57 protein-coding genes, 2 pseudogenes and 1 riboswitch (1 of these 60 running past the window's edge) are annotated in these 57671 nt (G+C 37.9%); of the genes and pseudogenes, 12 read left to right on the top strand and 47 right to left on the bottom strand.

What is annotated here, in order from left to right; genetic code table 11:
* The 8 genes and pseudogenes from AO843_RS07520 to AO843_RS07485 all read right to left on the bottom strand — a co-directional run.
* Positions 1 to 376, bottom strand: partial view of an ABC transporter ATP-binding protein gene (locus AO843_RS07520; RefSeq protein ID WP_054610507.1) — the start only. The gene continues 623 nt to the left of window position 1, outside the view; 376 of the gene's 999 nt are visible here — the first part of the coding sequence; the start codon lies at positions 374 to 376; the stop codon falls past the left edge of the window.
* Positions 373 to 1377 carry an ABC transporter ATP-binding protein gene (locus AO843_RS07515; RefSeq protein WP_054610506.1) on the bottom strand — a complete coding sequence of 335 codons (1005 nt, stop codon included), beginning with the start codon at positions 1375 to 1377 and terminating at the stop codon, positions 373 to 375. Before AO843_RS07515 ends, AO843_RS07520 begins: the two co-directional genes overlap by 4 nt.
* Positions 1378 to 1396: 19 nt before the next feature.
* The gene (locus AO843_RS07510) at positions 1397 to 2314 is read right to left on the bottom strand and encodes an ABC transporter permease (RefSeq protein ID WP_197278889.1); all 918 of its coding nucleotides are present in this window, start codon (positions 2312 to 2314) and stop codon (positions 1397 to 1399) included.
* A gap of 17 nt (positions 2315 to 2331) precedes the next feature.
* On the bottom strand, positions 2332 to 3249 hold the full coding sequence (locus AO843_RS07505) for an ABC transporter permease (protein ID WP_054610505.1): 918 nt from the start codon (positions 3247 to 3249) through the stop codon (positions 2332 to 2334).
* A 65-nt stretch (positions 3250 to 3314) separates the two neighbouring features.
* The gene (locus AO843_RS07500; protein ID WP_231630097.1) at positions 3315 to 4898 is read right to left on the bottom strand and encodes an ABC transporter substrate-binding protein; all 1584 of its coding nucleotides are present in this window, start codon (positions 4896 to 4898) and stop codon (positions 3315 to 3317) included.
* 15 nt (positions 4899 to 4913) lie between these two features.
* A complete protein-coding gene (locus AO843_RS07495; RefSeq protein ID WP_054610503.1) occupies positions 4914 to 6404 on the bottom strand; it encodes a M81 family metallopeptidase in 1491 nt (496 codons plus the stop codon).
* A 446-nt stretch (positions 6405 to 6850) separates the two neighbouring features.
* A pseudogene (locus AO843_RS25085) lies at positions 6851 to 6996 on the bottom strand (D-serine ammonia-lyase); the annotation flags it as partial.
* Between the two features lie 145 nt (positions 6997 to 7141).
* Positions 7142 to 8539 (bottom strand): aminotransferase-like domain-containing protein, encoded by a 1398-nt coding sequence (locus tag AO843_RS07485; RefSeq protein ID WP_054610501.1) that lies wholly within the window; start codon positions 8537 to 8539, stop codon positions 7142 to 7144.
* Positions 8540 to 8668: 129 nt separating this feature from the next.
* Here AO843_RS07485 and AO843_RS07480 point away from each other — a divergent pair, with 129 nt between their 5' ends.
* The gene (locus AO843_RS07480; protein ID WP_054610500.1) at positions 8669 to 9832 is read left to right on the top strand and encodes an aminotransferase-like domain-containing protein; all 1164 of its coding nucleotides are present in this window, start codon (positions 8669 to 8671) and stop codon (positions 9830 to 9832) included.
* Positions 9833 to 9877: 45 nt separating this feature from the next.
* Here AO843_RS07480 and AO843_RS07475 read toward each other — a convergent pair whose 3' ends face one another.
* Positions 9878 to 10432, bottom strand: a complete 555-nt coding sequence (locus AO843_RS07475; RefSeq protein ID WP_054610499.1) for a helix-turn-helix domain-containing protein — start codon at positions 10430 to 10432, stop codon at positions 9878 to 9880.
* A gap of 115 nt (positions 10433 to 10547) precedes the next feature.
* On the opposite strand from AO843_RS07475, the gene AO843_RS07470 reads away from it, so the two are divergent.
* Entirely contained in the window at positions 10548 to 11135 is a 588-nt protein-coding gene (locus AO843_RS07470) for a LysE family transporter (protein ID WP_054610498.1), read from the top strand.
* A 45-nt stretch (positions 11136 to 11180) separates the two neighbouring features.
* Here the strand turns inward: AO843_RS07470 and AO843_RS25355 are convergent, their stop codons facing one another.
* The 5 genes from AO843_RS25355 to bioD form a co-directional block, all read right to left on the bottom strand.
* Positions 11181 to 11303 carry a hypothetical protein gene (locus AO843_RS25355; protein ID WP_008178200.1) on the bottom strand — a complete coding sequence of 41 codons (123 nt, stop codon included), beginning with the start codon at positions 11301 to 11303 and terminating at the stop codon, positions 11181 to 11183.
* Between the two features lie 365 nt (positions 11304 to 11668).
* Positions 11669 to 12664, bottom strand: a complete 996-nt coding sequence (bioB, locus tag AO843_RS07465; RefSeq protein WP_054610497.1) for a biotin synthase BioB — start codon at positions 12662 to 12664, stop codon at positions 11669 to 11671.
* Positions 12661 to 13254: a biotin transporter BioY gene (locus tag AO843_RS07460; protein WP_054610496.1), complete on the bottom strand. Its 594-nt coding sequence runs from the start codon at positions 13252 to 13254 to the stop codon at positions 12661 to 12663. The genes bioB and AO843_RS07460 overlap by 4 nt, the downstream gene beginning before the upstream one ends.
* Complete coding sequence (gene bioA, locus AO843_RS07455) at positions 13247 to 14623, bottom strand: adenosylmethionine--8-amino-7-oxononanoate transaminase (RefSeq protein ID WP_054610495.1); 1377 nt, start codon at positions 14621 to 14623, stop codon at positions 13247 to 13249. Before bioA ends, AO843_RS07460 begins: the two co-directional genes overlap by 8 nt.
* On the bottom strand, positions 14592 to 15308 hold the full coding sequence (gene bioD / locus AO843_RS07450; RefSeq protein ID WP_054610494.1) for a dethiobiotin synthase: 717 nt from the start codon (positions 15306 to 15308) through the stop codon (positions 14592 to 14594). The genes bioA and bioD overlap by 32 nt, the downstream gene beginning before the upstream one ends.
* 261 nt (positions 15309 to 15569) lie before the next feature.
* Here bioD and AO843_RS07445 point away from each other — a divergent pair, with 261 nt between their 5' ends.
* Positions 15570 to 16034, top strand: a complete 465-nt coding sequence (locus AO843_RS07445) for a hypothetical protein (protein WP_054610493.1) — start codon at positions 15570 to 15572, stop codon at positions 16032 to 16034.
* Positions 16035 to 16081: 47 nt separating this feature from the next.
* Here the strand turns inward: AO843_RS07445 and AO843_RS07440 are convergent, their stop codons facing one another.
* Both AO843_RS07440 and AO843_RS07435 read right to left on the bottom strand, forming a co-directional pair.
* A complete protein-coding gene (locus AO843_RS07440; RefSeq protein ID WP_054610492.1) occupies positions 16082 to 17122 on the bottom strand; it encodes a hypothetical protein in 1041 nt (346 codons plus the stop codon).
* A gap of 123 nt (positions 17123 to 17245) precedes the next feature.
* Positions 17246 to 18130: an AraC family transcriptional regulator gene (locus AO843_RS07435; protein WP_231630096.1), complete on the bottom strand. Its 885-nt coding sequence runs from the start codon at positions 18128 to 18130 to the stop codon at positions 17246 to 17248.
* A gap of 101 nt (positions 18131 to 18231) precedes the next feature.
* Between AO843_RS07435 and AO843_RS07430 the strand changes: the two genes are divergently transcribed.
* On the top strand, positions 18232 to 19158 hold the full coding sequence (locus AO843_RS07430) for a DMT family transporter (protein ID WP_054610490.1): 927 nt from the start codon (positions 18232 to 18234) through the stop codon (positions 19156 to 19158).
* 155 nt (positions 19159 to 19313) lie between these two features.
* Positions 19314 to 20360, top strand: coding sequence for a Cj0069 family protein (locus tag AO843_RS07425; RefSeq protein ID WP_054610489.1), 1047 nt, complete (start codon positions 19314 to 19316; stop codon positions 20358 to 20360).
* A 33-nt stretch (positions 20361 to 20393) separates the two neighbouring features.
* Here the strand turns inward: AO843_RS07425 and AO843_RS07420 are convergent, their stop codons facing one another.
* The 3 genes from AO843_RS07420 to AO843_RS07410 form a co-directional block, all read right to left on the bottom strand.
* The gene (locus AO843_RS07420) at positions 20394 to 21026 is read right to left on the bottom strand and encodes a LysE family translocator (RefSeq protein ID WP_054610488.1); all 633 of its coding nucleotides are present in this window, start codon (positions 21024 to 21026) and stop codon (positions 20394 to 20396) included.
* Positions 21027 to 21143: 117 nt separating this feature from the next.
* Positions 21144 to 21887, bottom strand: coding sequence for a tetratricopeptide repeat protein (locus AO843_RS07415; protein ID WP_054610487.1), 744 nt, complete (start codon positions 21885 to 21887; stop codon positions 21144 to 21146).
* A gap of 87 nt (positions 21888 to 21974) precedes the next feature.
* Positions 21975 to 23690, bottom strand: a complete 1716-nt coding sequence (locus AO843_RS07410; RefSeq protein ID WP_054610486.1) for a methyl-accepting chemotaxis protein — start codon at positions 23688 to 23690, stop codon at positions 21975 to 21977.
* Between the two features lie 214 nt (positions 23691 to 23904).
* On the opposite strand from AO843_RS07410, the gene AO843_RS07405 reads away from it, so the two are divergent.
* From AO843_RS07405 to nspC, 3 genes are all read left to right on the top strand, one after another.
* The gene (locus AO843_RS07405) at positions 23905 to 24111 is read left to right on the top strand and encodes a hypothetical protein (protein WP_054610485.1); all 207 of its coding nucleotides are present in this window, start codon (positions 23905 to 23907) and stop codon (positions 24109 to 24111) included.
* 227 nt (positions 24112 to 24338) lie between these two features.
* Positions 24339 to 25568 carry a saccharopine dehydrogenase family protein gene (locus AO843_RS07400; protein WP_054610484.1) on the top strand — a complete coding sequence of 410 codons (1230 nt, stop codon included), beginning with the start codon at positions 24339 to 24341 and terminating at the stop codon, positions 25566 to 25568.
* Positions 25565 to 26704, top strand: coding sequence for a carboxynorspermidine decarboxylase (nspC, locus tag AO843_RS07395; protein WP_054610483.1), 1140 nt, complete (start codon positions 25565 to 25567; stop codon positions 26702 to 26704). Before AO843_RS07400 ends, nspC begins: the two co-directional genes overlap by 4 nt.
* Positions 26705 to 26746: 42 nt before the next feature.
* Here the strand turns inward: nspC and AO843_RS07390 are convergent, their stop codons facing one another.
* The 6 genes from AO843_RS07390 to mce form a co-directional block, all read right to left on the bottom strand.
* Positions 26747 to 27634, bottom strand: coding sequence for an amidase (locus tag AO843_RS07390; protein WP_231630095.1), 888 nt, complete (start codon positions 27632 to 27634; stop codon positions 26747 to 26749).
* Between the two features lie 43 nt (positions 27635 to 27677).
* Positions 27678 to 27767: riboswitch (cyclic di-GMP riboswitch) on the bottom strand.
* Positions 27768 to 27905: 138 nt separating this feature from the next.
* On the bottom strand, positions 27906 to 28394 hold the full coding sequence (locus AO843_RS07385) for a chemotaxis protein CheW (protein ID WP_054610481.1): 489 nt from the start codon (positions 28392 to 28394) through the stop codon (positions 27906 to 27908).
* A 26-nt stretch (positions 28395 to 28420) separates the two neighbouring features.
* The gene (locus AO843_RS07380; RefSeq protein WP_054610480.1) at positions 28421 to 29536 is read right to left on the bottom strand and encodes a M20/M25/M40 family metallo-hydrolase; all 1116 of its coding nucleotides are present in this window, start codon (positions 29534 to 29536) and stop codon (positions 28421 to 28423) included.
* 136 nt (positions 29537 to 29672) lie between these two features.
* On the bottom strand, positions 29673 to 30626 hold the full coding sequence (locus AO843_RS07375) for a hypothetical protein (RefSeq protein WP_054610479.1): 954 nt from the start codon (positions 30624 to 30626) through the stop codon (positions 29673 to 29675).
* A gap of 131 nt (positions 30627 to 30757) precedes the next feature.
* Entirely contained in the window at positions 30758 to 32305 is a 1548-nt protein-coding gene (locus tag AO843_RS07370) for an acyl-CoA carboxylase subunit beta (protein WP_054610478.1), read from the bottom strand.
* Between the two features lie 5 nt (positions 32306 to 32310).
* Entirely contained in the window at positions 32311 to 32724 is a 414-nt protein-coding gene (mce, locus tag AO843_RS07365; RefSeq protein ID WP_054610477.1) for a methylmalonyl-CoA epimerase, read from the bottom strand.
* A gap of 125 nt (positions 32725 to 32849) precedes the next feature.
* On the opposite strand from mce, the gene prli42 reads away from it, so the two are divergent.
* The gene (prli42, locus tag AO843_RS24500; RefSeq protein ID WP_150907189.1) at positions 32850 to 32945 is read left to right on the top strand and encodes a stressosome-associated protein Prli42; all 96 of its coding nucleotides are present in this window, start codon (positions 32850 to 32852) and stop codon (positions 32943 to 32945) included.
* 21 nt (positions 32946 to 32966) lie between these two features.
* On the opposite strand, the gene AO843_RS07360 is transcribed toward prli42, so the two are convergent.
* The 10 genes from AO843_RS07360 to AO843_RS07315 form a co-directional block, all read right to left on the bottom strand.
* Entirely contained in the window at positions 32967 to 33977 is a 1011-nt protein-coding gene (locus AO843_RS07360; protein ID WP_082389410.1) for an aromatic acid exporter family protein, read from the bottom strand.
* Positions 33978 to 34125: 148 nt separating this feature from the next.
* Positions 34126 to 34566 (bottom strand): BrxA/BrxB family bacilliredoxin, encoded by a 441-nt coding sequence (locus AO843_RS07355; protein ID WP_054610476.1) that lies wholly within the window; start codon positions 34564 to 34566, stop codon positions 34126 to 34128.
* A gap of 155 nt (positions 34567 to 34721) precedes the next feature.
* Positions 34722 to 35819, bottom strand: a complete 1098-nt coding sequence (gene meaB / locus AO843_RS07350) for a methylmalonyl Co-A mutase-associated GTPase MeaB (RefSeq protein ID WP_054610475.1) — start codon at positions 35817 to 35819, stop codon at positions 34722 to 34724.
* Entirely contained in the window at positions 35819 to 37972 is a 2154-nt protein-coding gene (gene scpA / locus AO843_RS07345; protein WP_054610474.1) for a methylmalonyl-CoA mutase, read from the bottom strand. The genes meaB and scpA overlap by 1 nt, the downstream gene beginning before the upstream one ends.
* The gene (locus AO843_RS07340) at positions 37972 to 39672 is read right to left on the bottom strand and encodes a methylmalonyl-CoA mutase family protein (protein ID WP_054610473.1); all 1701 of its coding nucleotides are present in this window, start codon (positions 39670 to 39672) and stop codon (positions 37972 to 37974) included. Before AO843_RS07340 ends, scpA begins: the two co-directional genes overlap by 1 nt.
* Before the next feature lie 121 nt (positions 39673 to 39793).
* A complete protein-coding gene (locus AO843_RS07335) occupies positions 39794 to 41125 on the bottom strand; it encodes a dihydrolipoamide acetyltransferase family protein (RefSeq protein ID WP_054610472.1) in 1332 nt (443 codons plus the stop codon).
* 168 nt (positions 41126 to 41293) lie between these two features.
* Positions 41294 to 42277 carry an alpha-ketoacid dehydrogenase subunit beta gene (locus AO843_RS07330; protein ID WP_054610471.1) on the bottom strand — a complete coding sequence of 328 codons (984 nt, stop codon included), beginning with the start codon at positions 42275 to 42277 and terminating at the stop codon, positions 41294 to 41296.
* Positions 42277 to 43293, bottom strand: coding sequence for a thiamine pyrophosphate-dependent dehydrogenase E1 component subunit alpha (locus tag AO843_RS07325; protein WP_054610470.1), 1017 nt, complete (start codon positions 43291 to 43293; stop codon positions 42277 to 42279). The genes AO843_RS07330 and AO843_RS07325 overlap by 1 nt, the downstream gene beginning before the upstream one ends.
* Positions 43294 to 43378: 85 nt before the next feature.
* Positions 43379 to 44806 carry a dihydrolipoyl dehydrogenase gene (gene lpdA, locus AO843_RS07320; protein WP_054610469.1) on the bottom strand — a complete coding sequence of 476 codons (1428 nt, stop codon included), beginning with the start codon at positions 44804 to 44806 and terminating at the stop codon, positions 43379 to 43381.
* A 185-nt stretch (positions 44807 to 44991) separates the two neighbouring features.
* Entirely contained in the window at positions 44992 to 46086 is a 1095-nt protein-coding gene (locus tag AO843_RS07315; protein WP_054610468.1) for a Leu/Phe/Val dehydrogenase, read from the bottom strand.
* Between the two features lie 388 nt (positions 46087 to 46474).
* Here AO843_RS07315 and AO843_RS07310 point away from each other — a divergent pair, with 388 nt between their 5' ends.
* Positions 46475 to 46711 carry a DUF2627 domain-containing protein gene (locus AO843_RS07310; RefSeq protein WP_004231186.1) on the top strand — a complete coding sequence of 79 codons (237 nt, stop codon included), beginning with the start codon at positions 46475 to 46477 and terminating at the stop codon, positions 46709 to 46711.
* A 47-nt stretch (positions 46712 to 46758) separates the two neighbouring features.
* On the opposite strand, the gene AO843_RS07305 is transcribed toward AO843_RS07310, so the two are convergent.
* The 9 genes and pseudogenes from AO843_RS07305 to AO843_RS07265 all read right to left on the bottom strand — a co-directional run bounded on the left by AO843_RS07305 (position 46759) and on the right by AO843_RS07265 (position 54469).
* A complete protein-coding gene (locus AO843_RS07305) occupies positions 46759 to 47487 on the bottom strand; it encodes a glycerophosphodiester phosphodiesterase (RefSeq protein ID WP_054610467.1) in 729 nt (242 codons plus the stop codon).
* A complete protein-coding gene (locus tag AO843_RS07300) occupies positions 47480 to 49051 on the bottom strand; it encodes a DUF342 domain-containing protein (RefSeq protein ID WP_054610466.1) in 1572 nt (523 codons plus the stop codon). The genes AO843_RS07305 and AO843_RS07300 overlap by 8 nt, the downstream gene beginning before the upstream one ends.
* Positions 49052 to 49384: 333 nt before the next feature.
* A complete protein-coding gene (locus tag AO843_RS07295; protein ID WP_054610465.1) occupies positions 49385 to 49570 on the bottom strand; it encodes a hypothetical protein in 186 nt (61 codons plus the stop codon).
* 261 nt (positions 49571 to 49831) lie between these two features.
* Positions 49832 to 49990 (bottom strand): annotated as a pseudogene (locus AO843_RS07290) (sporulation initiation factor Spo0A C-terminal domain-containing protein); the annotation flags it as partial.
* A gap of 112 nt (positions 49991 to 50102) precedes the next feature.
* The gene (locus tag AO843_RS07285) at positions 50103 to 50378 is read right to left on the bottom strand and encodes a hypothetical protein (protein WP_054610463.1); all 276 of its coding nucleotides are present in this window, start codon (positions 50376 to 50378) and stop codon (positions 50103 to 50105) included.
* A 422-nt stretch (positions 50379 to 50800) separates the two neighbouring features.
* Positions 50801 to 51961, bottom strand: coding sequence for an acyltransferase family protein (locus tag AO843_RS07280; RefSeq protein WP_054610462.1), 1161 nt, complete (start codon positions 51959 to 51961; stop codon positions 50801 to 50803).
* A gap of 271 nt (positions 51962 to 52232) precedes the next feature.
* Positions 52233 to 52808: a recombinase family protein gene (locus AO843_RS07275; RefSeq protein ID WP_054610461.1), complete on the bottom strand. Its 576-nt coding sequence runs from the start codon at positions 52806 to 52808 to the stop codon at positions 52233 to 52235.
* A gap of 363 nt (positions 52809 to 53171) precedes the next feature.
* On the bottom strand, positions 53172 to 53558 hold the full coding sequence (locus AO843_RS07270) for a phBC6A51 family helix-turn-helix protein (RefSeq protein ID WP_054610460.1): 387 nt from the start codon (positions 53556 to 53558) through the stop codon (positions 53172 to 53174).
* A 113-nt stretch (positions 53559 to 53671) separates the two neighbouring features.
* A complete protein-coding gene (locus AO843_RS07265) occupies positions 53672 to 54469 on the bottom strand; it encodes a hypothetical protein (protein WP_054610459.1) in 798 nt (265 codons plus the stop codon).
* A gap of 936 nt (positions 54470 to 55405) precedes the next feature.
* Between AO843_RS07265 and AO843_RS07260 the strand changes: the two genes are divergently transcribed.
* Entirely contained in the window at positions 55406 to 55738 is a 333-nt protein-coding gene (locus AO843_RS07260) for a hypothetical protein (RefSeq protein WP_054610458.1), read from the top strand.
* 209 nt (positions 55739 to 55947) lie between these two features.
* Here the strand turns inward: AO843_RS07260 and AO843_RS07255 are convergent, their stop codons facing one another.
* On the bottom strand, positions 55948 to 56205 hold the full coding sequence (locus AO843_RS07255; RefSeq protein WP_054610457.1) for a hypothetical protein: 258 nt from the start codon (positions 56203 to 56205) through the stop codon (positions 55948 to 55950).
* A 112-nt stretch (positions 56206 to 56317) separates the two neighbouring features.
* Between AO843_RS07255 and AO843_RS07250 the strand changes: the two genes are divergently transcribed.
* Positions 56318 to 56554: a helix-turn-helix domain-containing protein gene (locus AO843_RS07250; RefSeq protein WP_054610456.1), complete on the top strand. Its 237-nt coding sequence runs from the start codon at positions 56318 to 56320 to the stop codon at positions 56552 to 56554.
* A 37-nt stretch (positions 56555 to 56591) separates the two neighbouring features.
* Here the strand turns inward: AO843_RS07250 and AO843_RS25560 are convergent, their stop codons facing one another.
* Together AO843_RS25560 and AO843_RS25555 are read right to left on the bottom strand one after the other, a co-directional pair.
* Positions 56592 to 57095 carry a HEPN domain-containing protein gene (locus AO843_RS25560; protein ID WP_156313943.1) on the bottom strand — a complete coding sequence of 168 codons (504 nt, stop codon included), beginning with the start codon at positions 57093 to 57095 and terminating at the stop codon, positions 56592 to 56594.
* 6 nt (positions 57096 to 57101) lie between these two features.
* Entirely contained in the window at positions 57102 to 57524 is a 423-nt protein-coding gene (locus AO843_RS25555; protein ID WP_369814414.1) for an ApeA N-terminal domain 1-containing protein, read from the bottom strand.
* Positions 57525 to 57671: the final 147 nt, after the last annotated feature.

Here is a 57671-nt window from a genome sequence, read left to right as displayed (position 1 = left end):
CTATTCCATGTGTTAATAGTGCTTCTTCTAAAATAGAAGAGATTCGTAAACGAGGATTTAAAGAAGCAAACGGATCCTGGAAAACAATCTGCATTTGTTTTCTGAGCCTTCTCAATTCTTGCTTACTCAAGCTTAGAACATCTCTGCCTTCAAATATAATTTCGCCACTTGTTGGTTCAATTAATTTCAAGATACTTCTTCCAGTTGTAGACTTGCCACAGCCGCTTTCTCCAACAATCCCCAATGTTTCTCCTTTAAATAGCTTGAAAGTAACGCCATCAACAGCTTTAACAAAGTCTTTCTTTTTAGAAATAAAGCCATTATTTATCGGAAAATATGTTTTTAGGTTATGAACCTCTAGCAGTATTTCGCTCATGCTAATACCTCCTCATGAATATATAGCCAACATCTTACTGCGTGTTCGTTATTCGTTTTTATTAGAGGTGGGTTTCTTTCAAAACATTTTGAATGAGCTTGGGTGCATCGAAAAAAGAAAGGACATCCTTTCGTTACCTCTCCGATATTAGGTACATTGCCTTCAATTGGTTGTAGTTTATCTTGCTCATCTTCAAGACTAGGAATAGAATTTAATAGACCGATGGTATAAGGATGTTGTGGATTTTTAAAGATCGTTTTTACATGTGCTTCTTCAACAATTTGTCCATAATACATGACCATAACCCGATCAGCCATTTCTGCTACAACACCTAAATCATGAGTTATTAATAGTATTGCTGTATCGTAGTTAGTTTTGAGATCATTCATTAAGTCTAAAATTTGCGCTTGTATCGTTACATCTAATGCTGTTGTCGGCTCATCAGCAATTAATAGACTAGGATTACAAGCCATTGCCATCGCAATCATTATCCTTTGTCTCATTCCTCCAGAAAGTTGATGTGGATATTCGCTTACAATCTTTTCTGGGCGTGGAATTCCAACCTTTTTTAAGATATCAACCGTTTGCTTTTTTAACTCATCTCCTGAGGCATCCGTATGAAGCTTAAGAACCTCACTAATCTGTTTTCCAATTCTATGAACAGGATTTAAGGAGGTCATAGGCTCTTGGAAAATCATTGAAACATCTTTCCCACGAATTGAACGCATTTCCTTTTCAGTTAATTGAATAAAATCCTTATCTTTAAAAATAATTTTCCCATCAATTTTCCCTACACTATTTGATATTAATCTCATTATGGAAAGGGAGGTAACGCTTTTACCACACCCAGATTCTCCTACTAAAGCGAGTGTTTCACCTTTATTAATTGTAAAGTTCACCTGACTCACTGCACTCACAAAATCTTTCTTCCCCGTTTTAAATTTAATAGAAAGGTCTTCCACTTTTAGAAGCGCTTCTTTTTTTACAAGGTCAGTTCCCATCTTTTTCACTCCCAAGCAGTTATTTTTGCCTTGGATCTAGCGCATCACGCAATCCGTCACCTAGCAGGTTAAAACCAAGTACGACTAACATAATTGCCAAACCTGGGAAAAGGGACATCCACCAAGCCTGCCCTAAAAAAGCTTTCCCAACGTAAGCCATAGATCCCCATTCAGGAGTAGGCGGCTGAGCACCGAGCCCTAAGAAACTTAACGCTGCGGCTACTAGAATACTAGTTCCAAATTGTAAACTGGATAAAACAATTATTGGTGATAATACGTTAGGAAATACGTGCTTTAAAATTATTTTAAAATCCGAAACACCAAGTGCCTTTACTGCCTCTATATATTCTTTTTCCCTTATTGATAAGACTGATCCTCGAACCACTCTTACATAAGAAGGTATAGCAGAGATTGCAACCGCAATCATCGCGTTAGTTAATCCGACCCCAAGCACAGCAATAATAGCAATGGCAAGAAGGAGGGAGGGAAAAGCCAGTAAAATATCCATAACCTGCATAATATAAATATCAAATCTACGGTAATAGCCTGATATTACTCCTAAAGTGACCCCGATAACGCCTGCGATTAGCACTGCAACAAGCCCCATCATTAAGGAAACCCGACCTCCGTATAATATTCTAGAAAATATATCTCGCCCAAAATCATCTGTCCCTAAAAAATGTTGTCCTCCTGGAGGTAAAAACCTTTGTTCGAAATTCATTACGTCAACTGGATGTGGGGCAATCCAAGGAGCAAGTAAGGAAATTGACACGAAGAACAATAAAATACAGGCCCCACTAACAGCACTTTTGTTTGTTATTATTCTTTTCCCCACTAACGACCAGTATGTTTTAGACTTTGTCTCAGAATCTCTATTATTTTGAGGAGGATTGAACTTAGTTTCTGAATCTGTAAGCTTAGGAGCTGAACTACTCAAAATACTTGCCTCCCTTTCTAATACTTAATACGAGGATCGACTAAACTGTATACAAGATCCACTAGCATGTTAGTTATAATAAAAAGAAATGCCATAAATAGTACTAACCCTTGTACTGTTGGCAAATCCCTTTTAGTAATTGCTTCAATAGAAAAACTTCCTAATCCTGGTAGTGCAAATACAGTTTCAATGACTACAGCCCCTGCTAATAGAAAACCAAACTGTAGACCAATTAAAGTAATAACAGGTATCATGGCATTTTGGAGAGCATGCTTAAAAATCATTGGAATCATGGCAAGCCCTTTAGCTTGAGCCGTTCTCATGAAATCTTGTTTAATTACTTCAAGCATACTTGACCTTGTCATTCTTGCTATATTACCAGCCGATCCTAAACCAAGTGTAATAGATGGTAGAATTAATGAATAAAACCCTTGATATCCAGAAATAGGGAAAATGCTGAATTGGTATGAAAAAATCCAAATTAGGAATAGAGCAATCCAAAACCCTGGTGCAGATATTCCTATTAAGGAAACCACCATAGCTAGTTGGTCGAAGATTGTATTTTGTTTCACTGCTGCTAAAATACCCAATAAAATCCCGACTACTGATCCAATGATTAAACTATAAACCGCTAGTTGTACTGTAATAGGAAAGCGAGCCTTAATTTCTTCAATCACTGTCAAACCTGTAATATAGGATGTTCCTAAGTCCCCTTGCAACACATTTTTAATATAATCAATGTATTGAATAAATAGCGGTTGGTTTAAACCTAAAGTGTTTTTCATTTCAGCTATGGCCTCTTCAGAAGCAAAGTCTCCTAGAATATAAGTTACTGGATCTCCAGGTATAAGGTGCATCATCAGAAAGACTAAAATTGATACACCAATTAGCGTAACAACCATTGAAAAAGTACGATTCAAAATATATTTAGACAAGTTTTCATCCCCCCTTTTTAATAAGGTAGTTAGGGATGTACATCCCTAACTTTTCAGGTTCATTTTTATTTCGAAGTGATATCATTGAATATAATAGCTTGAGAGTAAGGATTTTGTTTAAATCCATTAATGTCACGGTAAGCGGTTACATTTTCGCGTACAAATAACGGAACCCAAGGAGATTCTTCCACAAGGAATTGCTGCGCTTGTTCATAAATTTCCATCCGCTCACCCGTATCCATCGTTTGACGTGCTTTCGTGAGTAAATTGTTTAATTCCTCAGGTTCGTAATGCATTCTTAATGAGCTTCCTTTTCCAAAAAGCATGTATAAGATATCTGGATCTGACCATCCATACATATTTAGAATTGCATCATGTAACCCCTTTGGTGTGTTTGCAGTAATTGCCGCTGGCTCTTGAACCGAAATATTAACTAAAATCCCAATCTCTTTTAATTGGCCTTGCAGAATTTGGGCAATTCTTTGCATGACTGGCTCATCAGATAACCATAATTCAAATGAGAAAGGCTTTCCGTCCTTCTCAACTATTCCATCTCCATTTGTGTCTTTCCACCCAGCTTCTTCTAGCAACGATTTAGCTTTTTCCACATTTCGAGTATATTTTTGTTTTGCCTCTTCTTCCACCTTACCACTATACCCTGGTATGCTTTCAGGAAGCGGTCCAAAGAGTGGTTTTGCATAGCCTTCCAAGGCAAATTCTACGAGTGGATCACGATTGATACCTAGTGCGATCGCTTGTCTAACACGTTTGTCTTGGAACATTGGCTTTTTATTATTGAAGCCTAAGTATGTTATGCCTTGTTCCAACATACTATCAATTTTCACACCTTCTGTTGCTTCAAGCTCTTTAATATAATTCGGTGGCACACTGGTCATAATCTGTGTGGTACCTTTCTTAAATTCTAGTACTCTAGTATCGTCATCCGTGATAAAACGGAATTCATATTTATCAAAACCTGGTGCACTCTTATTATCTACAAAAGGAGGACCCCAATTATAATCATCATTTTTCATGTAAGTAATAGAAGATCCTCGTGTTCTTTCCCCAAATTTAAATATTCCTGAAGCCGCAGGATGTTTCCCAAAATCGTCTCCGTACTCTTCAAGTGATTTAGGATCCATCGGTGCTAAATACGCAGTAGTTAATCCACTAGCAAAAGGTGCAAAGGGCTCTGTGAAATAAACCATTAATTTCTGTCCATCAGCTTCCATTTTGTCTACTGGTCCAGCTATAAACTTGACAGCCGAATTTTGAAGGAACCTTTCAAACGTCTTTTTAACCGCTTCAGCAGTGAGCGGTTCCCCAGAATGGAACTTGACATTTCCATCTAAATAAAGAGTCCATATTTTACCATCATCTGAAATGTCATATTTTTCAGCAAGACCAGGTATTATATTTCCTTCAAGATCCCTTTTTAACAATGTGTCATAAATATTGGCAGTTGAATTATCAACCCATGTTGTCTTATGGACGTCAATGGTATCTGGCTCTCGAACAGAAGAGATTACTAATGTGTTCCGTGATTTACTAACGCCATTTCCAGAACTTTGCTCATTCGTATTTGTACTACAGCCTGCTAAAATCACCATCATAATTAACATAACGATTAATTTTCCCCTGGTTTTCACATTCATCCCCCTCTTTTACTTAATCTTATACTCTTGCGAAAATTTAACCTCTTCATTTAAAGGATAAACTGGTTTTGCAAGTCTTGTGTGTTTAAAAGAATGCAGATTAAAACTTGATAACCCAGGAGAGTCAACTGTTATTATTTTATGGGCTAATGGTTCAAATCCAGCACGGAAATGCTGACTTGATTTTAAAGCGACAATTTTATATGACCTAATATCAATCCCATGTAATAAAAAGATTTGTTCATCAAGTGTTTGTGACCTTTTGGAACAAACAACAATATCAATATCGCCAACTACTATCCTCGCAGACTTGCCATAATCTACTTTCGCACCTTCCCCCATTGGGGTAGACTGGATAAATCGGCCATCTGCTAGAGTTTTAACATATGCTGTTACCTTAACTGGTTTTCCATGTAAGTCATCTGTTTTGCCACCTAGTAATACATCAATTGAAGTTCCAATCCCACTGTCATGAGCAATATTCACGACTTCTGGGTCATAAATAAAACCGAAACAAGCATTTTCAAGATTTGCCTTTATCATGGCTGAAAGCAAATGAGTCCCATCACCTGGTGTACCGCCTCCAGGATTATCTGAAGTTTCGTTAATTACAATTGGTTTTCCTTCTAATTTTAATGCGGTATTAATGCCTTCTTCTGGATTAATAATGTCTGGAAAAAACATCTCTTTTGTATTCCATATCTCTATAGCAATTTCTTCAGCGGTTTGATCTGCAAGCTCCTGGTCATTATTTGTGACGGTTACCACCGAAACGCCGACTTCAGGTATATTCGTGTAAGGAAAGCCATGAAAGAATGTGCAATCAATAATGTTTTCATTTACTTCGCGTGCCCAGCATAATTCATTGATATTTTTTGCTGGTTGTAAATTTGTAGTAGATGTAGGAATCATAAGCGGGAGTTTTTTTAGACTCATCTTTGGTCGAATCTCACCTAATAGAATTTTTCGGGTAATATCTATCGCCTCAATACCTCTTTCAAAGCAATCAACATGTGGGTAAAAATTAACTCCCAATAGGACATCTGCTTCTTTAACCATTTGATCAGTTATATTTCCGTGCAGATCTAGCGTGACTACAACAGGAATTTTATACCCTACAACTTCTCTAATAGCAGATAATATACCACCTTCAAGATCATCAACGTCTTCAGCAACACCTGCACCATGAAGTGCAAGACAAATGGCATCATACTCTACTACAGCTTTAATCGAATCCGTTAATTCACGAATAAGCCTATTGTAGGTTTCTTTAGTTATAACCCCGGAAGGCATCGCAAATGCTGAAAATAGAGGAATTATTTCCACACCTGTTTCTTCAGCACGTTCAATCATTCCACCTAAGTAATCTCTTACTTTACGATGTTTGTGTATGATTTCATCGCCATGAATCCATTCCCATTCCTTAAACGATTCCACAGTTGTTTTTTCATTAGAAAACGTGTTTGTCTCATGTGCAATTTCGCCTATCAAGATTTTCATTATTTTACCCACCTTTTCTGAAGCATTCACTTTAAAATGAAATCAAAATAAAGTAAATGTTTTATTTTTTTAATCATATTGATTTTGGGCAAAGTTGTCAATAATAATATTCGAATTTTTAAAAATTTCAGAATTATTCACATCCCCCTTAAATAATTAATCTTATTAATGTTTCAACTACTGCTATTTAAGAATATTTTTTAGTGATAACTTGTTAAAAGCCAGTAGTGGCCTAACCAAAGTAATGACTTACTCTCGTTCCCGTAAAAAAAGCAACTGGACATGGCAATAGCCATGTCCAGTTGCTAAAAAAATGTTACAAGTTTTAATGTATTACTTTTGCCATTATAACTACGAGCATTTACACATTAAAAGTAAGATAGAAAAAACTCAGTACAATTTTTTTCTATGTTGCTAGGAATAAGTTTAATAAAATGCATTAAAAAAATTGGTCCTAACATACCTCCTAGTGTAGATAGTTCTAAGTGAATCCCTTCTGAATTTATTAGTTCCTTAAGTAATTTATACAATTGTTCATCGTTTACAGGTTTACTGTATAATTACCACTAAAAAAAGATTTCATTGTTTTACCCCAAATCCAAAGGGTCATCTGAACACTCACATTAAAACCCAACTTTGAACTTAAGATACCAATACTAAGTCCTAGTTTACCGGCCGAGCCTAATGAGCCATTTTTATCACCTCTATTCTCACTTAACTTCATTCGCTTGATACCATTAATCAACAAATGCATAATCACCATTACTTTCGAGAATATCTTTTAGGATTATCAATGCTTGCTCCAGCTGATATTCTGGAGCCGCTATAGCAATACGTACTGCATTCACTGGCTTTGCATTACCTACTGCGAAGCGATCTGCTGCATAGACCTGTACACCTGCTTTCGAGGCAAGCAATTCAAATTGTACGCCTGTAAATTTGTCCGGCAAAAGTAGCCACCTGAAAATGCATTCCTCATCACCCAAAATGTGATAATCTGCCAAATATTGATTAACAAGTGCATTTTGCTGCTTAGCATATGCCCGATGCTTCTCCAATATTGTTTGTGCTACCCCTTCATGTATCAACCTTGCTGCAAGCTCCAGCATAATTGGAGAGACTGAAATATTGATATTATAGAGCGTCTCCATTATTTTTTTACGAAGTGTTGGAGGAGTGACAATAAAGGATAGCCGTAATCCCGGTGAGATCGTTTTCGACAAACTAGCAATATAGATCACCTTATCCGGGGCGTAAGAAGCTATGGGAGCAGGCGCCTGTTCTTTGAGGAAACTATAAATAGCATCCTCAATGACAATCAAATTCTTCTGCCTTGCCACTTCTGCAATCATTTTCCTTGTTTCTATTGACATCGTATGTGTCGTTGGATTATGAAAATCAGGAATGACATAGATGCCTTTGATATGTTCATTTTTATAGGCATACAAAAGCCCTTCTTTTGTCATTTCGCCCTGACATTGTTGAATAGCCACAAGTTGTATACCTAGCATGTTGGCCGCAGTTTTAATACCGGCATAAGTAATCGGATCTGTTCCAATTCGATCCCCTGGCTGGAATAATGCCGCAAGCGTTCCAACAATGGCATTTTGTCCTCCTGCTCCAAGCAAAATGGGTTGATCTGTTTGAAAGTTCACCAATTCAAATAATTTCAACACTGCCTCGTTTTGCCATGCATTGCCCTCAGGCCTTCCATATTGAAATAGCTTACTAACACTAGGTTCGTTCAGCATTTTTTTCATATAGCGTGTAATGTCCTCATTGACAAAGTTGTCTGGTAATACAGAGCCCATTTCAATCATGAATGTCGTACGGTTAGTTGGTAATAAAATTTTATTGCTAGCTGCATCCGATGAAACAAATGTGCCACTACCAATCGAGGCATATATTAACCCTTTTTGTCCACAGAGCTTAAAGGCCCGCGTGATGGTGCTTAAATTCACATCTAAAAAATCAGCTAATTCGCGTTGGGGTGGCAGTTTTGTCCCTGGCGTTAGCTTTCCTTCTTTTATATCTTGTTCAAGCTGTTGTGCTATGGCTATATATAAAGGGGCCGAAATATTGCTAATATCCGGCTTCCAACTCATTGGATAGGCATCAAATGAATTAATAGGCATTCGCAAAGCGCCTTCTTTCTATTAATTTGCATACAATAGTTTAATTGTCTTGCATACAATGATAATATTGTATGCAACCGATGACAATGATATAATTTTTAAAAAATCAGAAAAAAAGGACCGATCATTATGCAATATTCTGAAAGAATCTTAAATACGCCATCCTCATTTATTCGAAATATTTTGAAAGTAACAGATGCAGAGGATGTTATTTCCTTTGCAGGTGGGCTTCCAAACCCAATCTCTTTCCCAATTGATGCGTTAAGAGCATCAGTAGATCATGCTATTACCAAAAACGGCAGCCGTCTATTTCAGTATTCTTCAACACAGGGTTATGCACCATTACGTGAGTACATTGCCGCGAAGTATCAACGAGTACATGGACTTGATGTCCATGCTGACGATGTCTTCATTACAACAGGTTCACAGCAGGCACTTGAATTAATTGGTAAAGTGCTTATTAATAAAGGTGATGGCATTATAATCGAAGAGCCTGGTTACTTAGGGGCTATTCAAGCCTTTACATTAGCTGAGCCAACCTTCCATGGGGTGACACTTGAAAACGATGGTCTTAATCTAGAAGAATTAGAGCAAGCTCTACAACAACCAAATGTAAAATTTATTTACACGGTACCAAACTTCCAAAATCCAACTGGGCTCACATATTCGAAAGAAAAGCGTGAGCAAATATACGAAATGGTTGCCAAATATGATGTTGCTTTAATTGAGGATGATCCATATGGGGAGCTACGTTTCCAAGGTGAGCCGCTTCCATATATCGGCGCTGGTAAATTAGAAAATAGTATTTTACTAGGTTCTTTCTCTAAAACGGTCACACCTGGCATGCGCCTTGGTTTTATCATTACAAAAAACAAAGAGCTCTTAGAGCATATCGAAACGGCTAAACAAGCCTCTGATCTTCATACCAATATTTTCTCGCAATATGTCATCTATGATTATTTAGCAAGTAATGATTACATGGAGCATGTTAAGAAAATAATCACTTTATATAAAAATCAATCAGAAGCGATGCTTGATGCGATGCAAGAGTTTTTCCCTGCACATGTTGAGTATACACGACCTGAAGGAGGCATGTTCATTTGGGCGACGATGAAGGATGGTACACCAGCACTTGATGTATTCCATAAGGCGATGGAACAAAAGGTTGCCTTCGTACCCGGTGATCCATTCTATACATCCAAAACGAACGTGAATACAATGCGATTAAACTATACAAATGCAACACCTGAAGTAATCCGCGAGGGTATCAAACGTTTAGCAAGTATACTGTAAAAATTAAGACCGTATAAACGCTCTGAAAAGCGTTTATACGGTCTATTAACGTGGATAATATATAGTCATGCTGAGCCGTGTTAATGTCTCCCCAGGGTTGGTATATGTGTGTGGCCGGTCAGCTTTAAAACGGATTGCATCCCCACTTGTTAATCGATAGTCCTCACCTTGTATACGAATGATTAATGTACCATCAAAAACGGTTAGATATTCCTCTGTGCCTTCCTTATGTGCCTCAGCGTGTAATGTTCCATTCTCCTTAATCTCGATACTATAAATTTCAAAGCGACTATCCTTTTGAAAAGGAAAATGAGGGTAGACGATATATTTCCCGTTATCTTCCTCTAATGAATGAATGTCCTTGCCTAAGATGAGCTCTGTCTCTGCCTGTGGTTGATGAATAAGCTCTGTAAATGAAACCTTTAGCCCATTAGCTATTTTCCAAATTGTTGTTAATGTCGGGCTCGATTCCCCTCTTTCAATTTGTCCGACCATTGCTTTACTCACACCGCTCAGTTGCGATACCTTCTCTAAGCTTAATTTCTCTCTCTCCCGAATAGCCTTTAAATTTCGAGCAAAAATCAGTTGAATGTCATCCATGTCCAATCTCCTTTTTATATATACAATATAACGTACGTTATGTATAATAAAACAAACAACGTTATAGTGACTGTTTCGGACATTATAACATACAACTTGAAAGAGGTGATGGTCCATGCCTGTATTTTCCTTTTTAGTTTTCATTATCATCACAAGCTTTACGCCTGGTCCTAACAACTTTATGGCTATGGTTTTTGCCAAACAACATGGCTTACCAAAAACTATGCCTTTCTGTTTAGGAGTAGGTATTGGTTTTTTCATGATTATTGCTCTGAGCAGCTATTTTAACATGGTCATGCTAAACATCCTGCCCGTCATTAAATTACCCTTAACCATTTTTGGTGTCGGCTATATGTTATACTTAGCCTTTAAAATTTTGACAAGCAAAGCGCAGGAAGAGAGCAACCAAATGGAAGAAAAGCGAAACCTATTCTTTGTAGGAGCCTTCTTGCAATTCATTAATCCAAAAGGAATACTATTTGGGATAACCGTTGTAGCAACCTACATCCTTCCTTACTATTCTTCCTACATAAGCTATCTACTATTCTCGCTATTATTAGGTCTAGTAGGAATACTAAGTACATTTAGTTGGGCATTATGTGGGTCCGTTTTTCAAAAAATTTTACTGCAATATCGACAATCATTTAACATCATCATGGCTCTTTTACTAGTGTATAGCGCCTATTCAATTGTTGTTCATTAAAAAAACAGCCCTCTACTAGCGAGGGCTGCTGTTAAAAAAGAACTTTTATTTTGTATATGTTAATACGGCATTTTTCTTGAATTTCGCCAAAGCTTCCGTCGCCTCATTTTTGTTTGCATACTCAAAAATTCGAACATCCTTCTTATCAAATACTGTAATAACCCACATGTGAAAAGCTCCCTTCTCTTATTATAAATAATATAACAACCATCAAAATTTGTGAGACTTCTCGTCAACTGTTTTACAACAATTCCTTACTTGATTCTTATTTTACGCTGATTTTTTAAAAAAGAAAGCTATATGTGAAGGTCTTCACAAACTGTTCAATTTCAAAACGCTTTCATTGAACAATTTGTGAAAACCTTTATTTTTTAGGTATATAACCGGTTTGACTTGTCAGGTTTATCCGTCACTTTTTGCTTTCTATCCACTGCTTTTCGATTTTTATACACCACTTTTCTCGTTCTATCCATAACAAGCAAGAAACCGTACACTTGTACGGTTTCTCTGTAGTAGATGTTCATTTCATAAGCTTAACAAAATACTGCTTCTTGCTTTTGCGTTAATTCAATCTCAAAGCCTAAATCCTCCAACATACGATAATCACTATTTGCTTCTTGGCCAGCCGTTGTTAAATAATCCCCTACAAATATACTATTCGCTGCATAGAGACCCAGCGGCTGTAGTGAGCCGAGATTGATTTCACGCCCACCCGAAATTCGGATTTCCTTTGTTGGATTAATGTAACGGAACAACGCTAAGACCTTTAAACAATAGCGCGGATTTAAGTCCTTTGTCCCTTCCAGCTTTGTCCCATCAATCGCATTTAAAAAGTTAACAGGAATGGAATCTGCATCTAATTGATGAAGAGCACGCGCAATATTGACAACATCTTCCCTTGTTTCCTTCATACCAATAATGGCACCTGAGCAAGGTGAGATCCCATGCTTTTTGACGATCTCTACCGTATTGATACGATCCTCATACGTATGTGAAGTCGTGATGAAAGAATGATGACGTTCAGAAGTATTCAAATTATGATTGTAACGATCCACCCCTGCCTTCTTTAATTGCTGTGCCTGTTCTTCTTTTAGCAAGCCAAGACAGGCACAAACTTTCAAGCCGTACTTTTCCTTAATTTCAGCAACCGCCTCGCTCACCACATTGACATCCTTCCTTGTCGGCCCACGCCCACTTGCCACAATACAATACGTTCCAATCTTATTGTCAAACGCTCTTTTTGCCCCAGCTAAGATTTCTTTTTTTGTAATAAAAGGGTATTTTTCTATAGGTGCCGTTGATTTTGATGATTGGGAGCAATAGCCACAATCCTCCGGGCAATAGCCGCTTTTGGCATTCATAATCATATTCAGCTTTACTTTTCTACCGAAATAATGCCGACGAATCGCAAAAGCACCATCCATTAGTTGTAATAGCTCATCATCCTCACTATTTAGAAGAGCAAGTGCCTCTTCATTGCAAATGATTTTGCCAGCAATTACTTCCTGTGCTAACTGTAAATAATTCATATCATATTCTCCCTTTCTACTTGAGAAATAGTTACCCCTCTTGCCGACTGAAATACTTTATACAATTTCTCAGCTAATAAGGCGGCTGAAATAGCTAAGCAAAAATCTGCAACTATACTACTTAAAAAGCCAATAACGAAAACATGGGACCAGCTTGTTGACATATCTAACCAGAAATTTAGGGCTACATATAAATAGGGAACTGCTATACCGTAAATAATGAAAAGCCCTGTGATTGTAGCACCAATAAAATGCTTTTTCGTTGGCGTCTCTACCCTTTCAAGGATAATCCCAATCACATAAGCCGCGAGGGCAAAGCCAATAAGATAGCCAAATGTCGGCTGTAACACGTATGTGATGCCCCCTCCCTGAGTAAAAACAGGTAACCCTACCAATCCAACACCTATATAAACAAGCTGACTATAAAATCCATTGCGACTACCCAGTAAACATCCTGCTAAAAAGACGAAAACAATTTGTAAGGTAAACGGGACGATTGGTAATGGAATTTTAATAAACGCCCCTATAGCTGTTAAGGCGGCAAACATTGCAATCATGACTAGAGCTAAAGTAGAGTGTCGTTTACCCAACTTCATCCCTCCTGTCTTGGAAAAATTGGTCTATCGTTTCTTTCGTCGTGTCAATCATGAAAGACATTTCCTCATTTGAAATAATATAAGGTGGCATAAAATACAAAACATTTCCAAGAGGTCGAATGAGTAAGCCTTTTGTTAATGCAAGTCGATAAATTTGGTAGCCAATTCGTTCCTCACTCGCGAAAGGTTCCTTCGTCTCACAGTCTGCAACAAGTTCAATAGCCCCCACTAAACCAACTTGTCGGTATTCACCTACATAAGGCACATCACGAAACGCTGTCATTGCTAGGTTTTTCATTTGTTGCCCCTTGCGCTGAATCATGTCAATCACTTGCTCTTCTTCAAACATCGTTACTACTTCAAGCGCGACACGACATGCCAATGTATTGCCAGAATAGCTATGAGAATGTAAAAATGCTTTCATCGTTCCATATTCATCATAAAATGCGTTATAAACTTGATCACTTGTTAGGACAGCGGATAATGGTAAATATCCGCCGGTTATGCCTTTTGATAAACACATAAAATCAGGTGTGACACCTGCCTGCTCACAGGCAAACAATGTCCCTGTACGACCAAACCCTACAGCAACTTCATCAGCAATCAAATGAACATCATATTGTGAGCATAATGCTCGTAGACGTTTTAAATAAATGGGTGGATACATTTTCATCCCTGCTGCAGCCTGAATAAGTGGTTCTATAATAACAGCCGTGATTTCCTCATGATGTTCCTTGAGCTGCTCTTCTACAAATTGACTGCATGGTGCATTGCAACTTGCAGGTTGTTCCTGGAATGGACACCGGAAACAATCTGGTCCCTGTGCGCGTACTGTATCTAATAAAAGTGGCTGAAACACTTCATTGTAAAGTCCTACTCCTCCCACAGATAAGGCCCCTATAGTTTCACCATGATAAGCATCCGTTAATGCGAGAAAGCGCTTCTTTGCCGATTTTCCAGTCTGCATATGGTATTGAAAGCTCATTTTCAATGCCACTTCGATGGCAGACGAACCGTTATCAGCAAAGAATACTTTATGTAACCCCGGTGGTGATAAAGCGACTAATTTTTCAGCTAATTGAATAGCAGGTTCATGTGTAAAGTTGGCAAATATCGTATGTTCCAATGTGAACGCTTGATTACTTAAAACTTGACTGATGCGCGGATTAGCGTGTCCAAATAAATTTACCCACCACGAGGAGACAGCGTCCAAATAACGTTTATCATGCTCATCATAAAGCCATACACCTTGTCCCTTTTTTATGACGATTGGCGGAAATGCTTCGTAATCTTTCATCTGCGAGCAAGGATGCCAAATATGCCGTAAATCTCTAGCCTGTAAATCCGTTACTTCTTGTTTCATATCCATGAAGCCTTTCAAATAATGTTGTGTGTGTGATGTCGATATTCATTAGCTGTGAAATGTTCTGGAGCTGCGGAATAATCGCATAGGGTAAAGGATGATATTGTAAAATGGTGTTTATATTGTCTTGTTCCATCATGCTGCCTGTGTCACCATTAAAAACAATGCCCAAAACGTCGATTTGACGAGAATTCAATGCCTCCATCGTTAACAATGTGTGATTGATTGTTCCTAGGGATGTCCTTGTAACGAGCACTACTGGTAGCTTGCTGCTAACAATGACATCGAGCAGTGTTGTGCCATGTTTGATATCTAAAGGTACAAATAATCCCCCTGCCCCCTCACATATCACGGCATCGTAAGATTCTTGTAAAAACTGAATACGCCGTAAAATATCTTCTACATCAATTTGCTGTCCCTCCAGCTGAGCAGCAAAATGAGGTGATGCGGCCTCCCTAAATGAATAACCATTAATATGATTTTCATTTAATGCTTGTAAGGAAAATTTTTCATACATAGCTGTATCGGCATAATAACTATGCCCGTTGTCGTATACCTCACCTGTTTGCACAGGCTTGAAAGGTGTAATTTCCAACCCCTGTCTTTGTAATTGATACATCAACAATGTAGTGACAATCGTTTTGCCAACATCTGTATCAGTACCGACAACCCAAAAATGTTGCATCGTTAACCTCCCCCTCCTTTAAGTTAACCTATAACAATTAAAAAGTTAACACATTTATTTTCATTTTGTAAATGCCTATTCTTTAATTTCTCAGAAATTCGGACAAAAATAGCAAATCTTGTGATAACTTCATAAAAAACTAGATCATTCAAGGAATGCACTAATTGAAACTGCTTTTTCATAAAATAAATGTAGGGTTACTCCATGAATGAAAGGAGTTTCATCCAGTTTTGTAGTATTACACTATATGGGGGTGGTCGTATGTTTGGGATTTTTAAAGACGCAGAAAAAAACATCGATACATATGAACAAGTGCATTTAATTTTAAAATCATTACTTACCTATGAACTAAAAGAATTACCAATTCGCTATGAATTTTGGTATCGTGTAGCTATCCGTCAGGAGGAATGTCGTACTTTACAAGCGGAACATCGTGCGAGAATTTCGATGACTACTGCAGTAGGGCGCTTTCATCAAAAGCAATATGAAGCTATGACACAAAAATTAACGAAGCTGGAGCGCCTAGCTGATATTTATAAATTATTTTGTCTGGAGGAAGAACGAGCGACCTTAAACCATCGATTGTACTTTCATCAAGAAGAAATTGCCGCTCTATACGATCACATTCAGCATAAAGAGCTTTATACGTATTGTGATTCGGTTCAACTGCAATTTTGGGAAGCAATCCGCGATGATATTTTAAATGCAGTCGCAGACCTTAATTAAATAAAAATAGCCAACGTTTTTATTCAAAACGTTGGCTATTTTTATTATTATGCAAGTTGCTTTGACATTCTTAGTTGAAGCATTTGTTTAAATTCTTGTGACTGGTCAACTTTAATAGCTACTTGGTTATAGCGCTTTTTAATACCTAACATAAAGGTCACTTCCACTGGCTCTTTCATTTTTAAAATGACTTGAGGATAAGCTTCACCAAAATCACGTGCCACGAAATCTATCGTATCTTTTGATAATTTCCGTTCTAACTGTTCCTTGTCATCTATTATCTCTTCAATTTTATCAAAATGGATTTCTGTGCGTTTCATTAAACCTAGCGAAACATATATTGTATCGTCTGTTACGTATACAGGATTTAATCGAATAGCTTGCATATCTGCAATAAAGAAGATTACGGAATAAATATTAAAAATAAGCAAGACAATGGAAAGGATCATGGATTTTTCATGTAGCCACCAGTGAATGCCAATCGTTTCAATAGCAATACCGTGGATAATCATGAGTTGAAAAGCGATATAGCTTGAATTTTTATGCAAAGTGAGTCCGGGGCGTTCTTGTCTTTTCCAGCTAGCAAACCCATAATACAGGACAAGTAAATCCGAACAAATCATTTGAATGACAGGATGCTTCGGTATTTGTTTTTCCACTGCTTGTGAAAATGAAAATAAATCGGGTAATGAGCTTGCACGAACATCGTCTAGAATTCTTGGCAGGTAACGTACAAGTGTGGCAACTAGGAAAATTTCTAATAAAATAAGAATGGCTTCAATTGCAAAGCCTGCCCACGTTACTGCTACAAATGGCTGTAAATGCTCTAAAGGAATGATAAAACGTGCGGCAATACAGCCAAATGCAGCTAAAAATATTGCCTGCTTTAATGAAAACTTCCCTTTATAAAGCATCCATAATACAGGTACGATGACTACTAAATCAATAAGGGAACCTAAGACAACTCCATTTGTTTCTATTGGCAAGATGGACGAACCAAGCCCCGTATTATAAAGCGTATAATTGCTGACCAACACCATGAATAAAAAAGCTAGCCATATATTTTGCTTTTTCCCTAAAATCATCATTCTTTTCGCCCCCTACATGCTATTAACTTCACTTTATTGTAAATGGTGAATCATGTATATATTACAGGCATAAAAGATTATATTTTTTCCATTTATGTTCAATGATTCTTCACAGTTTCATCTTTATAAAAATTTCTTGCGATAAACATGTGGGGAGTAGCCTGTATATTCTTTGAATTTTTCTATATAGTAACTGACTGTACTAAATCCTGTATTGGCAGCAATAATCGTGACGGTTTGCTCGTCATCCCTCAGTAGTTCTATACTTTTGCGAAGTCGGTATTGTAATAAATAGCTAAATGGCGTCATCCCAACAATTTTCTTAAAATAACTACTGCATTCAGTACGGCTTAAATACACATGCTTTGATAAATCTTCTAATGCTATTTTCTGCTGATAGTGTGCATGTAAAAAATCCAGCATAGCTTTTGCCCGTTCGTGTTGCACAATGTTAGAGGGGTCCGTCATCTCTTCAGGCAGTAAGGATTGTGCTAACATCGATTGCCAAATGGATAATAGCTCTCTCCAAACTTTCATCTCATAAAATGCATCTTGCTCTCGCATTAAATTAGCCATACATGCTACTTTTTGTGATAATTCCTTAGTAAGTTTGACGTATGGCAGTCGATGACTAGTTAAATACGGTTGAACATATTTGGTCATAAAAATACTGCCTTCATATCCTCCAATCATCATAGGGTTCACGTTTACACAGTAAATAATGGCCTGCTCAATTTGAAAAGGCTTAGCCTCATGTAGTTCTGAGGCATTGATGAATAATCCCTCCCCTTCTTCCAAGACTAAAACATCTGCTCCCATTCGATACTTGGCACGTCCGCTTTTGAGATAAACAAATTGAATTTCTGTGTGCCAATGTAGCGGAATAAAATCCATACTATCTAACCTCATTACCGTTTCATACAAGGCAACCGGAAATTCTTTTGATCCATGTAATGTTAGCTCTTGTAAATCTTTTGCAATTTTTATATGTGTTAAAGGCACCCTCATCACCTCAATATATTGATATTTTTAAGATGGTAAAACGATATTTATTGTCGTTAAAACATTTTATAATCACCTTATATTGATAGTTTAGGAGATGTTAACCGATGAATCAAATCATCCAAAAAAATCGTACCCTCGGTTTTTTACTTGTCATTCTTGGAGCAAGTTTTTGGGGAATCGGCGGCACCGTTGCCCAAAGATTGTTTCAGCAGGAGCAGATAGTTGTGGGATGGCTTGTTTCTAGTCGCCTGCTTTTGTCTGGCCTATTACTCATAGGGATCTATAAAATTACTCATCGTCATGGGTCGATATTTGTGATGTGGCGGACAAAACAAAATGCCTTTAGACAACTATTGTTTAGTTTACTCGGTATGCTAGCTGTCCAATATACGTATATGATGTCTATAGCCATTGGAAATTCAGCAGTAGCCACACTTCTACAGTATTTAGCACCTATGTTCATTATGGCCTATTACTTTTTATCTAAGCAAAGCCCACTGACAAAACAAGATGGTATTGCCGTTACCCTTACACTTGTTGGGACTTTTTTGTTATTAACAAATGGCTCCATTTCGACATTGTCGGTCCCTTTTATGGCTATCTGCTGGGGAATATTATCTGGGCTTGCTGTTGCCTTTTACACATTATATGCCGTTCCCCTTTTACAGCAATTTCATTCATTACTCGTTGTTGGCTGGTCCATGATCATTGGTGGTACCTTTATGAGTTTTTTCCATCAACCATGGGCTATTGATGTATCTACTTGGACATTTTCCACGGTTGCCTATTTTCTCTTTATTGTCATATTCGGCACAATGTTGGCCTTTTGGTTTTACATAGCTAGTTTGCACTATTTATCTCCTAAGGAGTCAAGCTTACTAGGAAGCCTAGAACCATTAATGGCCGTAATCACAAGTGTATGGTGGTTAAAAATTAGTTTTGGTGGCTATCAGTTTATAGGTACTTTGCTTATTCTTTTGATGATTCTATATCTCACAGTGTTTCAGAAGAACCAGTCTGAAATACCTTAATTTCCGATTTTTCAGACTTTTAATAGTCGATACCTCCTATAACCGATATTGTAATATATGAATTTATACATAAAATTTACATATTTCATATATCTTTTCTCCTTGTTTGTCTACTATACTGAAAATAAACGACAGACAAAAGGGAGGTATTTTTTGTGGATAAAAAAGTTATTTTTTTCGAGGTTGAGGGTGGCACTGATAAAGGACCAGATGGCTATCGTCCTGATACAATGCCAATGGTGGACGCTCTAAAACAACGCGGGCAAGATGCAGAGGTAATTTTCTTTGATGTCACAAAAAAACAGCAGATTTTTGACTATGTAAAGGAACATGGTGCTGCCTATGTATCACGTATAAACCCTGGTAACTTACAGCATGAGGAAGAATATTTTACGATGCTCCGAGAACTATGCCATGTCGGCGTAATTGGCATGCCACATCCAGATGCGATGATTAGCTACGGCTCTAAAGATGTATTATCAAAGCTTACTACTACAAATTTAGTACCTGATGATACGTTCGCCTACTACACAATAGAAGCGTTTAAAAGCCAATTTCCTACTTCACTGGCATTGACAGAACGTGTCCTTAAGCAAAACCGTGGTTCAACGGGTGAAGGTATTTGGCGTGTAAAATTAGTAGAACCTCTAGCCGAAGGCCTCGCTGAAGTTCCTCTGGAAGCACAAATTAAATGTACAGAAGCGAAAGATAATCATGTTGAATACTGGTCACTTGGCGACTTTATGACATTTTGTGAGCAATATATCACCGGAACGAATGGTATGTTAATTGATATGCGATTTCTTCCCCGTATTACAGAAGGTGAAATTCGCTTATTGATGTTGCGCAATCATCCCGTCCATGTGGTACATAAAAAACCCGCCGATACAGAGGATGCCTTTAGTGCAACATTATTCTCCGGCGCACAATATCGCTATGACCAACCAGAAGATTGGCAAGAGCTTGTCGAAAACTTTTTATCGCAACTCCCTCAAGTGACGAACCTATTAGGAGGCTATGATTTACCTCTAATCTGGACAGCCGATTTTATGTTAGATACAAATGAAATTGGTGAAGATTGCTATATTTTAGGTGAAATGAATTGTTCCTGTGTAGGATTTACTTCAGAGCTTACTTTAGCACATCAAGTAGCAGAAGAAATTATAGCTTGTATCCAAGAACAGGCGATTGTTACGCCATAAATAAAAAAAGTGCGATCTATAGGATCGCACTTTTCATATATAAATCTTAACTGCTTGTATAAATTCAAATATAAAATAACCAGCAAAGCCAATCAACAAGAATCCTGCAACAATTGTAAATGTTTTAATCATCTTACGATTCATGGCTTTACGTGTAACTGAGACAATGGTTAGTAAACCGATATCGTGGAGTAAAATCCCACTAAGAACGCCAGCAGCAATAATTAAAAAGTTTGTTTGCTCCCCTTGTCCATAAGATTTAGCTAAAACCACGCCGAATACATTGACCCAAAAAACAAGGTTACCAGGTGAAATAGCTACCAATAAGCCATTAAAATAAGAGGTAAAAAAAGACTTAGTTACCTTTTCTCCTGCCAATGTAATATCATGATCTGCATTCTTGATAGAATCATACCCTAAAAAGAATAAAAAGCCCGCTCCAATGATCCACATCGGTAGCTGTACCATAGGCATAGCCAATATAGAGGCCAGTCCCATATACAAGGCAAAAACTAATACCACGTCAATGGTCATGCCACCAAGCCCTACAGCCCAGCCGTGCATAAAACCATTTTTGAGTCCTTGCTTTGTCATTTCTACTGTAATAGCTCCTACAGGCATGGCAATTGCAAGTCCCACCAATACATACGCTACATATAAACTCAAAAAAACACTTCTTTCATGTTATCGATAAGCTTCATACGTCCGTTTATAGTTTTACTATAGCATAAATATACTAAAAAGGAAATAATTATTAATATTTTAATAGTCTTGATTCTAGATTTATAGCATTTGTTTTTTCCATTGTATCAACACATCATTTGATTTCACAAGGTCCAGCTTTAAGGCTATTTGCTTTGCAGTACAGCGTTTTTTAGCTCTTTCCCATGCCTCTTCTAAAGCAGGTAGATAGCTTAAATTTTTCGTAGCAGCCACAAGCTGTAAAAATACATTACCTTGAATATAGTGCCAGCGTGAATTCATACCATCTAGCTGTATCGCCTCCTCAATTAGTCGCAGTGCTAAATAAGGGCTACCCTCATGATGATTTAGAAATTGAGCAAAAGCTCCCCAGTAGAGCGCTTTGTTTGGCTGTAACTTGATGGCCTCCGCATATTGTACCGTTGCTTTGTCATGTTCTTTTGCAAGGACGTAGTATTCAGCCATTGTATAATAGGCATTTGCCTGAGCTTCAATGGATCCTGCTAATAGTTCGTCTATTACTTTACCAAACTGTTCATCATCTTGCGTACCGAGATAGGCTGTGAGAACGTCTCGTTCGGGGTACGAGCCATCTGTACGCTCCAGACTTTGCTTCACTTTTTCGTCAGTTGTTTTGGGCATATTTGCATAGCCATTTGCCTCGAGTAATGCAACATGTTGCTGAATAAGCTGATGGGTCTCACCTTCTAAATTTGTCTGGTTGGCAAGTATCTCCTTTGCTAGCTGATAACTCTCTTTTACTTGACCACTTAAAAATAAGTCATTAATTTGCTGAACTTGCTCATCCATTTGTTTTACCACCATTAAATCCTCACCTTCGCCAAAAGAAAAATCTTATTGATAGTGTACCATCTTAGCCGTGCAAGCAAAAGATAACTTGTCCTAATTTTTCTATAATTCTTTTAATTTAAACGCTTTAACGTGTTGCTCTAGTGTATGAGCCATATGATTCGTTTCATTCGAACCTTGTGCAACCTCATCGATACTTGCTGTTGTTTGCTGTGCGGCTATGGTAATCCGATTCGTCGCTTCTTCGATGTCTCTAATGGACTCTGTTAATTGTTGTATCATCTGAACAATGCGAGCAGATTTTTCATTTTCAGTAGTCACTGCATGTGAAATGTTAATAATCTCCTCAACCGTCATTGCCACAGCGTTAGAAATATTACCTAAGGATTGTGCAGTCAGACCGACAGTCTCTGTGCCTTTTTCAATATATTGCGTATTATCATTCGTTGAAGACATGACTTGCTGGACATGTTTCATCATATCTTGAATAAGCTGTTCAACCTGTAAAACTTCTTCATTGGATTGCTCCGCTAGTTTACGTACTTCCTCGGCTACAATAGCAAAGCCTTTGCCATGTTCCCCTGCTCTAGCTGCCTCGATGGTAGCATTCAGGGCCAGTAAATTCGTTTGCGAAGCAATACCAGCAATAGACGTTGTAATCGCCTGTATTTTAGTAGCAGAAGTGACTAAGTTTTCAACAGTATGTTTCACTTCATCTGATCCACTATGAATCGATGCCATATCATTGCTTATGTCTTTTGCTAGTCTTTCTCCCTCTGTTGCTAGTTTCATTGTTTCTCTTGCATTATTTGCACTATCAGTAGCATTGTGCTGGATTGTTTGCAAGTCTTCTGCTAAGGAAGTTAGCACCTCTGTAGCATTTTCAGCATGGTGCATGCCTGCCGTCACAGTGCTTGTTACCTCTTCGATATTATGAGCAACCCCTTGAATCGTATTCGTCATATCGTTTAAGGTGCAAGCGGTTTCATCTGCATTTTTAGCAAGTGTATTAGCAGTAGAACGCATGGTCATAATCATATTTTGCAAGTTAGCCGCCATACGATTTAATGTTTTTGCTAAATCCTCAACTTCATCCTTGCTGTTTATCGTTGTTTCAGTTACTGCTAAATTGCCATTCGCAATTTCTTTTGCTTGTTGAATAAGGACACTAATTGGTTTAACTTTTCGACGGATTAAAAATCCAGTAATGATAGAAGCGATCAGCATAGGGAAAATACTAATTAATATGCCGTTTCGCACAACATCCCATGTACGCTCCTTGACAATATTGGCGTCAAAATCGATAACACTGATGGCAATGATCTCTTTACTCGAATCATGATCTTTGAAAATAGGGGCATAGCCTGATAAACGATCCATGCCAGCAAATGTATAAGGCTGAGAGTAAGTCGGATGCTTATCCTTTAATAGCCTATCAATTGCTTCTTTATCCATGTAGAAAGAATCCCCAGGTGCAAAACCTTTCTCAGCTAAATGGTCATCCAGCGCTAACAATGTACCATCAAGCGATAGAATATATTGTGTTTGAAAAATATCTTTGTGTCCAGTTGTCCAGTTTAAGTCATTCCCAATACGTTCCTGAGCTGCCTGGTCCCCAAGCATGGCCTTGTCCATTTGTTCGGGGGCAATTAAACCGGTTGTAATATTGGCACATCCATATGCCTCTACACCCGCAGCATCATAAAGTTTATTGTAGGCAGTTATGTATGTAGCGAACGAAGTAATCCCTAGCATGACTACTAAAATACCAGCGATAATTGTCCCAAGTTGAAAAGTTAATGAATTTCGTAATTTCACGATTCATCTTCTCCCCTTTCTTGTAATAATCTATGAATATTACCTTTTATTTTCTCATCATACTATAAAAAGATGTATGAAAAAAGCATCTTTAATTTTTCTAGTAAAATTAAAGTGTTGGATAAAAGTTCTGAATTATGCGATAATTGAAGTGGACTATCTTCATTTTTAGGCATTTATTCATTAAATAATTCATCTACTAGGAGGGCTTGCTATGAATAAACGTTTTCATTTTGTATCGCTTATTACTGGAAATTTGCTAACAATAGGAGCTATATTCATTTATGCCATGCAAAGTAAAGTGCATGTAGCCCTCAGTACGTATGCACTTGTAATGGGATTTTTAAGTACATTACTTGTAATCTTCTTTTATGTATGGGGAGATGAAAAGCAACAAATATCAAGTCGATTTTTAAAATAAAAAGATCGAAGTGAAGTTCTTGTGTTTCATGCTGTGATATCCCTTGCTACCTCGTAGAAAAGGGATTTCTTTACTTTTACCCAAGGTAATTCCTTATGATTACGTCTAATTGATGTAGAAAAATAAAAGTTTTTGTAGAAAATTTTAAAACAATGATTGAGTACTATATCAAATTTCTGTATAATCAGCTTGTTTGACAATACTTTTATGAACTTGGGGGTAGACAATTGGGTAAAGCATTGATTATCGGAGCTGGCGGAGTTGCCAGTGTTGTGGTACACAAGTGTGTTCAAAATTCGGACGTATTTGAGGAAATTTGTATCGCAAGTAGAACTGTTTCAAAATGTGACGCTCTAAAAGAAAAACTAGACGGCGGAAAAACAAAAATTCATACTGCACAGGTAGACGCAGATAATACAGAAGAGGTTATTGAGCTTATAAAAGCTTTCGGACCTGATGTAGTGATTAACGTTGCCCTACCTTATCAGGACTTAACGATTATGGATGCTTGCTTAGCGACAGGTGTGCACTATGTGGATACTGCAAACTACGAGCCACCTGAAACGGCAAAATTTGAATATAAATGGCAATGGGCTTATAAAGAAAAGTTTGAAAAAGCTGGCTTAACTGCATTACTTGGTAGCGGTTTTGATCCAGGTGTAACAGGCGTTTTCACAGCTCATGCGCAAAAACATGAATTTGATGAAATCCACTATATCGATATCGTGGATGCAAATGCGGGAGATCATGGTTATCATTTCGCAACAAACTTCAACCCAGAAATTAACATTCGCGAAATTACAGCGAATGGTCGTTACTGGAAAGAAGGCAAGTGGGTTGAAACTGCACCACTTGAGAAAAAAGAAGTTTATAACTTACCGGAAATCGGTCCAAAAGATATTTACCTTCTATACCATGAAGAGCTTGAATCACTTGCGAAAAATATCAAAGGTTTAAAACAAATCCGCTTCTGGATGACGTTCTCTGAAAAATACTTAACACACTTAAAAGTATTAGAAAACGTTGGCATGACATCAATCGAACCTATCGAATTTGAAGGTCAAATGATTCAACCAATCCACTTCCTTAAAGCGGTATTACCAGATCCAGCTTCTCTTGGACCACGTACAAAAGGTAAAACAAATATCGGTTGTATCATTCGCGGTCTAAAAGATGGCAAAGAAAAAACGTATTATGTGTACAACATATGTGACCACGAAGAATGTTATAACGAAGTTGGTTCACAAGCGATTTCTTACACAACTGGCGTACCTGCTATGATTGGTGCAATGCTTGTCATGAACGGTGAATGGCGCAAACCAGGTGTTTGGAATGTAGAAGATTTCAATCCAGATCCATTTATGGATGCATTAAATAAATGGGGTCTACCATGGCAAGAAAGCCATAACCCAGAGTTACTTGACCTTGATTTAGATGCAAAGGAATTAAGCCGATGAAACCAATTGATTTTTCAAAAGTTCCATCCCCTTCTTATGTAGTGGATGAACGATTATTAACAAAAAATCTTGAGCTTTTAAAATCAATTCAAGATCGCACAGGCTGCCGCATTTTATTAGCCCTTAAAGGTTTCTCTATGCATTCAACATTCCCTTTAGTAGGGGAATATTTAGCAGGCATAACAGCCAGCTCACTGCATGAAGCACGTCTTGGCTATGAAAAAATGGGCAAAGAAGTTCACGTTTATGCTCCTGCTTATATTGAACATGAAATGGACGAGCTTCTTGGCTATGTGGATCACGTCGTGTTTAACTCATTTAACCAATGGGCTCAGTTCAAGGATAAAGTGAAAACTGCTGGTAAAACAATTGAATGTGGTATTCGTGTGAATCCTGAGTACTCGGAAATTGAAACAGCACTTTACGATCCTTGCTATACGAATTCCCGTCTTGGAACAACTTTAGCTAACTTTGATAAATCCCAGCTTGACGGTATTGATGGCTTACACTTCCATGCGATGTGTGAACAAAATTCAGATACGTTAGAGCGTATTATTGAAGTAGTAGAAGAAAAATTTGGTGATGTTTTACACCAAATGAAATGGTTGAACTTTGGTGGTGGCCACCATATTACGCGTGAAGATTATGATGTAGAGAAGCTTGTGAACATCATTAATTATGTGCAAGAAAAATATAACCTGCTTGTATATTTAGAGCCAGGTGAAGCAGTAGCCCTTAATACTGGTTATTTAGTAGCTACCGTGCTTGATATCCAAGAAAATGGGATGGATCTTGCTATTTTAGATACGTCAGCAACATGTCATATGCCTGACGTACTTGAAATGCCATACCGTCCAATGATTATCGGTTCTGGTCAAGCCAATGAATTAGCCCACACATATCGCCTAGGTGGACTTACATGTCTTGCTGGTGATGTAATTGGCGATTATTCATTTGAGCAGCCATTAAAACCAGGTGATCGTCTTGTATTTACGGATATGGCCCATTATTCAATGGTGAAAAATCATATGTTTAACGGTGTCAACTTACCTTCAATCGTTGCTTACAATGATGAAGAAGGCATTAAAGTTATTCGTGAATTTAAATTTGAAGACTATAGTGGTCGTCTGTCTTAATGACACGAAAAAGCCCTTCCATTTTTACCGGAAGGGCTTTTTTTATGGTTGCATGTTCATCCAATTTTCAACATAGTGAATAGCCATTCCATGAAAGGCTGTATTATTTCTATAATGCTGTTGAACCAATGAAAGTTGTTCATTCATATAGACTTCTCCGTTCTCATAAAAGGTAATATTTTCCCCTTCCTCCGAAGCTCCAGTTTCCACACCTACCACTATAGATTTATTGACCTTTTTGGCATAAGCAAGTTCATGTTTTACAATGGCAATTATATCTTTTGCTTTGTCTCGATACGCCATGATTGTAACACTATCCACTTGATCGATTACCCACTCAGCTAGCAAACCTTTTCCAAAAGAGTTGTTGAAATGAATGTCATCAAACCAAAATGGCATATCTACTTCTAAAGGTAGTTGTATTTGATTGGCTTTCTCCCTGGCTTGCATTAAAAGTGCTTGATAAGATTCAATTGTTTGCATTTGATCAAAGCTCCAACCGCTATTTAAATACGGTTCTACATCCAGGTGAACGCCAGAAAATTGTTCCGATTCAGCTGAATCATTATTATATGTTGATACCCAATTAAAAAGGTCGTTCAGATTTTGATTGCCCTCTGCTGAAACCCAACTTGCAGCACCGTCTAAGGCATAAATGCGTATACCACTAGCAGCTGCATGGCTAATAAAATGCTTATATATATCACTGGATATGTCTGGATTGATTTGCAAATAAACTTTATTGACATGTTGGTTTTCTAAAAATAAGAGGATATTTTCCTGATCCTCAATGATAATGGATGTATCCCATAGCCAAGTTGCCTTGTCCCCTATTACCATAGCATCTACCTCTTCACTGGTTACGCTTAATGCACTTCCAATAATTACTACTATTGCTATCCATACTTTCAGGGAAACGTATTTTTTCATACTTAGTAACTCCATTCTATTCGCCTAGGCTCCTAGAACAGAACCTGGCAACCTGACGATCATACACTGGAAATAGTGTTTAGACTCACGGCTTTGCGTCCTTCCCTTTCGGTAAAGTTTGCCTTTTACAGTTGTTTTCTTATCCTTTATGATACGCTGTTAGCAATTGTATGTCTCTAGGTATAATGCATAATTATTGAATGATTCCTCCTTTACAAATAATCGTAAACAGGTTATTTTTACTACTCGAACATAAGAAAAACGTAGAAGCTTAAGCCTCTACGTTTTCTTTTTCATTTTCGAGCATTTTGTGTAAATAATTGATAATTTCACGAATACCCTCTAAGGAATTGACGAGAATTTTTGGGTCAACATACGTAATCATTCTGTTTTCAAGGTTTGCCACAGCTGTAAAATAACGCGTTTTACTATAATTAACAAGACCTAATTGTTGAAGTATCGACTCATCAAAATCAAGAATTTCACGAGCTTCAGTTACAAGTAATCCATAATTAACAACATCTGTATTCAATACAATGACACGAGAAGTTGCTGTATTAGATGAACGATTGTACAATATCCGTTCAAAATCTAGAACAGGCACTAGCTCCCCACGAATTCTTGTAAAACCTAAAAGATAGTTAGGTAAATGAGGAATAGGTGTTACTTGCTCTAATTTTTCAATTGAAATCGCTTGCTCTACAGGCACTGCATATTCCTCTGTACCACAAGCAAAAACTACTGCTTTTACACTTTCCATGCGGTCACATCCTTCAAATTAGACTATTATTTTTTCGCTGATTCTTTAACGATTTCAACTAGCAAATCTGCTAATTTCTCTAATTCTTCAACTGGTATTTTTTCATTTGTCGTATGAATATCTTCGTAGCCTACAGATAAATTTACGGTTGGAATACCAAAGCCTGCAATAACATTTGCATCAGATCCTCCACCCGAAATTCCTAGTGTAGGTGTACGATCAATTTGACGCGCTGCTGCCATTGCCACTTGAACGACTTTGTCTGATTCTGTTACACGGAATCCTGGATACATGAGCTTCACTTCAACTTCAGCTCGTGCCCCTAATGAAGCAGATACTTGTTCAAATGTTTCCTTCATATGCTTTGTTTGTGCATCTAGTTTAGTTTGGTCAATAGAACGTGCTTCAGCTAGAATAGTCACTTCGTCACAAACAATATTTGTCGCCTGTCCACCTTCAAAACGGCCAATATTGGCTGTCGTTTCTTCATCTAATCGACCTAGCTTCATTTGTGCAATACATTTTGAAGCAACTGTAATCGCTGAGATTCCTTTTTCTGGAGCAACCCCTGCATGGGCAGTTTTACCGATAACCTTCGCAAAAATTTTCGCTTGGAATGGTGCTGCTGTCACGATGCCTCCTACTTTGCCATCACTATCCACAGCAAAGCCATATTTTGCTTTGATGATAGATGGATCCAATTCTTTGGCACCAACAAGACCACTCTCCTCACCAGCAGTAATAATAAACTCAATATCTCCATGCGCGATATTTTGCTCTTTTAAGCGTTTTACCATTTCTAATAGTGCTGCTAAGCCCGCCTTATCATCTGCACCTAAAATCGTTGTTCCATCTGATACAATATAACCATCTTCACGTAATGATGGCTTTATGCCTTTACCTGGAACAACCGTATCCATATGAGAAGTAAAATAGATTGGTTCTACATCCAATGTCCCTTTTAATGTGGCAATAATATTGCCTGCTCCATGCCCATTGCGTGTATGTGCGTCATCTTGGCTCACTGTAAAGCCGAGTGCTGTTAACTTATTGACTAAAATTGGCGCTATTTCTTGTTCATATTTTGTTTCTGAATCAATTTGAACGAGCTCAAAAAATTCTTCTACTAAACGACTTGTCATGTTGTAAAACTCCCTTAGTTTACGTGTTTTTCCACGTTATAGTATAGGTATTATTTTAGCACAACCTCAGAAGAGTTGAAATCGTTCAACAATGCTACCTACATAAAAAGTCTGAGAAATTAATCTCAGACTCTACTTAGGCATTGAAAATTGCCCCTTGTTCTTGTTCAATTGTTTGTAGATAGTTATTTGCTTTATTATGTTTATCTTGTAAGCGCCAAATTGTATTATGTACATCATCTTGGACACGTGAAACCTGTTCTCTTGCGGTTGAAATTTTAGAATGGACCGACCAAGCCGAAAAGATATCATCAAAGAAGTAGTCCGCAAATTTAACAAAACCATCTGTTTCGACTTGTAGTGACTTTGTTGACATTTCATGAACATCTAATAATTCATTATGAAAACGTTGCAACGCAATTTGGGCACTATGTAAATAATTTTCGGACTGATCAAGTGCATCATGCTTTAAGTGTGTAGCGATAAGCCCCCCACCAAAGAATGTATCCCAAGTCGAGTATCCGCTGGCCGAATGAAGTGAAGCAGCTGCTTGCCCCAACTTTGTTAGAGCTACCTCTCCTGCCTCCTCCGCTTCTTGGATTTCAGCCATCAGTTGCTTTGTTAGCATTTTCTCCTGAGCTAAATGCTCAAGTTTCTCTGCCTGTGCAGGATTATGAATTTGTAAATAGCCTTTCTTTTTTGCCTTGATCTGTTGAAGTGCGCCTTGTAACGCCATGTCATCAATAAGAGCTAATTTATTAGTTACTTGCACCCTATCTTCGGTTAAATCCGTTTGCATTTGCTTTGCTTCTTTAATCTTTAATTCAAGAATGGCCGCTTTATCAATTTTTTCAGCCCGTAATTCATCTTGTTGCCCCGTCCAAGTACGAATCATATTCATAAATGAGAAACCGTCTAATTTATCCAGTTTTGACCTAATTTGATTGAGTGTCATAGAATGTTTGTCGATTTCCTGTTGTGTATGGTCAATCTGCTTGTCAATTAACAGACCTTGCTCGTTTAGCCTTGCTGATTTTCTTAGTTGTGTATGAATCTCTTCTTGCTCTTGTTGTAATTGCTTCCATTCCATTCATATCAACTCCTCTTATATATCAGTACGGATGAAAAGGAAAAACGTTTCAATTATCATCGATTATATTGCATACTATTTTTTGGAAATAAAAAGCCTAGCAACAAAAGGTTACTAGGCTCGTACTTTTTTTACAATGGAATATTACCGTGTTTTTTCTCAGGACGTGTTTCTTGTTTATTTGATAACATATCAAGACCTTGAATCAGTTTGATACGTGTATCCCGTGGATCGATAACATCGTCTACCATACCGCGAGATGCTGCAACATATGGGTTCGCAAATTTTTCTTTATATTCCTCAATTTTTGCGGCACGTGTTGCTTCTGGATCATCTGATTTCGCAATTTCACGGGCAAAAATGATGTTTGCAGCTCCAGCAGCCCCCATAACTGCAATTTCAGCATTTGGCCAAGCAAATACAAGGTCCGCACCGATCGATTTAGAGTTTAGTGCAACGTAAGCGCCTCCATAAGCTTTACGTAAAATCACTGTAATTTTTGGTACAGTGGCTTCTGAATAAGCATAAAGGATTTTCGCGCCATGACGAATGATTCCACCATGTTCTTGTTTAACTCCTGGGAAGAAACCAGAAACGTCTTCAAATGTAATGATGGGGATATTGTACGCATCGCAAGTACGAATAAAACGAGCTGCTTTATCGGAAGAATCAATGTCTAATCCTCCAGCAAGTACTTTTGGTTGGTTACAAACAAGACCAACTGATTCACCAGCAATACGTGCAAAACCAACTACAACGTTTTTCGCAAATTCTGCATGGACTTCCATGAAAGAACCTTCATCCACTACTTGCTCTACGACTTTACGCACATCATAAGGACGCGTTGTTTCAATTGGCACCGTATCCACGATTTCAGGACGGTAGTCATCCCCCTCTGGTCGAGCTTGGCGAGGTGCTTTTTCTTTATTGTTTTGTGGTAAATAGCTTAATAGTTTTTTAATTTCATTAATCGCTTCTTCTTCAGATGGTGCACGGAAATGGGCATTTCCACTTACAGCATTGTTTACTTTTGAACCACCTAAATCTTCAGCAGAGATTTTTTCACCTGTTACTGTTTCTATAACTTTAGGTCCTGTTATAAACATTTGAGATGTTTTATCCACCATTAAGATAAAGTCTGTAATTGCAGGAGAATATACAGCTCCTCCAGCACATGGACCCATAATCACGGAGATTTGCGGAATAACACCCGAGTAAATCGCATTACGGTAGAAAATATGACCATAGCCATCTAGTGAAAGAACACCTTCTTGGATACGTGCGCCACCAGAATCGTTGATACCAATAAATGGTGTGCCATTTTTTGCTGCAAGGTCCATGACTGTCGCCATTTTTTTCGCATGCATTTCACCAAGTGCTCCGCCAAACACTGTGAAATCTTGAGAGAATAAGTATACTGGACGTCCGTTAATTTTACCGAAACCAGTTACAACACCATCACCAGGGCCTTCCATTTTATCCATCCCGAAGTCAACAGTACGATGTGTAATAAATGGGTTGATTTCGAAAAATGTACCTTCATCTAGTAACAAGTCAATACGCTCGCGAGCTGTTAATTTCCCTTTTTCATGTTGTTTTTCGATGCGCTCATAGCCACCACCAAGTTCAATTACCGTCTTACGATCATACAAGTCATTGATTTTGTCGAACATATCCATATTAATCACTTATCCCCTTTTCCACTTTTATCACATAATTCATATAACACCCCGAACGAAGATTTAGGATGCATGAACGCAACCTCTGCACCTCCAGCACCAGGTCCTGGCTCTTCCGATAAAAGACGTACACCTTTTTCTCGAAGCTCTGCCATACGATCGCGAATACCTGTCACACCGAAAGCAACATGGTGAATACCTTCTCCACGTTTTTCAATAAATCCATGAATGGCACTTTTTTCACTCATTGGTTCTAATAGCTCCAATTTCACGTTGCCTGCGTCAATAAATGCAACACGAACTTGTTGAGATTCTACTTCTTCCACTTTCAACAACTTTAAACCTAAAGTTTCTGTATAATATGTAATGCGTTCATCAAGATCGCGCACCGCAATCCCAATATGATCTATCTTCTCCATGGTGACATCTCCTTCTGTTATGGTACATACTCTATTTTACAGACTTTTTTGTCAAAACTCTACTACTTGAGAAATTTTTCAGATTTGATAAACTATTTATAAGAAAAGAAGGAGCGAACGAGCATATGAGTAATAAAAAGTTTCAAAAGATCGTTGTTTATACTATGGTAGCAATCATGCTAATCTCATCTCTAGCATTCGGATTATCAATGCTAGTTTAAGGGAAGATCGTAGCGTCCACACTACTGTGGGCGCTCTTTTTTAACCTTTAAACCCTTAAATGATTGCTTTATTTCTAAATACCTGTCCATTTCCTCGATAAACTGATAGAGTGCGGCTTGAGCGATAAATTGCTCATGGTTTTGCGGTAATGGTAGCTGAGAGAAGTCATGTTTCACTTGTTCTAGCTTTTCCCGATAATGTCGTGCTGTATTTCCAGAATGAACATGTCCACCAAGGTCTTGTAAAAAATCTGCCACAATTTCAGCCTCTTGTACTATAACAGGTAAAGTTGTAATTTTCGGTAATACTCTTTCGATAATTTCTAGCTGCTTTTCTCGCATATCGAAATACATATAGTAATCATTTTTACGTCTCGTAAAATGGTTTTCAACATCTTTAAATGCCAAGGACTTTGCATCATCTAATGTTCTTATTGCTTCAATGATTTCATACCCATCCCATAATGTATCTCCTTGCCTTAAATAGCTTGCAATTTCTAAAAATATCTTGCTATATAGCTCCTCTATTTTAACTCTATAGTAATTTAATTCCTTTTGAATGTCTGGCATATACATATTAATGGCTATACCTGTTCCGTATCCGATAACCATTAACGCTAATTCATTATAAACAAGTTCCATCGAAAAACTTTTAGCGGCGTAAATATGCATAATAATCACGACACTAGAAATAAATCCGTCTGCAACCTTTAAAGACACAATCGTTGGGATAAAGAGTATTAGCATACCTGCTAATGTAAGTGGCTGGTAGGAAAAAAGCTCAAAGCTCATAAAAGCAAAAATCATAGCCACTATACTTGCAACCAATCGTGTATATGCTGCATGAATAGATTTCTTCTTCGTTGGCTGTACACATAATATCGTTAAAATACCAGCAGATGCATACGAGGCTAAATCAAAATATTGAGCAATGGCAATCGCGATGGCTGCACCAATTGCTGTTTTTAAAGTTCGATAGCCGATTGAAAATTTCTTCAGGCCGACTGCCTCCCATCTTTTAGTACTCTTCACCCAATATCGCTAATTATTTAGCCAATATTGCAAAAATTTTAATGTTGAACTATCTATACATGATAATAAGTAGGAAGCCTACATAGATTGATCTTCTATGAGGCTTTTCTACTTAGTTATAAAGGATTGTTCTTATGCAAGAATTGAATTAAAGTTCGTCACAATATTCTTCAAAGTTTGCTTGTAAGTTTGTCACGACTGACATTGGGTCATGTCCTTCAATTTCATAACGACCCACTTCAGCAACTACTTGTCCATCTTTTAATAGTACGAATGATGGTGAAGAAGGTAGGTGATCTTCCCCAAAATGATAACGTGCTGCTGCAGTAGCTTCTTTATCTTGCCCTGCAAATACTGTTACCAAATGATCAGGACGTTTATCATAATGTACACATTGTGCTGCTGCTGGACGAGCAATACCACCCGCACAACCACATACTGAGTTCACCATAACTAATGTTATACCTGGACGAGCAAATGCCTCCTCAACGGCCTCTGGTGTTTTTAGCTGTTCGTAACCAGCTGTCTCAATTTCAGCACGTGCTGTTTTTAAAATTTCCTGCATAAATAAATCGTAATCCATATTCATATAGCGATAGCTCCTTTCAAATCGCGTCAATTCAGCTTAATATAGTAGGTATATGACGCTCATACATCTCTTATCATAGCAGTTTGCAACGAATTTGTGCACCCACTTGCTCATAGTATGTCATTTGAATTGATGAAGCTTTTCATCAGACAAGCTTACTTGTCTACCTGTGCTTCACTAAATAAACGATCTACACCTTGCGTAACAGTCAACTGTCCACTTAAAATTTGACGTTCCAACAGCTGTACATGTGCTTTACGTTGTGAATTTCCATAAAACATGTCTATTAAATGATCGGTAATCATGGATTGGAACCACTCTTTTGTTTGATTTTGACGTCGAGTAGCCCAATAACTATTTGTTTCAACAATTTGTTTAAATTCTTCTATGGTTCCCCAAACCTTATCGAGTCCTCTTTTTTCCAATGAGCTAACAGGCATTGCAGTTGACATCCAGCCGGGTGTGGCAGGCTGTAAAAAATGCAAAATCTGTTTATACTCTGCAACGGTTTTTTTGGCAAGTCGCACATTATCACCATCCGCTTTATGCACAACAATTGCATCGGCTAACTCCATAATGCCCTTTTTCATGCCCTGCAATTCATCTCCTGCACCCGTTAAAACAAGTAACAAGAAGAAATCAACCATGCCACGGACATAGGTTTCACTTTGTCCGACACCAACTGTTTCAATTAAAATGACATCATAATCTGCTGCTTCACAAACTAACATCGTTTCACGTGTCTTTTTGTGAACACCCCCTAGGGTACCGGCTGATGGTGAAGGTCGTACAAAGGCAGTGGGCTTCTTGACGAGCTCCTCCATGCGTGTTTTATCACCTAATATGCTCCCCCCTGATAAAGAAGAGCTTGGGTCAATCGCAAGGACTGCTACGCGTTTTCCCATATCGCAAAGCATTGTTCCGAAAGCCTCAATGAATGAGCTCTTCCCTGCTCCGGGAACACCTGTAATACCGATTCGAATACTATTTCCTGTATGCGGTAGAAGCTCTTGTAAAAGCTCTTGTGCTTGCACTTTATGAGTAGCATTTGAGCTTTCAATGAGGGTAATCGCTTTTGACAAATGTGTGCGAGAGCCCGCACGTACTTGTTGCGCAAGCTCTCGAATATTAACATTGTCAGCTTTTTTCTTCCGGAATTTTTTAGGTGTACCATATTGCATACCGTCGTGAGTTGCCTCAACTCCGTCCATCACAAATAGCGCACTTTTTTCCATTCCTTTGTTGTTGTCCATTATTCAGACACTTCCTCATAGCCTAAACGTTTGTAGATTTCTTCAATAATTTTCTGTGCGGATACTGGAATCACAGTACCTGGTCCAAAAATAGCTACTGCGCCAGCATTGTAAAGGAAATCATAATCTTGTGCTGGTATTACGCCACCCACAATTATGATAATATCTTCACGACCTAATTTTTCTAACTCTGCGATTAATTCTGGCACTAATGTTTTATGACCAGCTGCTAAAGATGAGACACCGATTACATGAACATCGTTTTCAACAGCCATTTGTGCTGCCTCAGCTGGCGTCATAAATAATGGTGAAATATCTACGTCAAAACCTAAATCAGCATAGCCTGTTGCGACAACCTTGGCACCGCGGTCATGTCCATCTTGTCCCATTTTGGCTACTAAAATACGTGGGCGACGGCCTTCGTTTTCAAGGAATTCTTCAGTCATCTGTTTCACTTCCGTAATTTGTTCCTCATCAGAGAAGTTGGCAGAGTAAACACCAGAAATAGAACGAATCACGGCCTTGTGTCTTCCCGAAACCGCTTCGATTGCATCTGAAATTTCACCTAAAGAGGCACGAGCACGAGCTGCATCAACTGCTATAGCTAGCAAGTTTTCTTCGCCATCTTGTGCAGCTTTCGTTAAACGGGCTAAATGTTTTTGAACCTCAGCTTCATCACGTGCAGCTTTCATCGCTTCTAAACGCTCAATTTGTTTTTGTCGCACAATTGTATTGTCAATATCTAGAATGTCAATTGGCTCTTCTTTTGCTAGGCGATATTTATTCACACCAACAATAGTTTCTGTTTTGGAGTCAATTTTCGCTTGGCGTTTAGCTGCTGCTTCTTCAACCTTCATTTTTGGAAGTCCCGTTTCAATTGCTTTCGCCATACCTCCAAGTTCTTCAATCTCTTCGATTAATGCCCAAGCAGATTTTGTGATTTCTTCTGTTAACTTCTCCACGTAGTACGAACCACCCCATGGATCAATCACTTTCGTCATTGCCGTTTCCTCTTGTAAAAATAACTGTGTATTACGTGCGATACGTGCAGAGAAATCAGTTGGTAGTGCAATAGCTTCATCCAGCGCATTCGTATGAAGTGATTGCGTATGTCCCATCGAAGACGCATTCGCTTCGATTAAAGTACGGGCTACATTATTAAATGGATCTTGCTCCGTTAATGACCAGCCGGATGTTTGTGAATGGGTACGTAATGCTAATGTTTTCGGATTTTTCGGATTAAACGTTGACATCATCTGAGCCCAAATACGACGTGCTGCGCGCATTTTAGCAACTTCCATGTAATAATTCATGCCAATTGCCCAGAAGAACGATAAACGTGGCGCAAAGGCATCGATATCAATCCCTGCTTTCAATCCTGTACGGACATATTCCAAACCATCCGCTAACGTATAGGCAAGCTCAATGTCATTTGTTGCGCCCGCTTCTTGAATATGGTAGCCAGAAATCGAAATAGAGTTAAATTTCGGCATAAACTTCGCTGTATATTCAAAAATATCTGCAATGATTTTCATCGACATAGTAGGTGGGTAAATATATGTATTACGCACCATATATTCTTTTAAAATATCATTTTGAATCGTTCCTGCTAATTTTTCTGGTGTTACCCCTTGCTCCTCTGCTGCCACAATATAGAAAGCGAGAACAGGTAGTACCGCACCATTCATCGTCATAGAAACGGACATTTGATCTAACGGGATTTGATCAAACAGAATTTTCATATCCTCGACAGAGTCGATGGCAACACCAGCTTTCCCTACATCCCCTGTTACACGTGGATGATCGGAGTCATAGCCTCGGTGAGTGGCTAGGTCAAACGCTACAGATAAACCCTTTTGTCCCATAGCAAGATTTCGTTTGTAAAAGGCATTGGATTCTTCAGCTGTTGAGAAACCAGCATATTGACGAACAGTCCAAGGGCGAGCTACATACATGGTAGGGTATGGTCCACGTGTATTTGGCGCAATACCTGCTACATCATTTAAATGTTTAGCATCTTTGATATCATCTTTTGTATAAATATCTTTTATTTCAATGCCTTCATTTGTCATAAACTTGTCGTCAGACGCTTGAGGTGTATTAGCTGTTAAAACTTTTTCTATTTCTACTGCATTAAAATTTGGCTTGCTCATCATTGGACCTCCTTCATGCTCGCAAACACTGACTGTAATTTTTCAATGATGTTCTGTCCCGCGAAAATAAAGCCGTTCAAACCATTTGCTAACCAAGCTTCTTCTTCGTCTTTAAATTTACCAGCAACATCCACAAACACATCCGCTGGTTTATTAGCTAAGATGGCATGTACAAGTTCCTTTGAATCATCATCATTACCTGCAATTACAACATATTTTGCCTCTGTTGCCTTTAGCCATGCTACTGCCTCTTCAACAGTTGCCACTGGTTCGCTTTTTTCTGGAACAAGACCAACTGTATTTAAGAAACCAGCAACAAAATCTGCTCTTGGTTTAGAGCTTTTTAACGTACCTAATGCTAAAATACCCGTTTTCACACCAGCTGCTGTCATTTCTGCACGTAGCTTTTCAAATGGGATAGCACTTCGTTTGATGCTAGCAAACACCGGATTTGTTTCACCTTCCAGTGCATCTGCTGGATTGGCATAAATATTTGTTCCAATCAATGATTGCTTTCGAATTTGTGTGGCTTGAATACGAGATTGATAGGATTTTTCCACTTCTTCTGCAAGTTTGCCAGATGCTGTGTATTCATCAATACCGCCAGCTGCCTCTATTTCTAAGAATAACGCCCATGCTTCTTTGACAAAGTCTGCCGTTAATGACTCGATAAAGTAAGAACCACCTGCAGGATCTATTACCTTTAAGACATTTGTTTCTTCTTTTAAAATTAATGACACATTACGAGCAATACGTACTGATTGTTCTGTAGGCTTTGTTAACACATCATGTGGATGAACCGTAAAGAGATCAGCACCACCGATTAAACCAGAAAGCGCTTCATTGGAAGAACGTAAAAGATTCACATATACATCCAATTTAGAGAAGCTTCTCAATGATGTTTCAGCAACTGTCGGTATTTTTACATTGTCTGTAACACCATATGCGGATGAGAACGCTTTCCAAAGTACTTTAAAAGCACGGAGTTTTGCAATTTCTGTAAAGAATTGTGTATCGACAGCAAAGGATACAAAAAACTTCTTCGAGAATGCTTCAAAGCTTTCTTCCTGATCCACAAATTTTGCTGCTAATGCAAGTGCATAGGCTAATTCTTGAACTGCATTGGCACCTTCATTATGATAAATGACTGTGTTTGCGCCGACTGAGCGCACGCTCGGAAATGCGTTTAAAGAGATTGGGTGGTTCGAAACGATGAAACCTTTCACAGCTCCCCGCTGGTCCACTTCAATTTTATCAAATACTGTTAATAGTGGGTCTTTTGTATCTTCAATAGTAATTTTAAATGAATATTCTGAGAAATATGATGCTAATTTGACCAATACATCTTCTGTCCAGTCAAAATTAACACGGCTATCAATTGTAATAACTTCATTACCTCGAGCTAAACTGTCCTCAAGCTGTGCAAAAAATGCTTCACTTGTATCAGCATGAACTTGCTGAGCCACTTGAAATGCTTGATTATCTTGTAGGGAACGGATTGTGGCAACTTGTCGGTCAAGTTCATCGCCAAGCTTTGTTACTAAACTTTCCTGTGTGTAAATTGGCTGTAGTGTAACACCCTCATTTGTTTTTGTGAATAGAGACTCAAATGGTTTCCCTTTTAAAGCTTTGATTGCTGCATCTTGCCAGTCAGAATAGGCTGGCTTTTCAAATTCAATATTTTTCATGTTGTTTGACATGCGGACGCTTAATCAGCTTCCCCCCTTAGTAGTTTCTATTTGTTATTCTACATGACAATTTGCGACTCGAAAAGCATAAAAAAAATCGGAAACCCTTATACAACAGGTTTCCGACGAGTCATCAGTAGACTGACGTTGAAGATTTACTTGTATTTTCGAGTATTTCTTTTACTCTATTTAGGAATTTACCACATACTAGTCCATCCAACACACGATGATCTAAAGATAAACATAAATTCACAATATCACGTGCGGCAAACATTCCACCTGGCAAAATGACAGGTTTTTTTACAATACTCTCCACTTGGAGGATTGCCGCTTGTGGGTAATTAATGATCCCCATCGATTGAATAGAGCCAAATGCTCCCGTATTATTAACGGTAAATGTACCGCCCTTGATATCATCCATTGCTAATTTTCCAGTTCGAACTTTTATAGCAAGCTCATGAATTTCTTTAGCAATTCCTTTAATGGATTTTTCATCTGCGTGTTTTATAACAGGCACAAATAGTGCATCATCAGTCGCCACGGCAATCGAAATATTGATATCATGCTTTTGAATAATTTTATCCTCAGCCCACATAGAGTTCATCATTGGGAATTCTTTCAAGGCCTGAGCCACTGCTTTTACAAAGAAGGCGAAATATGTAAGATTAAAGCCTTCTTTTTGCTTAAATTCACTTTTTAAGCTATCTCGATAAGCAACTAAATCTGTCACATCCACTTCCATCATCATCCAAGCATGTGGAGCTTCGTGAACACTTCTTACCATATTATTAGCAATCGCACGACGGACCTTCGTCACTGGAATTTCAATATCTCCAGGCTGGATAGGTTGTACAGGTGCTGCTGGCTTTTCTCCCTGTTGTGGTTGAACAGGTGCTGTCGTTTGCATCGTTGATGGTGCCGGTGCCGCAGCAATTGCTGTTGGAATATTCCCTGTTTCAATGAGCTTTAACAAGTCTTTTCTTGTAATGCGACCACCTTCGCCAGTTCCTGTTACTTGATCGAGTGCAATATCATGCTCCTGTGCAAGTCTTAGAACTGCAGGTGAATAGCGTACTTTGTCCTTACGCGCTTCTTTTGGAGCAGCTGAAGGAGGAGTAGAAACCGGTTGTGGTGCCTCTTGTTTCTTTTGAACACCTGCATTTAAAATCGCTGTACTGACTGCAGATTTTTTTTCAGGTGGCGGTGGCGGTAATTCACTATCCCCTGCAATTTCAATCGAGCATACGACTGCCCCTACCGGTAATGTTTGACCTTCTTCTGCAATTAACTCTGTAATAACCCCTTCAAATGACGATGGAATTTCTGCATTTACTTTATCTGTCACAACTTCTGCTAAAGGATCATATTTTTTCACTGTATCCCCAGGCTTCACAAGCCATTTTTCAATTGTACCTTCTGTTACACTTTCGCCGAGCTGTGGCATAGTAATATTTTGAACCGCCATCATTTATTCCTCCCATCAATTAAGCCTAGGCGTCATTGTACCTGATGCAGCGCTAAATCATTAGACGTAGATAGGCAAATAGACAGATTTTGACTTTCAAACGGCTAAGTCAAAATCTGTTCTTCCGTCTGAGGCTTTCACTTTTTTCAATCAGCCTTGCTTGGTTTGTTAAAATGCCGCAAGTTCTCGCATCGCACGTTCAACTTTATCAGGATTAATCATAAAATATTTCTCCATTGTTGGTGCATATGGCATTGCTGGCACATCAGGTCCTGCTAGACGTTGAATTGGTGCATCAAGCTCAAATAAACAATGTTCCGCTATAATTGCGGCAACTTCACTCATGATGCTGCCTTCTTTATTATCCTCTGTGACAAGTAATACTTTTCCTGTCTTACTTGCCGCCTCAATAATTGCTTCCTTATCAAGTGGATAAACCGTACGAAGGTCAAGTATATGAGCAGAAATTCCATCTGCAGCAAGACGCTCTGCAGCTTGTAGGGCAAAGTGTACAGCTAAACCATAAGTAATGACCGTCACATCATCCCCTTCACGCTTCACGTCTGCCTTCCCGATAGGTAAAGTGTAATCCTCTAGCGGTACTTCGCCTTTAATTAAACGATAAGCACGTTTATGTTCAAAGAATAATACTGGATCTTCATCACGAATAGCTGCTTTCAGCAATCCTTTAGCATCATATGGTGTTGAAGGAATAACTATTTTCAATCCAGGTGTCCCTGCAAAAAGGGCTTCAACAGATTGAGAATGATAAAGCGCCCCGTGAATTCCTCCACCAAAAGGTGCACGAATTACCATAGGACAAGTCCAATCGTTATTAGAACGGTAACGAATTTTGGCTGCCTCAGAGACGATTTGGTTGACAGCTGGCATAATGAAATCAGCAAATTGCATTTCAGCGATTGGACGCATACCATACATCGCTGCCCCAATACCAACCCCTGCAATAGCACTTTCTGCAAGTGGCGTATCAAGTACACGGTATTCACCGAATTGATCGTACAAACCAGTCGTTGCTTTGAATACACCGCCCTTACGACCAACGTCCTCCCCTAAAATGAAAACTCGTTCATCACGTTCCATTTCTTCTTTCATTGCTAATGTAATCGCATCAATATAAGACATTACTGCCATTACACGTCACCTCCGTCCACTGGTGCATAAACATATTTCATGGCATCTTCTGGTTGTGCATATGGAGCCGCTTCTGCATAATCGGTAGCTTCATTTACTTCCGCCATGACACGCTCTTCGATTTCAGTACGTACGTTTTCAGTCAATACGCCAGCATCCATTAGATACTTTTCAAATAACACAATCGGATCTTTGGCCTTGCCTTCTGCAATGTCTTCTGCCGTACGATATTGACGGTCATCATCATCCGAAGAATGGGCCGTCAAACGATATGTTACCGTTTCGATTAAGCTTGGGCCCTCTCCATTTCGTGCACGATCGGCTGCCTCTTTTACCACTTTGTAGACTTGTAATGGACATTTTCCATCAACGGTCACGCCTGGCATACCATAGCCAATTCCACGATCAGAAACTTTCGCACAGCCTAATTGGCGTTCAACAGGTACAGAGATGGCATATTGATTGTTTTCTACCATGATAATAACTGGTAACTTATGAACACCAGCAAAGTTTGCCCCTTCATGGAAATCCCCTTGGTTAGAAGAACCTTCACCAAGTGTCACGAAAGATACAAAATCTTCTTTTTGTAGACGTCCTGCAAGTGCAACCCCAACTGCGTGCGGAACTTGCGTTGTAACAGGCGAAGATCCTGTTAAAATGCGATTTTTCTTTTGACCAAAATGGCCTGGCATTTGACGCCCACCAGAGTTTGGATCTTCTGCTTTGGCAAATGCAGATAACATCAATTCTCTTGGTGTCATACCAAAATGTAAAACAACGCCCATATCACGATAATATGGCGCAATATAATCCTTATCTTTATTGAGTGCAAAGGCTGCCCCAACTTGTGCTGCCTCCTGCCCTTGACAAGAAATAACAAACGGAATTTTACCAGAACGGTTTAGTAACCACATACGCTCATCTAATCTTCTGGCCATTAACATTGTTTCGAACATAGCAAGTACATCTTCATTTGACAAACCTAAATCTTCATGTTTGATTTGAACATCTTGCATACGAACACCCCTTTCGTATTATAGAGAATAACTATCTTATCCTATAACCCCATATTTGGATACGTTAGTTATGAAATTCAGAAAATTAAAAATGGATAGCACGATCATCAACTGCTAAAGCAGATTCCACTAAAACCTCATTTAATGATGGGTGTGGATGGATCGCCTGACTAATTTCCCATGGTGTAGCATCCAACAATTTAGCTAGTGATGCTTCTCCAATCAAATCTGTCACGTGTGGCCCTACCATATGAATACCCAAAATATCATTTGTTTCTTCATCAGCAATAATTTTTACAAAGCCTTCTGTTTCTCCATTTACTAATGCTTTACCAATTGCCTTAAACGGGAATTTACCAATTTTCAATGCATAACCTTGCTCTTTAGCAGAAACTTCTGTTAATCCGATGCTGGCAACCTCTGGATATGAATAAACACATTTCGGTACCTTCAGATCATCTATATGCTCTGTTTTACCTGTCGCTATATGCTCAATCGCTGACAGTCCTTCATGCGAAGCAACATGTGCTAACTGTAAGCCACCTATCACATCCCCAATGGCATACATATGTGATTCCTTCGTTTGATAAGAAGCATTCACTTTAATAAAGCCTTTTTCCACTTCGATTTCTGTATTTTCCAAACCGATGTCTTGCGTGTTGGCTTCACGGCCTACACAAAGTAATAGTTTATCTGCCTCAAAGATTTCTTCCTGATCATTTACTTTTGCGGAAATGAAAACGTTATCATTTTCAATTTTGAATGTATCTGTATCTAAACGAGCATTCGTAACGATGCGGACTCCTCGCTTTTCAAGCTGTTTTGTTACTTCTTTTACGATGTCTGCATCTTCCGCTGGTAAGATTGTTGGACCATATTCTACCACTGTTACATATACACCAAAATCACAAAGCATAGATGCCCACTCAATTCCAATGACACCACCGCCAACGATTAACAATGATTTTGGTAAATTTTCAAGTTCCAAAGCATGATCTGAATTCATCACATATTGACCATCAACTGTTAATCCTGCCATACCTCGCGGCTTCGAACCAGTTGCAACCACAACATTGGTTGGCACAAGCATTTCATTCTCTTGACCATTGGACATTTCTACAGAAATCGTTCCCGGCATAGGAGAGAAAATAGATGGGCCTAAAATTCGTCCTGTACCATGATAAACATCTATTTTGCCTTTTTTCATCAGTGTATTCACACCTTGGCTTAATTGCTCAACGATTGCTTGTTTCCTAGCTTGAACTTTGTCAAATTGCAATGTCACACCTTCAATTTCGACACCATATTCACTAGCCGTTTTATTAGCCATACGATATACTTCTGCACTTCGAAGTAAGGCTTTACTTGGAATACAACCTTTATGCAAGCATGTTCCGCCTAAACGCTCCCGCTCTACAATAGCTGTTTTCAAGCCTAGTTGCGCAGCTCGGATGGCCGCAACATAACCGCCTGTACCTCCACCTAAAATGACAACATCATAATTTTGAGCCATGTTTATTCCCCCTTTTGAGAAAAGTGCTAAAGTATTCTATCTATTAAACAATCACCTTGCCAATTTTATAACGGTCAGTTCTTGCTTAAGAAGAGCTTTAGCTTTACTTCACGACGCTCTTATTTGTTGTTTAAAATTAGAAGAAGTCGACAATGCGACTTCTCCAAATTTTTAAACCGTGTATATTAGCGACCGTGTAAAATATTTTTTTCATTTTTTAAGAATTGGCTGCGAGATTTTGCTACACGCGCAATGCGTTCTTCTGCTAAACGATTCGCTGCCACATATGTTGGAATGCCATCTCGTTTTGAAATAGCAAAGATCTTTTCAATACTATCATAAATACCATCAACGCGTTTCAGAGCACGTTCACGATTATAACCATATAATTCATCCGCAACGTTAATAACGCCACCAGCATTGATTACATAGTCTGGTGCATAAACAATACCTAATTCATGTAGATAATCACCATGACGTGAATCTTTTAACTGGTTATTAGCTGATCCAGCAATTACTTTTGCTTTTAGTTGTGGAATTGTTTCATCATTTAAAATAGCACCTAAAGCACAAGGTGAGAAAATATCAACGTCCTGCGCATAGATTTCATCTGGTGCCACTGCAATTGCGTCAAAGTCATTCACAACTCGATCAATTGCTGCTTGATTGATATCTGTTACAACAAGTTTTGCCCCTTCATTATGTAAATACTCGCAAAGCTTGTAGGCTACATTTCCTAGACCCTGTACAGAAACTTTTAATCCTTCTAATGATTCTGAACCAAAAGCTTCTTTTGCAGCTGCTTTCATACCACGGTAAACACCATATGCCGTTACTGGAGATGGGTTCCCTGATGAACCAAATGCAGGTGAAATTCCTGTTACATAATCTGTTTCCTCATGGATTAAATCCATATCTGTCACCGTTGTACCTACGTCTTCTGCAGTAATATAACGGCCATTCAAGCCTTGGATGAAACGACCTAGTGCACGGAACATTTCTTCGTTTTTATCTTTAAATGGGTCACCGATAATGACCGTTTTCCCACCGCCAAGGTTTAAACCAGCTGCAGCATTTTTGTAGGTCATACCTCGTGCTAAACGCAACGCATCCTCAATTGCATTTTCCTCTGATGCATATGTCCACATACGTGCCCCTCCTAATGCTGGTCCAAGTGTTGTATCATGGATAGCGATAACCGCTTTTAACCCTGATGCTTCATCTTGGCAAAATACCAATTGTTCATAATCATACTTTTCCATATACTTGAAGATTTCCATGAAACTCGCCCCTTTGCTTTGGAAAGTGCATCCCCAAATGCCCGTCCCAATCAAGTTTTTTCTAACAATCTTTTCTTTGTTGTCCTCTTCTCAGCAAGTACTGAGCCCCTCTTTTCAGTAGGTTTTTAGACCCCTAATACAGGAAGAAGAAAATTGTTTAGTAATGGATAATATTGCTCCACTTATTTTTACAATACTGACAAATTCACAATTTCGCAACTATTATTACATATTCTTATTTAAGTAAGAATTTTCTAAACATTCAGTTACAAAACCTATTTTATGTCCTCCCTAGTTTTGAGGAACCATTATTATATTGATGTCTACCCTTTCTTGACATTCCCCCATCCACAGGTACAATTAATCATAGGAATAAGGAGGGATATATATGGCCCGTTTAGCTGCATTTATTGTAATGCTTATTCCAGGTCTTATGGCTGCAGGTGGCATTAAATTTATGCGTGATACATTGTTTGGTAAGCTTATTTCGCCTTTCCCATTTTTATGGCTACAATTTGTAGTTGGTGTAATATTCTTTGTTATAGGCTTTGGTTTTTTCGCAGGATTTTTACTACATCGCGACCGCAAAAATGGAAAAGTAGCACCGCGCTTCCAAAAAAAATAAAAATAGCTATCCAAATAAGTCCATTTTGACTTACTGGATAGCTATTTTTATACACGCTGCTGTGTGGTCTTGACTTTATCAGGATAATCCGTAATCCAACCAATAACAGCATGATGAGGATTCGTTAAGAATGGTTCAGTACCATCAATTGCATAAAAACGACAAGCTTTGCCACTGACTACACATGCCTCCAAGTATCTTGGTTTGTAGTACCTTTTATGCATATGAACAGTATCAGCCGCTTTGTAATCAGCTAACAAATCCCATTTTACTTTTTTCGTGGCAATCAGAGCCGTTTCGTATTCAGGTCTATGTTTTTTCACAATCTCCAGAAGTTCGTAGTGAAACGATGAGAAGTGGCTCCCTACTGGCAATGTTAGGCCTTGAAGAAATTCACCCAGCCCAATTTGATTGTCTAGAATGGTGGATTTTAATTCAATATTTAAAGGGAGCTTGTGCGTTTTAGCCCATGCTAAAACTGCATCAAATGCTGGCATTTTAAATGATGAGAAGAAACGCCTCCAAGGCTTGCCGAGTTTAAAACTCAATAACTCTTCCATCGTACAATCACTCACCAGTTTATTGATACCTACCAATCTTGACAGTTGTGGATCATGGTATACTATAGGATAACCCTCTTTAGAAAATTGGATGTCTAACTCAATGCCATCAGCCCCAAGCTCCAATGCCTTTTCGAAAGCTTTAAAGGTATTTTCTAGCGCATAGGCTGAAGCTCCTCGATGTGCAAACACTGGAATATAGGACGAATTAGACATTTAATTCACCAAACTCTAGCAGAAATTTACCATTGGTCATTTTGCTTAATAAAGATGATTTTTTTCCAATTTGAATATAAGTACCTGGATGTGCTTCCTTTGTCACAACAATCTCTTCTTTTCCAACATGACGCATTTCATCCATTAACAGTTTTATTTCACGATCTAATGTTACAGCTTCAGCCTTTAATTTTGATAAAGCTTGCTTTGTCTCTTCAAAGGATGCCGTTTGTTCTTTAGACATTTGGTTGAGGTATGGTAATAAGCTTTTCATTTTGGACTCATGTGTTGAAATTTCTGTTTGTAACTCTTTAAGCTGTACTGCTTTCTCCTGCATAACCGAATTATTTTCTTGCTTATTGACACTTTCAATAATCAAATCTGTTCGACGCTCCAATCGGTTACCTGATATGGCAGTGACAATCGTATTTTTAGCTACCGCACGTCCTCCAATAATTTTACCTTTTCGTTCGTCCACAAAAATAGAGTGAGCAGTAAGTTGCGATCCTAATGCATAGAAACCAATATGAATACTATCCGCTGCAACCAAATTTGCTTCATTGACATGTTTGACAAAAATATTGCCACCTGCTTCTACGACAGTTGAACCAAGACCAAAAATGCCTCCCCGAATATAAACATCGCCTTCAATGGATTTAATAAGTTTGGCACCGCTTACACCCTCAGCACCATCAATGGATATATCGCCAGTTGCAATAACCGTATAGCCATTTGTTACTGTTCCTTTAATACTAAGAGAACCATTAAATTCTAGATTACCTGTTTCAACGCCAACATCACCGTTAATAGGTAGGTGTCTGTTTACACCGATCATACCTTTCACATCATCTAGAACACCAGCAATTTTCGAGCGGATCACAACTTTCCCGTCCTCTTCCACTTCATATGCTGATTTTGTATCGTATCGGATCGGAAAATCGCGCCCTGGTGCCGCAGCCACTACTTCACCTAGCACATTTTTCCCTGGTTTACCTAATGTAGCAGGAATCTTTTCACCTAGCCATGAGCCTTCCGAAATTTCTGAAATAAAATTCATATCAAAGTAATCCGCTTTTCCATCATCACGAATGACCGGTTTTCTCTCCGGTTTAGGTAAGTATGTAATTTGTGCATCCATGCCTGCTATAGGTGGTTGCCCCTGTGCAATTAAAAATGCTTTTCCTGGTTCAGCCTTCGAAATATCAAAATCTAATATACCATGCACAATTTCATTTTCAGCAAGTGTTTCTCGTATTTGCTGTGTCAGCTTTTCTTTATGATTTGCAATATATTCGTTTGTTTCATAGATAAAAATAGAGGCTGACATTTTATCACGGGCAATTTCAGCTTCAATATTTGGAAGCCAGCGGCCAATTTCTACTGGACTAGTGTTTTGGGTTGACAACACGTTTTTTAAAATTGAAAAATTAGACAATTTAAGTCGTGGATGACTTCGTAGGATGCTATCAAATTCTTTTAATGGGAATCCGGCACTAAAAGTAAGCATAAATACCTTGCCATTCTCTTCAGAAATTTCGAAGTTTTCATTTCGAACTAGAATCAAGCTACCTCCTCCTTCCCTCTATATGTAAGTATATACAATCCACTTACATTTGTTTAGAGACCATTGTCACTAACGAGAAAGAAAATAGTACTACTTAATCATTAAAACATCCAACTATATTTTATTTTCCATAAACACAATAAGGTATTTAGAACCAACAATTTGTTTATTATTTTGGTTTTTTAATAAAACTTTCCTTAAAATCAAGGTTATTCTATTAGGATAATTTGAACAAATAGTATTCCATAGATATATATCATAGTGTATGATCGTCATAAAAAATGAATAATAACAGGTCTTTAGAACTATAAAACATTCAGGAATTAAGGCTCTTTATTCAAGATAACTCTTAATATTTCCAATTTGGAAAGTAGAACCAAGTTGTCCCACCTGCTCCTTTGTCAAATATTGTACACTTATTTCACCATCTAATACTAATCGCACTTCAAATAAATGTTCCTCTATTTGTGTAATCTCTATCGAATCCATTCCATCTAATTGAAAATTGACACTTTTCATCTTTATCACCCGCTTCTACAGTAGTTTCCATTTATCATTCGATTATTGACCATCTTGCTATTTTTTATCGGATTCAGACTTCGTTTCATGACTTTCGCTGAATATAGTTACAGATATTTCCGCAGCATTTTTCTCAATGAAGGCAAAAAATACGCCCTCTTAAACAGGAATGTCTAAAAAGGCGCTCATAATATGCAAAGTATAATAGCTGTATATGTGAGTGTTGTATATGTTTAATTTATCAGACGGTTAAAGTTGTCATTAGCTAGCCATCATATCGATGCGGATTTTGTCTGCGATCATAGCAATGAATTCGCTATTTGTTGGCTTGGACTTCAAATGATGGACTGTATAGCCAAACATCGACGAAATGGATTCATAATTGCCACGATTCCACGCCACTTCGATAGCATGACGAATTAGATAACATTTATATAGCGAAAGTTTACCGGCCATTCTACCGGAAGCCTTCGCAGTTTTTCAAGACTTATATTTACCGATAATATTACACCACATTATTTAGTAAGTAAACTTAAAATGGATCATTATTAACAATTGTATTAATACGGGCCAAAACTCGCTGTCTCTCCATATACTCTATTAATGCCCGAATCCCAAATTTAACGTTATTAGTTTCCTCGATAATTCTAATCATAACATAATACGCTTCTGCCTCTAACGGCGTAAAATAATTGTTCCCACGGCGATTCATTGCAAAACCCGGAATAAAGTAACGTACTTCTTTCATATGGTTTTGAATTGTACGCTCACTTACCCCAGTCTTTTCATACATAGCTTTAGTATTCATTTTCTCTCCGATTTTAACATCGATGTTAAATTTATTAGCGCTACAATTAGCCTACATCACCAGTAAATATAATTCTAGTGGTAAAATCAGTCAAACCCTTGCGGCTCTAAGACTCAGCGTCAATTTTCCGTCGACGATATGATCTATTCTTCTATAACAACCGTTATATTCGCGGAGAGTACAATTTAACTTTGCGTCAGTTCTACGTTAAAAACTTCATTCAGACGACTCAAGACGGCCAACTATCCGATTCAGCGATTCTCGATGCTTCTGACAGCGCTGAATATTAACCGCCCGAGGTCAAAAAACAGCTCTAATATTAAACTAAAGCACCCCGTTAGCTGAACAAGAATCATTATTTTTATGACACATCATTATCCTACTAAGACAAAAGCCAGCATTATTGCTGGCTTTTTCATTTTTCACATCATTTTTTTGAGGTATGGAATCTTTCGCCATACAAAATGACTTAGCAAAAAACTTAGAATGATTCCTAAAAATGCTGTCATAAGAAATTTAGTCCAGACTGATATTGGTAGGTCATTCAATGTATATTGAAGGAAGACAACTACTGGGACATGGATGAAATAAACAACAAATACATTGTTTGATAACATCTTAGACCAACGATTAGTGCCGTTTATTTTTTCTCTAAATAAAATTAGAAGACCGATGACAAGCGAAATACACAGTAACGTCTCAATTAATGATCGAGCCAACGAACCGAAGTTTTGTCCACCCTTTAAAAGAAAAAGATCTATCGTATTTCCTCCAAAATACAAAATAATTACTATTGATACCCCAATAATAAGCCAGTTGTATCCTGCTCTCGTACTCATAGTTATAAACCATTTGCGATGATAGGCTATAATGCCTAAGCAGAAGAAACTCACATACTGTGGTACATGTGCAAATTCTGTTTGAATAAATCCTAAGAAACCTGTCCAATAATCAATAGGAAACCATATCCTTGTAGTGAAAGTCACTAAACTAACGACCAACCAGAGGGAGAGAATCTGATAAACCTTAATGTTTCCATCGTATTCTTTTGTGGATTTCTTAGATGTAAAGAAGGTCCAGACTGAAAACACAACCGCATACACAAGTAAATGCTCTAAAAACCATAAATGGCCAAATTGCATATCTGGCCATGAGGGCCCAGACCAATTCAGGGGTTTATTACCAAGTCCAAAAAATATATTAACATAGTAAGAAAAAAATGAGATGGGTTCATAATCTCTAAAATTAATGTAATATAAATACATCAGAATAGGAATTATCACGAGAAATCCCAGTAGTAATGGAATACCAATTCTAATTAGACGTTCTTTTAAAAACCGTTTCGGCCCTTTTCTCGCGATTGATTGAGGGAGAAAATAGGCTGATAAAAAGAAAAACATACTCATAAAGAATGCTGCATTTACAGAGAAAAATTTGCCCAACCAGTTGATAGATTTATCATCCAAAAAATACCACCAACCACCTGGTCCATAGGCTTGTCCAGCATGGTGAGCTACTACAAGCATAATTAAAGCTATTTTTATATTATCGATGAAATATAAATGATCACTCTCTTTTTTCACCTTTAAAACTCCTTTCCCATTAAAAGTTATACTTTAAATAATAGTAACGTATATTTCACTAATACTGGAAAAAGATTACATTATAGGTTAATAATATACTAACCTGCCCCGTTAGTTGATAGTAACAATATTTTGTAAAATTATCCATTATTTTTTCAAAACGAAAAAAAGTTGTGCGCAAGGTCCGAACAGCAGAAAGCGCCTGTTAGAACAAAGGGCTCTGGGGTCACGCAATTTCAACGCAAAAAAAGAACGATCAAGCAACGTTTGCTCAATCGTTAATTAATTCGTTTGCTTTTCGTTTTCTTCTTTCTCTCGCCAAAGTTGCGACTGAAATTCCCGTCTTTGCTTCGACTTCTTTATAACTATTAGATTTCAATAGCTGCATCGCGTTGTCTAAATGTTTCTTATCGAATTTCTTCGGTCTACCTTCTCGAAAGTCTTCGCACTGCTTTGCAATTGCTTTGCCTTCTTGCGTTCGCTCTATAATTAGATTACGCTCCATCTCAGCTACTGCCAATAGCGTAGTAAGGAAGAAGCGTCCCATAGTCGTATTCTCTAATAGTCCTACGTTAAGTACATGCACGCGTACACCACGCTCGAATAACGCCTCGACAACATCGATACCTTCTCTAGTGTTACGTGCTAATCGGTCTAGTTTCGTTACTACTAACGTATCACCTTCCGTTAACAACGCCATAACTTCATTAAATACAGGTCGATCCGTCTTAGTCCCCGTAAACTTCTCTTTATAGATTTGCGTACAGCCTTCCGATTCTAACAACTGGATTTGCGACTCTAAATCTTGCGCTACTGTTGACACTCGAGCATACCCGTATTTAGCCATTATATCGCCCCTAACTTTTGATAATAAGTTTTGATAACGTTTATAAGGCTATACTATCGCATCGGCAAAACTTTGTCAATACTGTTAAGTTTTGATAACGAAATAGCGTCATACCTAAACCCCTCAAGTTTCAGACCGCCCCGTCCAATCTGACTCTCTGCCCCTGTAATCTGCGTTAACATTACGTCATCTTACTTATGTAAATCGTATCAAATCCGAGTTTCTTCTATTATATGTAACGCAAAACTAACGTATTTTGCAAAGTAATGTGATCCCAAAGTGTTTTAAGGGCACGTCCATAAAAGGTGTCTACCCGATATTTTGCGCCCTAAAAAGTTCTCAAAAGAGTAAAAATGTAACATTTTATAATAGCGGTAAATCGTAGATTATATCCTCCAAGTTACGATACCCGTACCATCCTCCGCATAATTCCGCTAATGAAAACACTCGACGTCGCGTTATTCTATTGTACTCATTTCTCGTATGTTTAAACGCCTTATCGAGCAACCTATCGCACTCCTTTTGAAACGTCTTATCCTGCGTACGCCAGCGATATAATGTCATGCGCGTAATTTTACATAGGAACGCCACTTCTTCCATCTTTATATAACCGCTATTCTGCGCTAGAAGGACAACCGCCCGTACCTTCTTTTCTTTTCCGTTAAATTTTTCTCGTAACCTGGGGATGTTTTTATCACTTACAAGATACGGCTTAACATTGCGCTGCCCTACGATTAATCGATCGTACATAACGTCTCTCCTTTATATATTTAGTTCTTACGCAATTGGGCACAAAAAAAGACGACAAGCACCACTATAAAAGCCGATGCCTACCCGTTTGTTTTTATAATCCTATAGTACTCTTAGCCACGTTGCATCCTCTCCCTTTCGATTAATTTCGCTAGCCCATACGCAATCTTTTCGATGTCAGCTTCTTCACGTACTGTGAAGTTGTTGCCAGTGATAACGACACCGCCTCCCGAACTGCTGCCGTTGCCTTGATCGTATGATTTATTCTCTTGCGCAGTAAGAACGCGTTCCCCCTTATGCAATCTCGCATAATACGAATTGTAAGGAACTTCACTGATTCCGCTATAGTGCGATTTAGCGGCTCCGTCACTCTTGCCAGGCAGCAATTTCTTCGCCCAACTAACGGCACCGGAACCGATATTACCGATCCAATCAGGAACCTTTACCTTGCCGAGAATACTAGTGAACTCTCGTAGGTAGCCCGCCGCCTTGCTAATCCATCCGCCAACCTTTTCGAACACTGGTGACAATGCGTTAACAATTTCCGTAGCTGCTCCGAATGCTTGCGTAAATCCTCCGGCTAGGAATGCTACAAACGGACCGACGATCGTATCCCAAACAAAGTCGTACATCAATTGCAGGAAATCACCTAACGTATTTTCGATGTATAACGCATGAATATCCTTAACAATTTGATAAACTTGAATCGCTGCTAATGGATTGCTCCAATATATCGTGTATTGAACAGCATCCATATCGTTATAATGAAGCACGTCGATTATCGTTTGAAAACCTTCGTCAGTTTCAAATGTTGATTGTTTGATAATTACGTTGTTACTCAATAAAGCCTCGTTGTAATATAAATAGCTTTCTTTCTCCTCATTGAATATGCGGTTTAATGTTTGTGTCATAAAAAATCTCTCCTTTAGTAAATTAGTTTTTATTTGGTATATGAATTGCCGATTGATCGACGGAATTGCCTCCTACTACATACTCCTCGGTAAAAAGATATTTTTGATATCACTCCTCATAAAAACTTAGCTACTCTATATAGCACACTAAAACATCCGATTTGATATCACTTTTTGAAAAAAAGTTGAAATTGAATCTCCTACTATCATATTTGCGAATAAAAATTAATTTCATTAACACTTCCGATAAAAATTTGCCTCCTACTTTGTATACCCGAATGAAAATTCGGTTTCGGACATGTTTTTGATAATTTTCTTCCTTCACTTTACATAGGGAATTAAAATCAAAAATCGATATCACTTTTTATAAAATTTTCGTTCTACTATATACTGCACACTAAAGCCTCTGTTTTTGGGACAACTTCTACAAAATAATTTCACCTACTTACATTGGTCTGTAAAATCAAATTCTGTTAACACTTTTAAATCGCTACCTACTGACTTATATACATAAAATTTCCGTTTCGCACACTTTCAAGAAAAATAAATCAACCATTGTTTAAAACCTCCTTACTTGACTAATATAGATAAATTTTGAATTCCGCACACTTTACTCATAAAACAAGTCTAAATACCCACTAACTATATCGTAATTTTAAAAAATAACGGTCCTCACGCTGCAACATGAAAACCGTCATATAGTAAGAAGTAAGTTCGTAAATTCACCTTTGTTTTAGGCGTTATAGTCTTCGGTTGATAAATACGTCGACTTACGATTTAAAACTGTTTTTAGCCACGTTTATTAAGGCGAAATGAAGGCGATAAACTCCCTACTATATATACCCGAACTCAAACGCCTTTCTGGACGGGATTCCCTTAAAAAACACAATTTTTACTATAAATGGTGATATACTATAATAAAGGAGGGAATACATAGTGGAATTTAAATTTGGTGGCGGTTCTATTTTTCTACCACCCTTACATATTACGATTATTGCGATAATCATTATTTTTCTTTTAGTAAAGTGGAGCAAGCAATTAGAAACAAGACGTTTTACTATTTACTTATACTTTCTAATTAGTACTTACATTGCTCCAATCTTTTCTCGCAGCACAAAAGATGGTATCTTTCAGCTTTGGATTCCTTTAGGATTTATAGTAGTATTCTTTTACTTGTTTCGAAGTGAAAGAAATCATCCAGCTAAAATGAAAGCTAGTATTTTAGGGCTTTCCATAGCATTATATAATTTAATTCTTCAATATTTATGATGGATTTTTCTATTCCATTAACGGATACTCTGGTAATAAGATTAGAAAAGCTAGGCGTTGGCGCACCTAGCTTTCAACGACCATTGTTGGCGCAATGATCATTCGTATATGTTTGCTAAAGCCAGTTGGTGCTGACAATAGCATGTATATTGCCCGTAATGTTGGCGCAAAACGGACGCATCAACTCGTTGGCGCGAGTATGATTCAGTTTAAGCTGATACTTTCGGTGATTGCGCAAGGATCGCTAGCAATTCGATAGGTTCTGCTGCATCCAATTCGGAGAAGATAGAGCGTGCTTCATCATCCCACTTAAATAAAATCTCATTATCACCGATATACAAAATCGCATCATCTTCGTATCCTGGTTGCTTAAAGACTTCTAGATATACACCTTCAATAATCTGAGTTCTTTCTACAACATACGAATAACCTGGCTCAATTTCGAAAATTTGCATTTGAGTAATCATATAACAACCTCCCATTAATTTTTACTTTCGGTACGCTTACAAGTACCACTTCTGTTATCATTATATGGTACGCTATTGCGTAACGTCAAGTGTGTTTTAGGAGGAATTTTAAATGGCTAAGCAAGTAGTTGTTAAGATTGATTACATTATTGAAAAGTACAAGGTCGGCTCATTGAGAAAGTTAGCGGAGAAATGCGATATAAGACACGCAGCACTAAGCGAATTGAATAACGGTAAGAGAAGAAATATCAACTTTGGACATATCGAGAGGATCGCTGAGACTTTGGGGATTGAGGATATAACTGAGATAATTGATTTTGTAGAAGTAGACGAAGAAAAAGCGCTCTAGCATAATGCTTGGCGCTCTTATTATTCGACCTCGTTATTTATATGTTAGGAAGTTCAAAATTCCTTTCAGGTTTATTTGGCATAAACCAACTGTATTCTCCATCATTTAATAAACAATCCCTTATAATCTCTTCGGTAATACCAAGTTCTTTAAATAGGATACACATAAATATAACTTTTAATATCCTGTTATAATTTATAAAACAATTTAAACTATCATTAGTGGTTTTTTGATCATTGGGGTGTGTTAAATTATTCCTCGCCTTTTTAATATCTTGTATAAATTGCTCTACTTCCTCTTCCGTACTAAAGAATAATTCCCAAATACATTTATCAATACTAAAAATGGAATCAGATAACCTTTTTTGTAATGAATACTCATAACTATGGGTTAATCTCTCTTTTATAGAGTTTTTTAAACAGCTATCTAAATCTAAATTATTTATAAAATTAGAAATACTCTTCCTGTATGGTCTAAATTCCTTCTCAGAAATGTACCCTGTGCTATACATCATTCTATGATACCCTTCTATACCTTGCATATAATTTTAAAAAATAGTCTCTGAAAATTGCGCCAAATAAAAGTTAGATATCAGCAATTTTATAATTCCATATTGAGCTGGATTATCTACTAATGAAAACCACTTTTCTAAAATAGTCTCAAAAAAATTACCCACTGTTTGATAAGGAATAAGCAATTGGTTAAAGTCTAATGTACTATTGTGCTTAAAATCGATATAAGCATAGTTATAGTATGCTGCTCGTTGATTTCCTTGCATAAATTCCAAACTTAAAGTACCTATTCTTCTTCCAACTAATAAGGTGAACAAATCTTTGAGTTTAGAAAGCACTTCTAAAAACCATTGTTTTTCTTTTGGGTTCTTAGGAACTATTTGTATCTCGACCAACTGATGTAAACATACATTTCTGTGAAAAACTTGGTTTGTTTTATAAGACTGGACAAATCTTATCTCTACATCTTCGCTTTCTATAGAAACTTTGTATATTATCGGTTAACTTTTTTATTAATATCGCTTCAAGAAAATCATCATCTAAGTCACCATAAGAGAGTATAAAATATTTTGTGTAAATAACTGAAGACATAGAAAAAGGAAAAC

Source organism: Lysinibacillus sp. ZYM-1, from assembly GCF_001308875.1.
Classification (GTDB): domain Bacteria; phylum Bacillota; class Bacilli; order Bacillales_A; family Planococcaceae; genus Lysinibacillus.
This window is presented reverse-complemented; position numbering and strand designations above follow the sequence as displayed.

Excerpts from the sequence above, each read along its gene's own strand:
- AO843_RS07430 (WP_054610490.1), top strand. The coding sequence starts at position 18,232 with ATGAATCAAATCATCCAAAAAAATCGTACCCTCGGTTTTTTACTTGTC.
- AO843_RS07305 (WP_054610467.1), bottom strand. The coding sequence starts at position 47,487 with ATGTCTAATTCGTCCTATATTCCAGTGTTTGCACATCGAGGAGCTTCA.
- AO843_RS07415 (WP_054610487.1), bottom strand. The coding sequence starts at position 21,887 with ATGGTGGTAAAACAAATGGATGAGCAAGTTCAGCAAATTAATGACTTA.
- AO843_RS07440 (WP_054610492.1), bottom strand. The coding sequence starts at position 17,122 with ATGATGATTTTAGGGAAAAAGCAAAATATATGGCTAGCTTTTTTATTC.
- lpdA (WP_054610469.1), bottom strand. The coding sequence starts at position 44,806 with ATGGCTCAAAATTATGATGTTGTCATTTTAGGTGGAGGTACAGGCGGT.
- mce (WP_054610477.1), bottom strand. The coding sequence starts at position 32,724 with ATGGAGAAGATAGATCATATTGGGATTGCGGTGCGCGATCTTGATGAA.
- AO843_RS07470 (WP_054610498.1), top strand. The coding sequence starts at position 10,548 with ATGCCTGTATTTTCCTTTTTAGTTTTCATTATCATCACAAGCTTTACG.
- AO843_RS07515 (WP_054610506.1), bottom strand. The coding sequence starts at position 1,377 with ATGGGAACTGACCTTGTAAAAAAAGAAGCGCTTCTAAAAGTGGAAGAC.
- scpA (WP_054610474.1), bottom strand. The coding sequence starts at position 37,972 with ATGAGCAAGCCAAATTTTAATGCAGTAGAAATAGAAAAAGTTTTAACA.
- AO843_RS07295 (WP_054610465.1), bottom strand. The coding sequence starts at position 49,570 with ATGAAAAGTGTCAATTTTCAATTAGATGGAATGGATTCGATAGAGATT.
- AO843_RS07285 (WP_054610463.1), bottom strand. The coding sequence starts at position 50,378 with ATGAATACTAAAGCTATGTATGAAAAGACTGGGGTAAGTGAGCGTACA.
- bioA (WP_054610495.1), bottom strand. The coding sequence starts at position 14,623 with ATGAAACAAGAAGTAACGGATTTACAGGCTAGAGATTTACGGCATATT.
- AO843_RS07335 (WP_054610472.1), bottom strand. The coding sequence starts at position 41,125 with ATGGCGGTTCAAAATATTACTATGCCACAGCTCGGCGAAAGTGTAACA.
- AO843_RS07250 (WP_054610456.1), top strand. The coding sequence starts at position 56,318 with ATGGCTAAGCAAGTAGTTGTTAAGATTGATTACATTATTGAAAAGTAC.
- AO843_RS07355 (WP_054610476.1), bottom strand. The coding sequence starts at position 34,566 with ATGAATATGGATTACGATTTATTTATGCAGGAAATTTTAAAAACAGCA.
- AO843_RS07445 (WP_054610493.1), top strand. The coding sequence starts at position 15,570 with ATGTTTGGGATTTTTAAAGACGCAGAAAAAAACATCGATACATATGAA.
- AO843_RS07380 (WP_054610480.1), bottom strand. The coding sequence starts at position 29,536 with ATGACAAGTCGTTTAGTAGAAGAATTTTTTGAGCTCGTTCAAATTGAT.
- AO843_RS07385 (WP_054610481.1), bottom strand. The coding sequence starts at position 28,394 with ATGGAAAGTGTAAAAGCAGTAGTTTTTGCTTGTGGTACAGAGGAATAT.
- AO843_RS07270 (WP_054610460.1), bottom strand. The coding sequence starts at position 53,558 with ATGTACGATCGATTAATCGTAGGGCAGCGCAATGTTAAGCCGTATCTT.
- AO843_RS07370 (WP_054610478.1), bottom strand. The coding sequence starts at position 32,305 with ATGGATATGTTCGACAAAATCAATGACTTGTATGATCGTAAGACGGTA.
- AO843_RS07480 (WP_054610500.1), top strand. The coding sequence starts at position 8,669 with ATGCAATATTCTGAAAGAATCTTAAATACGCCATCCTCATTTATTCGA.
- AO843_RS07315 (WP_054610468.1), bottom strand. The coding sequence starts at position 46,086 with ATGGAAATCTTCAAGTATATGGAAAAGTATGATTATGAACAATTGGTA.
- AO843_RS07405 (WP_054610485.1), top strand. The coding sequence starts at position 23,905 with ATGAATAAACGTTTTCATTTTGTATCGCTTATTACTGGAAATTTGCTA.
- prli42 (WP_150907189.1), top strand. The coding sequence starts at position 32,850 with ATGAGTAATAAAAAGTTTCAAAAGATCGTTGTTTATACTATGGTAGCA.
- AO843_RS07310 (WP_004231186.1), top strand. The coding sequence starts at position 46,475 with ATGGCCCGTTTAGCTGCATTTATTGTAATGCTTATTCCAGGTCTTATG.
- AO843_RS07485 (WP_054610501.1), bottom strand. The coding sequence starts at position 8,539 with ATGCCTATTAATTCATTTGATGCCTATCCAATGAGTTGGAAGCCGGAT.
- AO843_RS07330 (WP_054610471.1), bottom strand. The coding sequence starts at position 42,277 with ATGGCAGTAATGTCTTATATTGATGCGATTACATTAGCAATGAAAGAA.
- AO843_RS07340 (WP_054610473.1), bottom strand. The coding sequence starts at position 39,672 with ATGTCAAACAACATGAAAAATATTGAATTTGAAAAGCCAGCCTATTCT.
- AO843_RS07325 (WP_054610470.1), bottom strand. The coding sequence starts at position 43,293 with ATGCAAGATGTTCAAATCAAACATGAAGATTTAGGTTTGTCAAATGAA.
- bioD (WP_054610494.1), bottom strand. The coding sequence starts at position 15,308 with ATGCAACATTTTTGGGTTGTCGGTACTGATACAGATGTTGGCAAAACG.
- AO843_RS07275 (WP_054610461.1), bottom strand. The coding sequence starts at position 52,808 with ATGGCTAAATACGGGTATGCTCGAGTGTCAACAGTAGCGCAAGATTTA.
- AO843_RS07265 (WP_054610459.1), bottom strand. The coding sequence starts at position 54,469 with ATGACACAAACATTAAACCGCATATTCAATGAGGAGAAAGAAAGCTAT.
- AO843_RS07375 (WP_054610479.1), bottom strand. The coding sequence starts at position 30,626 with ATGGAATGGAAGCAATTACAACAAGAGCAAGAAGAGATTCATACACAA.
- AO843_RS07255 (WP_054610457.1), bottom strand. The coding sequence starts at position 56,205 with ATGATTACTCAAATGCAAATTTTCGAAATTGAGCCAGGTTATTCGTAT.
- AO843_RS07475 (WP_054610499.1), bottom strand. The coding sequence starts at position 10,432 with ATGGATGACATTCAACTGATTTTTGCTCGAAATTTAAAGGCTATTCGG.
- meaB (WP_054610475.1), bottom strand. The coding sequence starts at position 35,819 with ATGGACAACAACAAAGGAATGGAAAAAAGTGCGCTATTTGTGATGGAC.
- AO843_RS07495 (WP_054610503.1), bottom strand. The coding sequence starts at position 6,404 with ATGAAAATCTTGATAGGCGAAATTGCACATGAGACAAACACGTTTTCT.
- nspC (WP_054610483.1), top strand. The coding sequence starts at position 25,565 with ATGAAACCAATTGATTTTTCAAAAGTTCCATCCCCTTCTTATGTAGTG.
- AO843_RS25355 (WP_008178200.1), bottom strand. The coding sequence starts at position 11,303 with ATGTGGGTTATTACAGTATTTGATAAGAAGGATGTTCGAATTTTTGAG.
- AO843_RS07435 (WP_231630096.1), bottom strand. The coding sequence starts at position 18,130 with ATGAGGGTGCCTTTAACACATATAAAAATTGCAAAAGATTTACAAGAG.
- AO843_RS07390 (WP_231630095.1), bottom strand. The coding sequence starts at position 27,634 with ATGAAAAAATACGTTTCCCTGAAAGTATGGATAGCAATAGTAGTAATT.
- AO843_RS25560 (WP_156313943.1), bottom strand. The coding sequence starts at position 57,095 with ATGCAAGGTATAGAAGGGTATCATAGAATGATGTATAGCACAGGGTAC.
- bioB (WP_054610497.1), bottom strand. The coding sequence starts at position 12,664 with ATGAATTATTTACAGTTAGCACAGGAAGTAATTGCTGGCAAAATCATT.